The sequence below is a fragment of the Pseudomonas gebzensis genome (genome assembly GCF_034427815.1).
Lineage (GTDB): Bacteria > Pseudomonadota > Gammaproteobacteria > Pseudomonadales > Pseudomonadaceae > Aquipseudomonas.
Genome location: NZ_JAXQNS010000010.1, coordinates 1 through 57,671 on the forward strand (window position 1 = coordinate 1; position 57,671 = coordinate 57,671).

Here is a 57,671-nt window from a genome sequence, read left to right on the forward strand (position 1 = left end):
TCTGCGTTCCCGAAATTTCCCAAGTTTCAATCCAAGCCTCAATCCAAGCCTCAATCCCCGCTCAAGCCAACGCAAAATCGCCTTTCACCCGTGGTTGCGACTACCGGGGACAGATGGCATCGTTTCCCTTTGAACGCCTCCAGGTAGCCGCAATGTCGCAGTTCGATTCCATCACGCCCGGTTTCATGGTGATCCACGGTAACCGGTCAGATGACCTGCGAAGCCTGGTCGTGGAGTGGATGCGCAGTTACCCACTGCGGCCACTGGAAAATGAAGTGGTGCTGGTGCAGAGCAATGGCATCGCACAATGGCTGAAGATGGCGTTGGCGGCCGATCAGAATGATGGGGGCTGCGGCATCGCCGCTGCCATCGACGTGCAATTACCAGGAAGTTTCCTGTGGCGCCTGTACCGGGCCGTGCTGGGTCGCGAGGAAATTCCTGAAACGTCGGTATTGGATAAAGCCACGCTCGCGTGGCGCCTGATGCGCTTGCTGCCCACGGTGATCGAGCAACCGCTGTTCGCGCCACTGGCACGGTTTCTCAAAGACGATCGCGACATGCGCAAACGCTACCAGTTGTCCCTGCGCCTGGCCGATCTGTATGACCAATACCAGGTCTACCGCGCCGACTGGCTGGAAGACTGGGCGGCCGGCCGCTACCAGCTACGCAATGGTCGCGACCAATTGCGTCCCTTGCTCGAAGGCAATCAGTGGCAAGCAGCACTGTGGCAGGCGCTGCTTGCAGATGTCGGCGCCGACGGCATGGCGCAGAGTCGTGCCGGCGTGCACCAGCGCTACATGCAGATCGTCCAGTCCACACAAACGGCGCCCCCCGGGTTGCCGAGCCGCGTCATCGTGTTCGGCATCTCATCCCTGCCCGCCCAGGTTCTGCATGCCTTGGCAGGTCTGGCCCGATTCACCCAAGTGCTGCTCTGCGTGCACAACCCCTGCCGTCACCACTGGGCAGACATCGTCGCCGATAAAGACCTGCTCAGACGTGAATACCGCCGGCAAAGCCGCAAACCAGGCGTCCCGCTCCAGCTGGATGCCACCAGCCTGCACCAGCATGCCCAGCCCTTGCTCGCCGCGTGGGGCAAGCAAGGGCGCGACTACATTGCGCTGTTGGACGAATTCGACCAGCCAGACAGCTACCGAGGTGCGTTCAGCGATGGCAAGATCGATCTCTACAGCGATGAAGCCCCTGATTCACTGCTCAGCCAACTGCAGGACGACATTCTTGAACTGCGCCCACTCGCAGAAACCCGCGAGCGTTGGCCGGCAGTCGATCCGCAGCACGACGCATCCATTCGCTTCCACATCGCCCACAGTGCGCAGCGGGAAGTGGAAGTGCTGCATGACCAGTTGCTGGAACAGTTTTCCCGCAATCCCAAACTCAACCCGCGCGACATCATTGTCATGGTCCCCGACGTCAACGGCTATGCACCACACATCCGCGCGGTGTTCGGCCAGGTGCCGCGTGACGACAAACGCTTCATCCCTTTCACCCTCAACGACCAGGCCCAACGTGGCCGTGACCCGCTGCTCATCGCCCTCGAGCATCTGCTGAAACTGCCCGACAGCCGCTTCGCCGTCGGCGAGATCCTTGACCTGCTCGACGTGCCATCGCTACGGGCGCGTTTTGGTATCCCGGAGCAATCACTGGCCATCCTGCACCGTTGGATCGAAGGTGCCGGGGTGCGCTGGGGCTTGGATGCGCGGCAGCGTGAAGCGTTGGGCCTGCCGGGCAGCATGGAGCAGAACAGCTGGCGATTTGGCTTGCGGCGCATGCTCTTGGGCTATGCCGTGGGCAGTGGCGAACGCTTCGGTGGGGTCGAGCCCTACGACGAGGTCGGTGGCCTTGACGCGGCCTTGGTCGGCCCGCTGTTCGCTCTTATCGATCGCTTGGACCATTGGTATCAAGCGCTGCTCGAAGCCACCACACCAGAGGTCTGGAGCCAGCGCTTGCAAGGTCTGGTCAGCGACTTCTTCAAGCCCGAAGACGAGCACACCGAACACCTGCTCATTCAGCTCGACGAGCTGCGCGACCAGTGGCTGCAGACCTGCCAAGCCGTCGAGCTGCAAGAGGCCTTGCCGCTGACCGTGGTGCGTGAAGCCTGGCTGGCCGGGCTTGACCAGGGTGGCTTGAACCAACGTTTCCTGGCGGGCTCTGTGAACTTCTGCACGCTGATGCCGATGCGCGCCATTCCCTTCGAGATGGTCTGCCTGCTGGGCATGAACGATGGCGACTACCCCCGCGCACAGCCACCGCTGGACTTCGACCTGATGGCCGCCGATTACCGCCCAGGGGATCGCTCACGCCGCGAGGACGACCGCTACCTGATGCTCGAAGCGCTGCTGTCTGCGCGCAAGCAGCTGTACATCAGTTGGGTAGGGCGCAGCATCCGCGATAACACTGAGCGTCCACCCTCGGTGCTGGTTGGCCAGTTGCGCGATCACCTGGCTGCGGGCTGGCATCTGCACAGTGAAGCCGCAGGAAAAACCAACGGCCTACCGGCCGACGCCCTGATCCACGCACTGACGGTCGAACACCCTTTGCAGCCGTTCAGCATCCGCTACTTTCAGCAAGGCGAAGCCGCGCTGTTCAGCTATGCGCGGGAGTGGCAGGCGGTGCATGAAGCGTCCAGCGCAGTATCGACCCCGGCGCCTGACCTGCCACCGTTCGAGCCTGACGGCCCCTTGGCGATCGAAGGGCTGACCAATTTCCTGCGTAACCCCGTGAAGCACTTTTACACGCAGCGCTTGAAGGTGCACTTCGAGCAGGTGCAGGACGCGCTCGAAGAGGCCGAGCCTTTCATCTTGGACGGGTTGCAGCACTACACCCTCAGCACCGAGCTGCTAGAGACCGCGCTGCAAGACGGTGACGGCGAGCTTGAAGCGCGGCTGGGTACCCAAGCCAGCCGTTTGCAGGCCACCGGACGTCTGCCCATGGCCGGCTTCGGCCAATCGCTGCAAGCGGAGTTGATTGCCCCCTTGCCCGACCTGATCAGCCGCTACCAGGCGTTGCTGACGCGCTGGCCGACACCTGTGCACAGCGCGCTGCCGCTGTACGCTGCCGCCCACGGCATCGAGCTGGACGGCTGGCTGGCCGGCTTGCATGAAGGCGCAGACGGTACCCTGTTACGCGTGACGCTCATGGCCAACGCGATCAACGCCCGAGGTGGCCGCAAGTGGCCAAGGCTGATCGACAGCTGGATTCATCATCTGGTGGCCTGCGCGCAAGGTCTGCCGTTGCACACTGCGGTGGTGGCGAGCGACACCACGCTGCTTTTGCCCCCTCTGGGCGCCGACCACGCCCGCACGGCGCTTGCTGACTTGCTGCTGGCATGGCGCCAAGGTATGGCGCAGCCTTTGCCGGTGGCGCCGCGCACCGCGTTCGCGTTTCTCACCGGCAAAGACCGCGACGCCGGCCTCAAAGCTGCGCAGGTCGCCTATGAAGGCTCGGCGTTCGTGCCGGGCGGGGCCGGCGAGCGGGCCCGCGACATGGCGCTGGCCCGGCAATTCCCCGACTTCGCCGCACTGACGGCCGACGAATCATTCGAGGGCTGGGTGCAGGCGCTGTATGAACCGTTGTTCACTGCCCCTTGGGCGGACCTTCAGACCCAGGAGCCTGCCCGATGAGTCGCCCTCTGGCATTGACCTTCCCCCTGCGCGGCAGCCAACTGATCGAAGCCAGCGCCGGCACCGGCAAGACCTTCACCATCTCCGCCCTGTACCTGCGCCTGGTGCTCGGTCATGGCCAAGGCGAGCACGGTTTTGGCCGCGAGCTGCTGCCGCCGCAGATCCTGGTGGTGACCTTCACCGATGCCGCCACCAAAGAGCTGCGCGACCGCATTCGCGCGCGTCTGGCCCAGGCCGCGCAGTTTTTCCGCGAGGAAGTCCAAGCGCCGGATGCGTTGGTGAGCCAGCTGCGCGACGACTACCCCAGCGAGGCCTGGCCGCTCTGCGCCAGCAAGCTCGACGCCGCCGCCCAGTGGATGGACGAAGCCGCCGTTTCGACCATCCACGGCTGGTGCCAGCGCATGTTGCGCGAGCACGCCCTGGACAGCGGCAGCCTGTTCACCCAGAGCCTGGAGACCGACCACAGCGAACTGCTCAACGAAGTGGCGCGCGACTACTGGCGGCAGTTCTGCTACGCCATGGCCGGCGAGACCCTGGGCTGGGTCCGCGACAACTGGAAGTCCCCCACAACCTTGCTCGGCAGGGTCAAAGGCCTGCTCGGCAGCGCACCGCCGCTTGATCACAGCGCTGACCCCGCGCAGCACATCGAGGGCGGCCTGCGCCGGCGTCTGGCGGAACTGGCAGCGATCAAGCAACCCTGGGGCGTGTGGATCGAAGAGCTGCGCGCCCTGTTGCTGCAAGGCGTTGCCGACAAGGCCGTGGACGCGCGCAAGCTGCAGCCTCGTTATTTCGAGCCGTGGCTGGAAGCGCTGACGCAGTGGCACGCCACGCCGGACAGCCACCTGCTCGACATCGGCAAAGGCTTCGAGCGGCTCACGCCTGACGGCCTGGCCGAGGCCTGGAAAACCAGTCCGCCCAGCCACCCCGCGCTGGACGCCATGCTTACCCTGCGCCAACGCCTGCAGCAACTGCCCGACCCGGGTGCCGCGGCCCTCGACCACGCTGCCGCCTGGGTCCGCGCCCGTTTTGAAGACGAGAAGCGTCGGCGCGCCGAGATGGGCTTCGATGACATGCTGTTGCGCCTGGATGCCGCCCTGCGCGGTGAGTCAGGCGAGGCGCTGGGGCAGATCATCCGCGAGCAGTTCCCGGTCGCGCTGATCGACGAATTCCAGGACACCGACCCAGTGCAGTACCGCATCTTCGAGCGCATCTACCAGATCGAAGAAAACCGCCAGGACCTCGGCATCTTCCTCATCGGCGACCCTAAACAGGCCATCTATGCCTTCCGCGGCGCGGATATCCACACCTACCTGCGCGCGCGGCGTGCCAGTGCCGGACGGCTGCACAGCCTGGGCACCAACTTCCGCTCTACCCAAGCCATGGTGGCCGGCGTCAACCGCGTGTTCGAACACGCCGAGGCGCGGCCTGAGGGGCGGGGCGCGTTCCTGTTCCGCGACGGCCGCGACAACCCGGTGCCGTTCGTGTCGGTGGCGGCCAAGGGCCGTGAGGATGGGCTGGACGTCCAGGGCCAGGCGCAACCGGCGCTGACTTTCTGGGCCCTGGCCAGCGACAAACCGCTCGCCAAGGGTACCTACCGCGACCACCTCGCGCCGGCCTGCGCCAGTGAAATCGTGCGTCTGCTGGAACTGGCCAAGGCGGGCCAGTGCGGCTTCACCGGCAAGGACGGTCAACAGCGACCGCTGGCGCCGGCCGACATCGCCATCCTGGTGCGCGACGGCGGCGAAGCCCAGGCCATCCGCACGCAACTGCGCGCGCGCGGGGTGCGCAGTGTCTACCTGTCTGACAAAGAATCCGTGTTCCGCAGCCAAGAGGGGCTGGACGTGCTGGCCTGGCTGCGCGCCTGCGCCGAGCCCGACGCCGACCGCTTGCTGCGCGCCGCGCTGGCCAGCGTCACCCTGGCCCGGCCTTTGCCGGAGCTTGAAGCGCTCAACCGCGACGAGCTGACCTGGGAAAAGCGCGTCATGCAGTTTCGCGACTACCGCACGCTGTGGCGCACGCAAGGGGTACTGAGCATGCTGCGCCGGCTGCTGCACGACTTCCAGCTGCCGGTGCGCCTCACGGCCCGCGCCGATGGTGAGCGGGTGCTGACCAACCTGCTGCACCTGACCGAACTGCTGCAGCAGGCCTCGGCCGAGCTGGACGGTGAGCAGGCGCTGATCCGCTACCTGGGCGAGCGCCTGACCAGCGAGGCCGATGGCGGCGAGGATCAGGTGGTTCGGTTGGAAAGCGATGAGCAGTTGGTGAAGGTAGTGACCATTCACAAGTCCAAGGGCTTGGAATACCCGCTGGTGTTTCTGCCTTTCGTGTGCAGCGCGCGGCCGGTCGATGGCAGCCGTTTGCCGGTCGCTTGGCACGATGAGCAGGGCGAGGTGCGCAGCACCATGACCCCGGACGAGGCCGTCATTGCCGCCGCCGACGACGAGCGCTTGGGCGAAGACCTGCGGCTGCTGTACGTTGCGCTGACGCGTGCGCAATACGCATGCTGGCTGGGTGTTGCAGACCTCAAGCGCGGGCGGGAAAGCCGCTCGGTGCTGCACCGCTCGGCGCTGGGGTACCTGCTCGGTGGCGGCGCGCCGTTGCCCGAGTCGACCGGTCTGGCCGCGTGGCTGGCTGATGTACAGGGCGATCATCCAGCCGTGGCGGTGCAGGCCATGCCGGAGGCCAGCGAGCAGGTGTATACGCCAGTACGCCGCGAGCAGCGTCTGCAACCGGCGCGGGAGCCGTCCAGGCGCGCCGCCGAGTACTGGTGGATCGCCTCCTACAGTGCGCTGCGAATCGCCGACAGCATCGACGGCGACTGGGCGCCGGACAGCCTGCAGGCGCAGAACCTGCTGGACGATGAACCTCTCAGCAATGCCAATGAGCTCACAGGTGTGAGCGGTTCCATACACCAGTTCCCCCGTGGGCCGCACCCCGGCACCTTCCTCCACGGCTTGCTGGAATGGGCGGGGCGCGAGGGGTTCGGGCAGTTGGCCGAGCATCCACAAGCCTTGCGCAACACGGTCGCCCGCCGCTGCGCGACGCGCGGCTGGGACGGTTGGATTCCGACGCTGGAGCAGTGGCTCACTACCTTGCTCACAGTGGCATTGCCCTTGGCCGACGGCGCTGAAGTGCGCCTGTGCGACCTTGCCGATTACCGCTATGAACTGGAATTCTGGTTCGCCAGCCGCGACGTGGATGTGGTGCGCCTCGACACCCTGGTACGCCAGCACACGCACCACGGCGCCCCACGCGCGTCTGCCGAGGGCGGGCGCTTGAACGGGCTGTTCAAAGGCTTCATCGACCTCTGCTTCGAGCACGAAGGCCGCTATTACGTGGCTGACTACAAGTCCAACTGGCTGGGCGCGGATAACGCCAGTTACTCACACGCGGCCATGCAAGTGGCCATTCTCGAACACCGCTACGACCTGCAGTACGTGCTGTACCTGCTGGCCTTGCACCGCCAGCTCAAGGCCCGCCTGCCGGGCTATGACTACGACCAGCATGTCGGCGGCGCCGCATTCATCTTCCTGCGCGGGCTCAACGCGCGCAGTCGCGGTGTGTACTTCAGCCGTCCGCCGAAAGCCTTGATCGAGCAGCTCGACCAGCTGTTCCAAGGCACGCTGCAAACACTGGCCACCGCCGCTCAGGCTGATCTGTTCGCCGAGGTTCGTCCATGAACGATCTGTTCGCTGCCATACCTGCTGCAGGTGACGTGCTGCAAACACTGGCCACCGCCGCTCAGGCTGATCCGATTACCGAGGTTCGTCCATGAACGATCTGTTCACGCCCACACCGGCTGCGGCTGATGCGTTGCCCTCTCTGGCTGACCACGCCGGCTTGTTCGCGTTGCTCGACCGTTGGGTCGGCCAGGGTTGGCTGCGCGCGCTTGACCTGGCGCTGGTGCGCTTTCTCGATGAGCAAGCCTTGGGCAGCGAACCGCTGGTGTTGCTGGCGGCTGCCTTGACCAGCCATCAACTGGGCCACGGGCATGTCTGCCTTGACCTGGCGCAGACCCTCGCCGAACCGGATTTTGCGCTGTCGCTGCCGCCCGAGGGGGAAGACAGTGCCGCCGCGTCCGTGCTGCCTTCCAGCGTGATGGCCCACTTGGAGCTTGCGCAGTGGCTGCAGGTCCTGAGCGCATCGAGCTTGATCGCCGACGGCCTGCACGGTCCGAGCGATCGGCCGTTGGTGCTCAACGACGGGCGCCTGTACCTGCGTCGCTACTGGACCTATGAGCGCGCCGTCGAGGGCAGCCTGCGCAACCGCCTGGCGTTGCCGGTGGAGGTGCCGACGGATCTGTCGCAACGGCTTGCCGCGCTGTTCAGCGCCCCCGTCGCCGGCCAGATCGACTGGCAGAAACTGGCCTGCGCCCTGGCCACCCGTGCGGCGCTGAGCATCATCACCGGCGGCCCCGGCACCGGTAAAACCACCACCGTAGTGCGCTTGCTGGCGCTGTTGCAGGGCTCGCGCGTCGACGCCGATCGGCCGTTGCGCATCCGCCTGGCCGCCCCCACCGGCAAGGCCGCTGCACGCCTGACCGAATCGATCGGCGCGCAGGTGCAGAGCCTCGACATCACCACCGCGGTCAAGGCGCGCATTCCCACCGAAGTGACCACTGTGCACCGTCTGCTCGGCAGCCGCCCCGGCACCCGGCACTTTCGCCACCACCGCGGCAACCCGCTGCCGCTGGACGTGCTGGTGGTGGACGAGGCCTCGATGATCGACCTGGAGATGATGGCCAACCTGCTCGAAGCCCTGCCGCCGCGTGCGCGCCTGGTGCTACTGGGCGACAAGGATCAACTTGCTTCGGTGGAAGCCGGCGCCGTGCTCGGCGACCTGTGCCGCGACGCCGAAGCCGGCTTCTACAGCCCGGCGACCTGGGCCTGGCTGGAGTCCGTCGCCGGCCATTCGCTGGATGCCACCGGCCTGCGCGAAGGCGACCCGCAGCAGCATGCCCTGGCGCAACAGCTGGTGATGCTGCGCCATTCGCGCCGCTTCGCTGAAGGCAGCGGCATCGGCGAACTGGCCCGCGCCGTCAACGAACAACGCGCCGGTGACGCGCGCCGAGCGCTGGTCGACACCGGCTTCAACGACGTGGTCAGTTGCCGCGTGAAAAGCGAACACGACACCGCCCTCGACCGGCTGCTGATCACCGGCAGCGGCCAGGGCCGGCGCAGCGCAGGCGGTTACCGGCGCTACTTCGATGTGCTGCAACAGCAACGGCCGGCCCCCAGCACACCCATGGCCGATCCCGCCTGGGCCACCTGGGCCGCCGCCGTGCTCAGCGCCTTCGACCGCTTCCGCCTGCTCTGCGCCGTGCGCAAAGGCCCGTGGGGTGTCGAGGCGGTCAACCAGCGCGCCACCCGCGCCCTGGAAGGCGCCGGCCTGATCCAGGGCGAGCATCAGTGGTACGAAGGCCGCCCGGTATTGATCACCCGCAACGACTACGGCCTGGGCCTGATGAACGGTGACATCGGTGTCACCCTGTACCTGCCCGAAGCCGAAGACAGCGACCGCCTCGTGCTGCGCGTGGCCTTCCCGCGCAACGACGGTGGCGGCGGGGTGCGCCTGGTGCTGCCCAGCCGCCTCACCGAGGTGGAAACCGTCTACGCCATGACCGTGCACAAGTCCCAGGGCTCCGAGTTCGAGCACACCGCGCTGATCCTGCCGGATGTGCTGAACCCGGTGCTGACCAAGGAGCTGGTGTATACCGGCATCACTCGTGCGCGCGAGTGGTTCACGCTGGTGGAGCCGCGGGTGGGGGTGTTTGAAGAGGCGGTGAATCGCCGGGTGCGCCGGTTGAGCGGGTTGATGTTGGAGGCGGGAGAGTGAGGGAGGGCCCCTACACGACCGTGTTGATTCTAGAGACTTCACGGTCTTGTAGGAGCGACTTTAGTCGCGATGGACGGCGTAGCCGGCCTGATACAGTCAACACTGATGCAACTGACAGAACCTGTCCAACTGCCCCTTTGATCGGATTTGCCTCAAAGGCAGCTGGCTCCCACAGATCCCTGATAACTCAAAAAGCTACGTCCACTCCATGAGAGCGCTCATGGCTGCAACTCCGTGACGCTAGGCATCAACACGGGCATGTCCTGCCATTGGACCCATGCACTGTTCTGCCAATGCAGAAGGCTGACCGAGTGCCCTGCCCACTGAAGCGTCCTGAGCGCTGGCCGATCTCCGGACGAGGGGTGCGTCGTGCTGCGCAGCGCGGGAATGACCTCATGCGTGAGCCATTGGCGCAGATTTCGGTTCTCGGGGATCTGGTGATAGACCATCAGGGCATACATGCCTGACTCACTGACCATCAACGTGTCCCGCACGACGCCATGGTGGCTCAGCTTGAGAACACGGTACTGATCGGCATCGAGCTTGCGAATGGACCGCTCGCTTAGGGAATAGCCCATCAGCCGGCCCAGGTCGATTGCGCTGAACCAGGCTTGGGCGTCCAGTATCAACGCATGAAGGAAACGACTGTTGCGCGTGAATCGCGTGGTTTCGAAATGTTCGTTCATCTTGAGGTGTCCACTAGAAGTGCCAATTACCGCCCACTGACGCCAATCAGGGTGGGCGGAACCGTATGGGTTGGCGTACCGGCTAGTTGGACCCCGGCGCATCCGAAGATGCCCACATACGGCCCGCCCATAACGGACAGCCACATGCAGGGCACAAAAAAGCCGCGACAGCGGCTTTCATGCCTCCAAGCTAGCCAGGACGCCAATCCTGTATCGCTGATGAGCAGCGACGGGGCGACCTTACTGGCTGGGGTCTGCGAGTGCAAGCGTCTAATGAAGTCATGCTTCGAGGCCTGGTAACTCGACTTGATCTGGTTGCTGATCGCTTACACCAAGGCGAAACTCGGCAATCTTCCAGCCACTTTCTTGAATCGACTGAAGAGAAATTACCCATGGTTCATGAAATGGATCGCTTTCAACAGGACCTGTTGGCATCAGGGCGTCAGATGAAAGCAGGCAAAGCGGCACGCACGACTCAGGCCGTGGTTTCCGCTGCGGCTGAGGTGCGGGCGAAGGTAGGCTTCTCTCAACGTGCATTCCCCGCACTATTGGGTGTCAGTTCGCGCACCCTGCAGGACTGGGAACAGGGCCGACGTACACCTACTGGCGCGGCGCGACCTTACTGCAAGTTGCCAGGCAGCATCCGGAGGCCCTTCGAAATGTGCAGACCATTTGAAGCCCGAGGTCGCTGACCGCCCCGTGAGTGGTTGATGCGTAAACAAGCATCAGGTCCTCCGTTGGCCATCATCCCGTAGGTGCACCGAGCCGCTACTTCACATGGCTGCTTAACTTGAAACGCGAGATTTCCGCCCAAGCGCCCGATAACGAATTGTTCAAGAACCCTACAGGTCTGGTCGGCTATGACTTACCAAAATGACGTGAGTACATTAGCCAATATGGGGCGGACATCCTCCCATTGCTCGATGCTCTTTCAGAGCGTATCAGTACTAGCTATGCATACTACGAGTCCAACCAGCATCTGGGCGAAGTCGCTCATGAGTTGGTGATCAACTCCAAGGGACGTCGCGACCACCTGGCTACCAAGCTGCTGGAGTTGCTGCCTAGCATCACCCGTCCGTTCACACAGGCAGGCCGTGAGGCTTTCGAGCTGCTGCAAGCTGCCCTGTTGTCCGAGGTCGATGCCGATTCATTGTTCAAGGCGGGCTTGGACCCCACAGCACTCCGAGGTCATCGAGGTCGCTTGTCGGCGTTCCGCTCTGCATCACAAGGCCAGAGGTCAGCGGGTTGAGGTCGTCCGTATCTCTGCCTACGAGCTGAACTACACCCGCCTACTTCAAGCTATGCAGCGCAAGTACAAGGCCACTCAAGAGCCGCACCATCTGGAACGCGAAGCTGAGGTAATGGCTGGCCGGAAGCAAAAATTGATTGATCAAGCCGACCGCAAGGACGCACTGATCCGCAAGGTGCGAGCTGGCGATATCACCACCGAGGAACTGCGCGAACTGGAAGCCCTGTGACACTGTGGCAAGTACCTGGGAGAACAAGTGGCACAAGGTGCAGAGGCGCATAGGCAAGCAGAGACGATGGGCTGTGTGAGTGTACATGCGCGGCCTGTAACAACTGAGTCGATCCATCCACTACCCGAGAGGGGTCAGGTATTAGCCCGGCCCGCCTAGCACTGTATTGGATGCAGGCAGGTCGAACCTCAAAGAAATTTTTAGCACGTCAACTCCCCGTTTCGGGCGGTATCTGTCTTTTCGACTTGATCGTGCTACCCAGCCCAGAGTGTGAGGAGCGTCACTAATTTGAACCGTTCGCTTGGCATACCTCCATCAGTAGCATCAAGAAGGCATGAGCACGGTTGGTCTGGATAACCTTCAGATAGTACGCGAGGGTGAACTATAGCGGTATAGGCTTCCGTAACCGCTGAACAGTTGAACATTTAGTTAAGCACTGTCCAGCGAGCTGCTAAAAGTATCCTACAGATAATGTCAAGACTCTGGAGGAGGATCAGATGGCTTGTTTGCTAGCCTGCTTTCCCCTAGGAAAAGTTTATTAGAATCAATGTAGGGCTTAAGTTTTCGCAGTCGGCGATAGTAAGCTAGTAACGCTCGAAGCTGATGCAGGGAGTCAATGTTTAGCTCGCCAAATTGAGTTCTATAATCATCCCAATGCATCAATCTAAAGAAAAAGCTAACAAGCTCGTCGAGTCTTTGAAGAACTTGTGGAGGCAATGTATGGCTAACGCTATCTCGTTCGTCATCAAAGCCGTTTATGTTATTCTCTTTGAAGTACCTATATGTAGATGAGTAAAACTCTTCTAGGGCGATGAAGGCGTTGTTGTCTCGTAGCTGTTGAGCTGAGGTTTCGATTTGCCTTGCAAGGCTTGGTAATAAATCTAGTTTGATGTGTCCCGGAGAGTTATAGCGCATCTCTACAACTTGAGCTCTGTGGATCGAGGGTGTGACCTGATTTAATCCAGAGAAGAGATGAACAGCACTAAAACCCCCAGTCCAGTTGCCTGCGAGCCGCCCTAGCGTGCTTTGGATCGCTGTACGATGCAGATGCTCAAGGCCGTAATGGAAAGAATATAATTGCTGATAGATACGAGGTATTGCAGCTATGTCGTCAATGTACATGTCACCGTCCAACCCGAGGAAATAGTCCTCTGTCACTTCCTCTGCGAGCTTAGAGGCTGCATCGGTAGCGATCTCCGGCGTGAGAAAGGAGTCTTCGTCAGGTAGATATACTTCTGGAAGTTTTTCGACGGTAGTTATCTTGGCAGAATTTCGGCGCTTTGGAGAGCTTCCAGTGCTAAAGGTGGCAATCCACGAAGAGTTAATGAATATATCACGAAGAGTAACCTCAAGCTCTAGGTAGCCTCTTAAAGCTCCCCGGGATACTGGAATAACGCCCCACCTGTTAGTACTTTCTGTACAGTCGAGCCATACGTAAAGCAAATCCTGGCCTTGCTCATCCCTATAGAGGCTAAGCATTGGGCCTTCAAAATCTATAAGGTCCGCGTTCCAAGTATGTTTTGAAAAGAACTTTGGCTCAAGCTTATCTCCAATGATGGATGGTAACTTCATGGGATTGGACTCATGCCAGACACGCTAGAGTTCAGATTTGCCGTGGCGTAGGGGTGAAGGTCGAAATGGCCATGTCTATCAGCTGCGGAACAAACGCCGTGAGTGGGTGTGATCGAAATACACGCGACGTGATCCCCAAGTCTTTTGCGCGCCATCTTGAAGTTTTTCTCAAGATACTTAAAGGCCAAAACGCTTTGGTCCAATGTTAGGTACATCGAAAGCCCCCAGCAAGAGCACACCTTGGACGGAGCGTCCTCTTTCAAGAGTCGTGGAGGGTTCCTCACTGCTACTGGGTGGAAGCAACGTTCAGTTATCGGGTTGGCAACCCACCTCCAAGCATTTAACGTCAGTGACGATGCTCCTAGTGGCGGGCACTGGATGCCGCTGTCGTTCAGCTCCGATAGCTGTTCGCTATAAATGTATGACTGGGCGTCCATTTGTTCCCTCTCAATCCCTGTGGTAGGCGTCAATTTGCCATCATTTCATAATTCCTTGATTTGCGGAAGCACGTACTTTTGTGTTGAGATTTTTGGCGATGAGTGGCGTAGACGATAAAAATACGGTTCTCAGCCAGTCAGAACGGAATATCATCGAAGCTGCTAAAATCTGGCACTGGTTTTGGTTTATACCGCTCGACAGCGTCCAGCCTTGCATAAATATTAGCTTCTATTATGTTTCTTTTTTCTTTGCTACTGCTGCATAGGAGTGCTAGAAATTTTTTGATTACACTGACGGACATTTTGTGATTCTTGTTATAGTAGTAGGCACCATTTATGAAGCATTTAATTACTTCGGTATTAGAGGTGACTTGGTTTTCAAGCATCACGCTTTTATATACTTTCTCTAAGCGAACAGAAAACTCATCAACCTCAAAATATTTGGCATCAGATACTATTTTTGAGACTGCCCATTCGAGGCTGCGGGAGAAGTCCTGATAAGTCGAAATTTCATAATTTGTAAAAGCTACCGATTCTGTTGTGTTGTTTAGCGCCGCTTCCCTTGCGCGAGCGAAGGAATCAATGCGCTCGTGTGGCGAACGTTTCGTCATCTCTTCTAGCAGGGCAGAATGGTTGAACGAGACTATAGCGTTTTCGAATATTATTTTGTCGAACAGTTTTCCGACAAAGTATACCTCAGTTGCATGTGTATACAGTTGGCTTTCGAATTCTACCGGAAGTTCACACCACCAATTGAGTGAGATGCTTTTGTCAAAGTCTACGATTTCGAGAACTTTCTTTCCGAATCCGAAATCAATAATTTTGACAACGCCATTATTTGTAACCATTAAGTTTGATGGTCTAATATCTCGGTGAAGAATGTTTCGTGATTCAAGATGGGCGAAGGCATCAATTATCTGCAAAAATACCTCGTTTGTGCTTTCGGGGTGCCGTGTCAGATACTCCTCAATGTCGGTGCCTTCTACATACTCCATGAAAATATACCCAGCATATTTTTCTGGATATAGCATGTAGTTGAAAACGCGGACGACATTGATGTGATGCAATGAATACATTATTTTTATTTCGGCCACGAAGCCTTTATATAAAGCCTCTTTCCACTCGTCCAGGAGTGGGGAATATTTCTTACATACCAGATACTCATCAATCTCATCATCATGCAGCAAAACTGTTTTGCCACACGCTCCTTGGCCTAGCTCAGCTTGGAGGACAAAGCTTCTACTTAGTGGAAAATGGATTTTCTGATTGATCTGCATTAGTCGCGTCCCTCGCTATTCCGCCGAAGACTAACAGGATAGGAGTGATTTCGGAATGACATCATTATTCAAATTTGGCTTCCTCATGGGGGGGTGACCTGTCGCAGAGGGGCGCTGTGTGGCGGCAGGCCGTTACCGGCCTGTCGGCTATTCGACTTGATCCTACACGACCCGCACATCGTCGCCACATGGGCTTGAAACCAATCAAGGTGCTTTCGGGTGTAACAAGTCATGTATCAACCAGTGTCACAAATCTTTGGTCACTGCCCTGCTATCCCCCGATACGATACAACCACCTGATTCCTTAAAAATTTCAATCCAAAAACGTCATCCGCCCGGTGTCGCCTAACAGAAACGCCTGATTGCGCTCGGTCGCCTCACGTATGTAATCCCACACCAACACAATCCGCCGCAATTTGCGCAGGTCCTCCCGGCAATACATCCAGAACTCCCGCGTCACCTCCACCTCTTCCGGCAACACCTCCACCAGCCGCGCATCCTGTCCCGCCAGGAAGCACGGCAGGATCGCCAGGCCATGCCCTTGCACCGCCGCGGTGTACTGCGCGATCACGCTGGTGCTGCGCAGGGGCGCGTGGGCGTTGGGGATCAGGTTGTTCAGGTAGAGCAGTTCGGGGCTGAAGGCGAGGTCTTCGACGTAGCTGATGAAGCGGTGCTGGCTCAGGTCGCCGACCTGTTGCAGGGGCGGGTGGCGTTCGAGGTAGGCGGGGGTGGCGTACAGGCGCAGGCGGTAGTTGCAGAGTTTGCAGCACACGTAGGCGCCGTGTTCGGGGCGTTCCAGGGCGATGACGATGTCGGCTTCGCGCTTGGACAGGCTGATGAAGTGCGGCAGCGGCAGGATGTCGATGGAGATGGCCGGGTAGGTGTCGACGAAGTGGCTCAGTTGTGGGGTGATGAAAAAGGTGCCGAAGCCTTCGGTGCAGCCGATGCGCACATGGCCCGACAGCGCCATGCCGGAGCCGGAGACTTGCTCGCAGGCCATGTGCAGGGTGCTTTCGATGGACTCGGCATAGCCGAGCAGGCGCTGGCCTTCGAGGGTCAGCACGAAGCCGCTGGTGCGGGATTTTTCGAACAACAAGGTGCCAAGGGCGTGCTCCAGGGCGCTGACCCGGCGCGACACGGTGGTGTAGTCGACGCCCAGGCGCTTGGCCGCGCTGCTGGCCTTGCGGGTGCGCGCCACTTCCAGGAAGAACTTGAGGTCGTCCCAGTTCAGTGCGCTGAGGCGGGTGGGGTCTTTCTGCATGACGATCCGGTTTTTTTGTTGGGTTTTGCAGGATGTTTGCACATCTATACTCGAATTCATCCCCATGGCGCCATGCTGCCACTGTGCTGGCGCCTGCGATCTCGTCCTCACAACAATTCCAAGGAGAACGTCGATGAATGCCCCTCAACAGCCCGATCAGACTCAAGTTCAGCAGGTGAAGCTGCTGATCGACGGTCAATGGATCGAATCCCTTACGCAGGAATGGCGCGATGTGGTCAACCCGGCTACGCAACAGGTGCTGGCGCGTGTGCCGTTCGCCACTGACGCGGAAGTCAACGCAGCCATCGAGGCAGCGCAGCGGGCCTTCATCGGCTGGCGTGAAACCCCGATCGGCGCGCGCGCGCGGATCATGCTCAAGCTGCAGGCGTTGATCCGCGAGCACAGCCCGCGCATCGCGCAGACGTTGAGTGCAGAGCAAGGCAAGACCTTGGCCGATGCCGAAGGCGACATTTTCCGGGGCCTGGAAGTGGTCGAGCATGCGGCGGCCATCGGTACGTTGCAAATGGGCGAGTTCGCCGAGAACGTGGCCGGTGGCGTCGATACCTATACCTTGCGCCAGCCCATCGGGGTATGTGCGGGCATCACGCCGTTCAACTTCCCGGCGATGATTCCGCTGTGGATGTTTCCCATGGCCATCGCCTGCGGCAACACCTTCGTGCTCAAGCCTTCGGAGCAAGACCCGCTGTCGACCGTGATGCTGGTAGAGCTGGCGCTTGAAGCCGGTGTGCCGGCGGGGGTGCTGAACGTGGTGCATGGCGGCAAGCAGGTGGTCGATGCGCTGTGCACGCATCCGCACATCAAGGCGATTTCCTTCGTCGGCTCTACGGCAGTGGGCACCCATGTGCACACCCTCGCCAGCCAGCATGGCAAGCGCGTGCAGGCGATGATGGGGGCCAAGAACCATGCGGTGGTGCTGCCTGATGCCAATCGCACGCAAACGGTCAACGCACTGGTCGGCGCTGCCTTTGGCGCCGCCGGGCAGCGCTGCATGGCCACCTCGGTGGCGGTGCTGGTGGGCAAGGCGCGGGAGTGGTTGCCAGACATCAAGGCCGCAGCCAGCCAGCTCAGGGTCAATGCCGGGTGCGAGGCGGGCACAGACGTCGGGCCGCTGATTTCCAAGCGTGCCCAGGAGCGGGTGCTGAGGTTGATCGCGCGCGGTGTCGAACAGGACGCAACGCTGGACCTGGATGGTCGCGGCGTGCAGGTGCCGGGGTACGAGCAGGGTAACTTCGTGGGGCCGACGCTGTTTTCCGGGGTCACCACCGAGATGGACATCTACACCCAGGAAATCTTCGGACCGGTATTGGTGACGCTTGCGGTCGACACGCTGGATGAAGCCATCGCGCTGGTCAACCGCAACCCGTTCGGCAATGGCACGGGTTTGTTCACCCAGAGCGGGGCAGCAGCGCGCAAGTTCCAGAGCGAGATCGATGTGGGCCAGGTGGGGATCAATATCCCGATTCCGGTGCCGGTGCCGCTGTTCAGCTTCACCGGTTCGCGCGGCTCGAAGCTGGGCGACCTGGGGCCTTATGGCAAGCAGGTGATCCAGTTCTACACCCAGACCAAGACCGTGACGGCGCGCTGGTTCGACGATGACAGCGTCAACGACGGTGTGAACACGACCATCAGCCTGCGTTGAGGAGATCGCCATGCGTATTGCATTCATAGGCTTGGGCAACATGGGCGCACCGATGGCGCGCAACCTGCTCAAGGCCGGGTATCAGCTGAACCTGTTCGACCTCAACCAGGGCGTGCTCGCTGAACTGAGCGCCATGGGCGGGCAGATCAGTACCTCGCCCAAAGACGCTGCGGCCACGGCTGACGCCGTGATCACCATGCTGCCGGCTGCGGCGCACGTGCGCAGCGTGTACCTGAATGAGGACGGAGTGCTGGCCGGCATCCGCGCCGGTACGCCGACGCTGGACTGCAGCACCATCGACCCGCAGACCGCGCGCCAGGTGAGCGAAGCGGCCAAGGCCAAAGGCGTCGATTTGGGCGATGCGCCGGTGTCGGGCGGTACCGGTGGCGCGGCGGCAGGCACCCTGACCTTCATGGTCGGCGCCAGTGACGCGCTGTTCACGGCGTTCAAACCGGTGCTGGCGCATATGGGGCGAAATATCGTGCATTGCGGCGGCGTGGGCACGGGGCAGATCGCCAAGATCTGCAACAACCTGCTGCTGGGCATTTCCATGATCGGCGTGTCGGAAGCGATGGCGCTGGGCGATGCGCTGGGGATCGACACGCAGGTGCTGGCAGGCATCATCAACAGCTCGACCGGGCGCTGCTGGAGCTCGGATACCTATAACCCTTGGCCGGGGGTCATCGACACGGCGCCGGCGGCGCGCGGGTATACCGGTGGGTTTGGGGCGGAGCTGATGCTCAAGGACCTGGGCCTGGCGACAGAGGCCGCGCGACAGGCGCATCAGCCGGTGATCATGGGCGCGGTGGCGCAGCAGCTGTATCAGGCCATGAGTTTGCGCGGGGAGGGCGGGAAGGACTTCTCGGCGATCGTCGAGGGGTATCGGCGGCGCATGGAGTAGGCCTGCTGCGCAGACCATGGCGGCTAACCGGAGCGCCGGGCCGGCCGCTCCTATAGGGACCGCGGTAGGCAGGCTCCTTCGGTTTCCAGTGCGCAGTCGGATCTTGCGAAGAAATGCGACCCAGCCTAAAAACGACTTCGCCCGCATCACGCGGGCGAAGTCGTTGATGCGATCAACGCGAATCAGGCAAACACGAAGTACTTGCGCACGGTTTCGACCACTTCCCAGGTGCCTTTCATGCCCGGCTCGATCACGAACACGTCGCCGCCCTTGAGGTGCTTGGGCGCTTCGCCTTCGGGGGTGATGATGCAGTAGCCCTCGAGGAAGTGGCAGAACTCCCACTTGTCGTAGTTGACCTCGAACTTGCCTGGGGTGCAGATCCAGGTGCCCATGATCTTGCTGCCGTCGGCCGACAGGTAGGCGTTGAGGTTGACCGTGTGCGGGTCACCACCGATGCGCTTCCACTTGGTGGCATCGACCACAGGCGTTGGGCAGGTTTCGCGCAGGACGGTAATGAAATCGGACATGTGCAGGCTCCTGAAAGGTAGCGGGTTGACAGGCAACCATAGGCCTAATGGTCGAGCATCAGTTGCCTGCGCTCGACCTGTAAGTGCCTGAACGCGCTACTTCACGCCCACCAATTCCGTACAAAGCCTGCCCGTGCGGCGCCAGAGCAGCCCTTGAATCCATTCGCGCGATGGGCAGAAGCATGCCTTTGCTCCGTCACGCCCACCAATACCGCACGAAGTGGAAGAACACCGGCGCCGCGAAGCACACCGAATCCATCCGGTCGAGCATGCCGCCGTGGCCTTCGATCATGTGGCCCCAGTCCTTCACGCCGCGGTCGCGCTTGATCGCCGACATCACCAGCCCGCCGAAGAAGCCCATGGCATTGACCACCAGCGCCATCAAAGCCGCCTGCCAGAAGCTGAACGGCGTGATCCAGCACAGCAGCGCGCCCACCAGGGTCGCCAGGGCAACGCCGCCAAGCAGGCCTTCGAGGGTTTTCGAGGGCGAGAGGTTGGGCGCCACCTTGCGCTTGCCAAACAGCTTGCCGCACACGTACTGCAGCACATCGCTGATCTGCACCACCAGGATCAGCCAGGCGATCAGCAGCAGGTTGCGGCCTTCATAGCCCGGGATGTCGAGGGTCATCAGGGCCGGCACGGCCGACACGCAATACACCGCGATCATCAGCCCCCATTGCACTTTCGAGGTGCGCTCCAGAAAGCGCGTGGTGTCGCCGCCCAAACTCGCCAGAATCGGCAGCAACAGGAACACGTAGACCGGAATGAAGATGCTGAACAGGCCGTACCAGTCAGTGGCGATCAGTACGTATTGCACCGGCAGCGCCACGTAGAACGCGGCGGCCAGGGCAGGGTAGTCGCTGCGCCGGGTCGGGGTGAGGGTCATGAATTCGCGCAGGGCGTAGAACGACACGCAGTAGAACAGCACGATCACGCCGTACTTGCCGAACACGAAAGCGATGCCGATCACCAGCACCATCACCCACCAGGCGTTGATGCGCGCGTTGAGGTTGTCGATGACCGAATGCGCGCCGGGACCGGCGCGCCATTTGAGCAGCCGGCCGATGAGGCTGGCCAGCAGCAGCAGTGCGCCGATGCCGGCGAACAGAGAAAGGGTGTTGTCGTCCATGTCAGGCGTCCTTGGGGGCCAGGTTGAGCAAGGCCAGGCTGGCCCGTTCGAGGAACTCCGGCTTGCTTTCGCCGGGCAGTCGAGTGAGGGGTTCGCCAAAGCTCAGGGTACACAGCAGCGGCAGCGGCAGGGCACGGCCCTTGGGCATGACGCGGTTGAGGTTGGCGATCCACACCGGCACCAGCTCGATCTGCGGATTGGCCGCTGCCAGGTGGAACAACCCGCTTTTGAACGGCAACAGCGGCGCGTCGCTGAGGTTGCGCGTGCCTTCAGGGAAGAAGATCAGCGAGTCGCCTTGGGCCAGGGCGTCGAGCACGGGTTGCAGCGGGCTGTCGGTAGGTTCACCGCGTTGGCGGTCGATCAGTACGCCGTTGAACACCTTGCGAATGAGGAATTCACGCAGGCCCGGCTTGCACCAGTAATCCGCGCCTGCGACCGGCCGTGTGCGTTTGCGCAGGGCGTTGGGCAGGGAGGCCCAGAGCAGCACGAAGTCGCCATGGCTGCTGTGGTTGGCGAAGTACAGGCGCTGCACCGGCTGTGGCGTGCAGCCGAGCCAGAGGGCGCGGGCACCGGTGATCAGGCGTGCGGCAGAGGTGATGCTGAAGGCGGTGAGATCAGCGAGCATGGGTGGGTTATCCGGTGAAGGGCAGTGTCAGCAGGCTAGCCAACAGCAGCAAGGTCTGGAGGCCGAAACACAGGGCCTGTCGACGCAGCAAGATCAGCGCGCCCTGACTGCGGGAGGGCCAATCGCGTGGGGTGGCGGATTTGGGTTTGAGGTGCAGGTCGTGCAGGGCCTCGTCCAGGGCCTGGGTCTCGACCGCCAGCGTCGGGCCGCTCTGGGCAATACGCATGAACAGCTCGGCATCCAGCGCGACGCGCAGGGCCCAGTACTTATGAGCAAGGCCCAGCACGACCAGCAGGCCCGCGCCCGCACAGGCCAGCGGCGGCAGTGGGAGCCCGAGCAAGGGTGTGCACGCGTAGGCCAGAGCCACCAGCGTGATGCCATCTGACAAGCGTTCCAGTTGCGCGCCGCGGCGCAGCAGTGACGCTACCAGGAACAGCTTCATGAACGTCTCCCCGCTGTGCCGGGCCGCTGCCGAGGTCGAGCGCGTGAGGACCGTCCAGAGCGTTGCAGAGGACGGCCGACCGCTTCAGGTACTGAGCGCGAGGCAGCGCCCAGGCCCAACGCCAGGGCGTAGAGCATGGGCGCCCCTCCGATGCGCGCTGCCCCTGTTGCCGGCAGGCCGCTCAGCACGTTCAGGGCGTTGAGGTGGGCGATCACCGTTCCAGCGTTGCGCAGTGCGGCGCCGTGCGATGTCAGTGTTTCGAACGCTGAACGCTGGCTCATCTTTGCTGCTCCAGTGCGCCCAGCACTCGCCGGTGCCCGTCATGCAGCACCATTCCAGGCCGAGCGTGGCGGATCAGCGCTTCGGCCTGCGCCACTGTCGCGCTGCGCCCGGTCAACAACAGCCAGGCCGCCACCGCGCTGGCGCTGCGCGAGTAGCCCAATGCGCAGCACACCAGCAGCGGACCGTGGTGGCGCAAGGTTTCGATCTCTGCGGCCGCCTGCGCCAGTGCTGCGCGGTCGGGGGCAACCAGATCGAGACTCGGCAGGCTGCGGTAATGGGCGATACGAGCTGTGCACGGGCGTTCCGCGCTGAGGTCGACCACTGCGGCGAACGCGGCGGCGTCCTGCGTGCTGGGCACACGGCCGAGGAACACGCCAGCGCACACTTCGTCAGCCTGCGGCCGCTTGTGCGTCCAGCACCACGCATTGAGCGCCGCCGCCGCCAGATAGGGCGCCAGTAGCAGCGTCGCGGCCATCGACAGACGCCCATCGGCACCTTTCTGAAAGCCGGCAGCGCCTAGCCAGGCGTAGTTCAGGGCCACCAGCAGCAGCGACACGGCAGGCCACAGCAAGCACAACGCCAGCCCACCCACAGTCAGCGCCAGGGCAGCACACAGGCCTGCGCCCAGCCCATAGGCCGCCGCCAGCCGCCAGCGTCGCGAATCCCTGGCCAACGCCGCCTGCTGCCACGGCAATGCACCGTGCGCCGGCCACAGCCACAGGCACAACAACCCCACCAGGGCACCGCTGGGCACGTCGATGAAATGGTGCTGCCAGGTGGTCAGCACCGACACCCCGATCAGCGCCATCCAACCATGCACCAGCCAGCGCCAGGGCTGGGCATGCACGTGCCGGGCAAACATCGTCCAGATGATCACCAGCAGCGCGATGTGTAGTGATGGCGCTTGGTTGAACGGTTTGTCGAAGCCCATCAGCACATCGAACATCCAGCCAAAACCGCCGTCGAGCGCCGGGCGGTCGAAGGTGAAGCGCAGCGGCCAGAGCAAAAAACCCATCACACATACGCACTGCGCGGTGAGCAGTGCCAACGCGTGGCGGTCCATCTCGCGGCGGGTCAGCGGGAGCAGAAAGGCCAGCCCGTAAAGCAGGTCGATCGACCAGTAGGGAATGATCGTCCACGGCCACAGCGGCAGCTGGCTTTCCCAGTCGAACACCAGCGTGCCGACATCGCTGCGCGTGGCGGTGTAGGTGTTGCTCAGCCCATAGCTGATGAAGAACAGCGGCCCGAGCAACAGCAACCACAGCACGCCACGGCGGATCAGCCGTGGCTCACGCCGCGCTGTCACGCGCGCACCCGTTGCGCCAGGCTGACGCTGAAGATGCCCCACTCATCGATGCGCTGGCTGATCTTGCGAAAGCCTGCAGCTTCGACCAGTTGGTCCATCTCTGCCTGGCTACGCCGGCGCATGACCCACGCCTGGCCCTGGCGGTGGCTGGTCAGCGCGCGGGCGATCATCTCCAGTTGCGGATGCCACGGCTGGCCGGTGTAGACCAGGTAACCGCCTTCCTCGACGGCATCGGCCAGGCCCGCCAGGGAATCGCTCACCAGCGTGTTGCTGGCGAACAGTTCGTACAGCCCCGACACCACCGCCAGGGTGGGTCGTGGGTCCAGGCTGGCCAGGCTTGCACGGTCGAAGGCATCGCCTTGCACGAAGCGGGCAATCTCGCCCAGGCCTTTTTCCTCGATCAGCGCGCTGCCCTGCTGCACGTTCAGCTCGCTGTAGTCACGCAGCAGGATCGAGTCGGGCTTTTGCGCCAGGGTGTTCAAGGCTTCGAGAATGTAGCGGCCGTGGCCGGCGGCAATGTCGACGATGTGCACAGGGCGTTGCGCCTCGCGCAGGCGGGCGATGGCCTCGCGCAGCAGTTCTTCGGCATGCAGCTTGCGCTGGCGGATGCCGCGCCAGCCGATGGAATCGAGGTAGCTGCGGTCGACCTTGTGCCCCAGTGCGCCCTTGCCGGTGGCCTGGTTGCGGTACACGTAATCGAGCGTGCTGCCGGAGTCGAAGCCGGTGTCAAAGCCCAGCTTGACGCCGTCCGACAGGCCTTTACCCAGGCGCAAACCGGCGCGGGTGGCGCGCCAGTACAAGGCGCGCGGCGAGTAGGGCGGCAACGGCGCGGCCAGGCTTTCCGCCTCGGCCAGGGTCGGGCCGACGCGGTCGGCATCGAGCAGCGACACGGGCGCGGCCGGGGCGTCGAAACAGTGGCTGACGAAACGCGTGATGCGCGCCAGCGCATGGCTGCGGTCGCGCTCGCCCAGGGTGTCGTGGAAGAACCCCGGCAGCACATGCATTTCCTTGCGCACGCTGCCCAGGCGCTCGAAGAAGCGCGCCTGCGGGGCACGTTCCACCACCAGGTCGGCGCCGGAGACCAGCAGTTGGGTCGGCACCTGGATCGCCTGGGCATCGGCCACCACGCGGTCGGCGGCGTCGTACAGGCCCAGCAGCATGGTCACCGAAATCGGTCGGCTGATCAGCGGGTCGGCCTTGTACGAGGCCACCCGGTCCGAGTCGTGGGTGAGCAGCCGCGGCTTGACGTAGCTGTTGACGAAGAAGTTGCCGCGCAGGGCCTTCATCAGCTTCAGGCCCGGGCGGGCGAAGGGCACATAGAGCTTGACCTTGAATGCCGGCGAGGCCAGCACCAGGCAGCGCACCTTGGGGTTGTAATCATGGGCCCAGGTGGCCACCACCACCGCGCCGACGCTTTGCGCCAGCACTACCATGTCCTGCTCCTCGATGCCGTGCTGCAGGTGCAGGTGCTCGATGAAGGTCTGCACGTCGCGCACGCTGGTGGCGAAGCTCGGGCTGTCGCCGCGTGCGCCAGGCGAGAGGCCGTGGCCACGGGCGTCCCAGGCAAAGAAGTCATAACCGGCCATGTCCAGCTCGTCGGCCAGGTGAGCCATGCGCCCGCCGTGTTCGTGGCCCCGGTGGAACATCACCACCGCACGGCGCGGTTGGTGCTCGTTCAGCGTGGCCGGCCAGTGGCGGTAGTGCAGCTCGACACCATCGTGGGTGGAAAAATGCAGCGATTGCGCTTGGCGCATGGCGAAAGTCCTTGTCCGGCAGAAAGGGTCAGCGGGTTTCGGCGATGCCGTGACGCACCCGGTTATAGAGGGTGTACAGCGACAGCAGCAGCATCACAGCGAGCAGGCCATTGATCCAGCTGGCGGCCAACCAGCCGACGCCGACGCCAGCCCCCAGCACACCGAAGGCGAAGGCGCGGTCGCTCTTGCCCATCGGTCCGTCATAACGGCGCGAGGCGCCCACCAGAGGGCCCATGGCGCCGGCGTACTCGCTGATCACCGCGGCCAGCACCACCAGGATCACCAGGCTGGGCGAGACGCCGGCGAGCAGCGCGAAGGGCAGGCACAGCGCCGCATCGGCGATCACGTCGCACAGCTCGTTGAGGTAGGCGCCGAGGGTCGATTGCTGGCCGAATTCACGGGCGAGCATGCCGTCGGCCGCATTGAGTGCCATGCGCATCAGCATCCACAACGGCACCAGGAGGAACAGCGCGTTGGCATCAGGGCGCCAAGCCAGCAGCAGGCCGAGCAGTAAGGACACGGCCGCAGCGGCCACAGTGACTTGGTTGGCGGTGACGCCACGCGCGTGCAGACGCTGCACGCTGGGGCGCAGCAAGGCCTGGAAACGGGGTTTGAGCTGGTAGATCGACGGCATGCCTGGAGGTCCTTTTCATGGTGCAGCGATGGCCGATTGTGCGCGGCGCCCCGTGCCGCAGCAAGCGCGTGCTGGCCAGGATGTGACCGGGTCCAGAGACGGTAAGGTTGCCCGGCTTGACCGGCGCCTGTGGGAACGGTTGCCAGCCATGGCGTGAGACGGCACGATGCCTGCCATGCACACATTTATCGGTTTGTATCAGGACATCGGCCCGGCACTTTCGTTGCTGGTGCTGGTGACTTTCCTTTTGGCCGGCGCGGTCAAGGGCGTCATCGGTCTGGGGCTGCCGACCATTGCCATGGGTCTGCTCGGCCTGGGCCTGCCGCCGGCACAGGCGGCCGCGCTGCTGATCGTGCCGTCTACGGTCACCAACGTCTGGCAACTGAGCACGGGCGGCCACCTGCGGCCGCTGCTGCGGCGCTTGTCCGGTCTGTTGTCGATGATCTTCGTAGGTACCTGCCTGGGCAGCCTGTGGCTGGGCATCGACAGCGGGCCATGGGCGGTGCATGGGCTGGGCGCGGCGTTGGTGGTGTACGCGCTGTATGGGCTGATCGGTCCGCAGTTGCGGGTAACGCCCCGGCACGAGCGTTGGCTGGGGCCCTTGTGCGGGCTGACGACGGGTGTGGTGACGGCCGCCACTGGCGTGTTCGTCATGCCCGCAGTGCCTTATCTGCAGAGCCTGGGCTTGAACCGCGATGAGCTGGTGCAGGCGCTGGGGCTGTCATTCACCGTCTCGACCCTGGCCCTGGCCGTAGGTCTGGCGGGGCAGGATGCGCTGGGCGGTCAGGCCCTGGGCGCGTCACTGCTGATGCTGGCGCCCGCGCTGCTGGGCATGATCGCCGGCCAATGGTTGCGCCAACGCATCAGCCCGGTGTTGTTCAAGCGCTGCTTCTTCATCGGCCTGGCGGTGCTGGGCGCTCACTTGCTGTTCAACGGCTAGCCGAGGACGGGCTGAGCATCTCGATACGCTGACTGTCGAAATCCCTTTCCAGGTACTCCATGCGCTGCTCGACGAAGGTGCGCATGTGCGGCAGGGCCATGTGCGTGTTGAAGTCGTGCTCGCTGGCCCAGACCTCGAAGAAGATGAACAGGCTCGGGTCTTGCTGGTCGCGCAGCATGTGGTATTCGATGCAGCCAGGCTCCTGCCGGCTCGGCTCGACATAGGCGCGAAACAGGCGCTCGAAGGCGTCGGCGCGCTCGGGGTGGGTCTTGGCTTTGAGGATGAAGGCGTGATGCTCGGCCATGGTCGGCTCCTGAGGGTAAGGGTTCTGATTCTATGACAACAGTCGGGGCGGGATTCGTGATTTTTGCGCAACTATGATTTGCCGCGTTCACACTGTTTCCCAAGCGGGTTGATGGATAGTCTGCCGCCATTCCTATCCAGTGGGTCATGTTTGACCCTTTGAGGCCCCTTTATGAAAAACATCCTCCTGCTCAATGGCGGCAAGCAATTCGCTCACTCCGACGGGCGCCTGAACCAGACCCTGCACGACACTGCCCTGGCCTATTTCGACCGCGCCGGTTTCAACGTGCGCCAGACCTTCATCGACGGCGGCTATGAGGCCGAGCAACAGGTCCAGGACTGGCTCTGGGCCGACGTGGTGATCTACCAGATGCCCGGTTGGTGGATGGGCGCGCCCTACACCGTGAAACAGTACATCGATGAAGTGTTCACCGTCGGCCACGGCAGCCTGTATGCCAGCGATGGCCGCACGCGCTCCGATGCTTCGCAGAAGTACGGCAGCGGCGGGCTGATTCACGGCAAGCGCTACATGATTTCTGCGACCTGGAACGCGCCGCAGCAGGCCTTCGATGACCCCAGCGATTTCTTCGAAGGCAAAGGGGTGGACGCCGTCTACTTCCCGTTCCACAAGGCCCACCAGTTTCTTGGCATGAGCGGCCTGCCGACGTTCGTCGCAGTCGATGTGATGAAGCGGCCTGACGTGCCGGCCACGGTTGCGGCCTATGAAGCGCACCTGGCCGAGGTGTTCGGGCAGGCCTGATGCGCGGCCAGGGTTGCAGTCGGGCCCGCGAGCCGTTATCAATCACGGCTCACCCCGCAACAGGCTTGTCCGCTGTGAAAACCCGCTCCGAAGAACTCCAGGTATTTGTCACCGTGATCGACTGCGGTTCGATCTCTGCCGCCGCCGAGCAACTGGCGCAGACGCCTTCGGCGGTCAGCCGCACCTTGTCGCGGCTCGAATCTCGTTTGGGCACCACCTTGCTCAACCGCACCACGCGGCGCATGGACCTGACCGAAGAGGGGCGCTTCTTCCTCGAACGTTCGCGAGCGATCCTTGCGCAGATGGCGGCGATGGAAGAACACCTGGAGCTGCATCGGCAAACGCCGGCGGGGCGTTTGCGCATCAATGCCGCCGCACCGTTCATGTCCCACGCCATCGTGCCGTGGATCGGCGAGTTTCGCCGCGCTTACCCGGACATCGAGCTGGAACTGAACACCGATGACCTGATCATCGACCTGCTCGAACAGCGTACCGACATCGCCATCCGCATCGGCGAGCTGAGCGATTCCAGCCTGCATGCCCGCTCGCTCGGCTGCAGCCCGCGACTGGTGCTGGCAAGCCCCGACTACCTGGCGCGCCACGGCGTTCCCGACCAGGTCGAAGCGCTGAACGATCACTGCCTGCTCGGCTTCACCCAGCCGGAAAGCCTCAACCACTGGCCCCTGCGCCACGCCGAAGGCGACCGCTGGCCGATCCGCCCGCAGGTGCTGGCCTCCAGCGGTGAAACCCTGCGCCACCTGGCCCTGGCCGGGCAGGGCATCGTCTGCCTGTCGCACTTCATGACCCACCAGGACATTCGCGACGGTCGCCTGCAGGTGCTGCTCGCCGACGCCAACAGCGGCCACCGCCAGCCGATCCATGCGGTCTACTACCGCAACACGCAGTTGGCCCTGCGCATTCAGTGCTTTCTCGACTTCATTCAGCAGAAGCTGGCGATCTATGCCTGTTGAACGCGTTTGCACCGCGCCTTGCCTTGGGCCTTAATGTGGAGTCAATAAGAACAATCCCCAAGGAAAGCGCCCATGCGTATCGTCATTTTTCAGTCCCTGGCCGCCACGGCCTTGTTCCTCGGCAGCTCCGCCAGCTATGCCGTCACGCTCGACGGTGGCGCTGTTGCCGCCCCTGACCAGTACTCGGCCAAGGTCGCTGCCGATATCCTCAAGCGCGGCGGCAATGCCGTCGACGCCGCCGTTGCCACCGCCTTCACCCTGGCCGTGACCTACCCCGAGGCCGGCAACATCGGCGGTGGCGGCTTCATGACCCTGTACGTCGACGGCAAGCCGTATTTTCTCGACTACCGCGAAGTGGCGCCCAAGGCGGCCACGCGCAACATGTACCTGGACGAAAAAGGCGAGCTGATCGAGAACCTCAGCCTGGTCGGCGCCCGCGCTGCCGGCGTGCCGGGCACGGTGATGGGCCTCTGGGAAGCGCACCAGAAGTTCGGCAAGCTCAAATGGAGCGAATTGCTGACCCCGGCCATCGGCTATGCCAGGAACGGCTTTGCCATTGCCGAAAAGCAATACCAGTACCGCGACGACGCTCAGGGCCTGTTCAAGGCCGGCACCAACTTCAACGACTATTTCGGCAGCATGCAGGTCGGCCAGCCGTTCAAGCAGCCGGAACTGGCCATGACCCTGGAGCGCATCGCCGAAAAGGGCGTGAGCGAGTTCTACCAGGGCAAGACCGCCGAACTGCTGGTCAAGCAGATGCAGGCCGACAAGGGCCTGATCACCCGTGAAGACCTGACAGACTACAAGGCCGTGTGGCGTGACCCGATCGCCATCAACTGGCGCGGCAATGTGGTGTACACCGCACCGCCACCGAGCTCTGGCGGCGTTGCCCTGGCCCAGTTGCTGGGCATCAAGGAAGACCGCGCTGCCGACTTCAAAGGCGTTGCGCACAATTCGGCGCGTTACATCCACCTGCTGGCCGAGATCGAAAAGCGTGTGTTCGCCGACCGCGCCGATTACCTGGGCGACCCGGGCTTCACCAAGGTTCCGGTCGCTCAGCTGATCGCCAAGGACTACCTGGCCAAGCGCGCTGCGCAGGTCAACCCAACGGCCATTTCCGCGACCGATTCGATCAAGCCGGGGCTGGAATCGCACCAGACCACGCATTTTTCCATCGTCGACCGACAGGGCAACGCGGTCAGCAACACCTACACCCTCAACCTCGACTACGGCAGCGGCGTGGTGGTGAAGGGTGCAGGCTTCCTGCTCAACGACGAAATGGATGACTTCAGCGCCAAACCGGGCACGGCCAACGTCTTTGGTGTGGTGGGGGGTGATGCCAATGCCATCGAGCCGGGCAAGCGCATGTTGTCATCCATGAGCCCGAGCCTGGTGACCCGTGACGGACAAGTGACGCTGGTACTGGGTACGCCGGGTGGTTCGCGGATCTTCACCTCGATCTTCCAGGTGATCAACAACCTCTACGACTACGACATGCCGCTGGAGAAAGCCGTGGCCGCGCAGCGGGTGCATCACCAGTTGCTGCCCAAGGACACGATCTACTTCGACAGCTATGCGCCCCTCACCGGGCCAGTGGCCGATGAGCTGAAGAAGATGGGCTACACCCTTGAAGACCAAGGCTGGAACATGGGTGATGTGCAGGCCATCCGTGTCACCGGCACTGCCCTGGAGACGGCTTCCGACCCACGCGGGCGTGGCGTTGGCATGATCGTCAAGTGAGGTAAGGAGGCGGGGGGCACTCGGCCAGTGCCGGCCCCCGGTTTGGTCCAGTTGAAGGCCAATGGCTGCAATCGAACGTTGCCAGGCGCGACGCGTCGCCTTTTTTTGGGGCGGCGCTGCCGCCGATCGCGGCTGACCGGAGCGCCGAACCGGCCGCGCCTACTGGGCGCCACGGCCTTGGCCTTCTTGAGGCGGCCCTGTCCGAGCGGCCGGCCGGCGCTGCGGTTGGCCGCGATGGGCTGCGGAGCAGCCCAAAAGCCATGAGCTCGACGTAAACGAACAGCATTGCCCTGATGCGCAGCTCTGGTGTGCGCGTGTCGAGACGTCGATCAGACCTTGAACTGGCTGACCAGCATCTGCAACTGTCCGCCCAAACGGGCCAGCTCGACACTTGCGGTGGCGGTTTCATTGCTCGCCGAGGCGGTCTGTTCCGACACATCACGCACATTGAGAATGCTGCGGCTGATTTCCTCGGCCACGGCGCTCTGTTGTTCGGCGGCGGCGGCGATCTGCTGGTTCATCGCCTGAATGCTCGACACGGTGCCGGTGATGTTGCCCAGCGAGGAACCGGCTTTGCGGGCCAGCTCGACGCTGCTGTCGGTCAGTTCACGGCTGCCGAGCATGATCGTGGCCACCTGCTGGGTGCCGCGGTGCAGGCCGTCGATCAAGGCTTCGATTTCTTCGGTGGATTTCTGCGTACGCTGCGCCAGGCCCCGCACTTCGTCGGCCACCACGGCGAAACCACGCCCGGCTTCACCGGCCCGTGCCGCTTCGATGGCCGCGTTGAGCGCCAACAGGTTGGTCTGCTCGGCGACCGACTTGATCACGTCCATGACGCTGCCGATCTTCTGGCTTTCCTGCTGCAAGGTGTTCATGGCTTCGCTGGAGCGGTGCACTTCACCGGCCAGGCGCTCGATCTGCGAAATCGCCTCGCCGACCACTTTTTCGCCGGCGCGGGCTTCGCCGTCGGCGCTGGTGGCGGCGTGGGAGGCCTGTTCGGCATTGCGCGCCACTTCCTGCACGGTGGCGGCCATTTCATGCATGGCGGTGGCCACCTGATCAGTCTCGATCTTCTGGCTGTTGGCGCCGGCGTTGGTCTGTTCGGTCACAGCCGACAGCTCTTCTGCGGCGCTGGCGATCTGCGTCACGCTATCGCGGATGCCGGCGATCAGCTCGCGCAGCGTGGTAGCCATGTGGCCGATGCTCTGCTGCAGCACGCCCAGCTCGTCGCGGCGGGTGACCCGCACGTTATGGGTGAGGTCGCCGTGGGCGATGCGGTCGACCACGGTCAGGGTCTCTTGCAACGGCTTGGTGATCTGGCGGGTGATGATCACGGCAGCGACGATGCCGAACAGCAGGGCCAGCAGGGTGGCGGCGATCTGCAGGGTGCGCGCCTGGGCGCTTTCGATGTCGCGACGATCCAGTTGGATCTGGTACAGCGCGGCACTGGTCTTGACGATATCAGCGCCTTCAACGGTCATTTCCTGACGCGCCTTGGCGATGGTCGCCACCGCATCGCGGAACGCCTGCATCGACTGGCTGTAGGCCTGCACCTCGTTGATGAACGGCTGTGTGGCGCGCTCGCCCGGCACCCGCTGTTGCAGGTTGTCGGCAGCCACGCGGGTAGCGGCGAGCTGGGCCAGGGCGGCTTTTTCCTGCGTTGGGCTGGTGTCGGCGATGTAAGAGCGCACTTCCACCATCAGGCGCAGCAGTTGCTGGCGGGCCGCGCCGACTCCTTGGTAATTGGCCAGGCGGGTAGCGTCGGCGTCAGGCTGGGCCAGCAGGTCGCGGCCGAGGTTTTCCAAGGCCGTGTCGGCGTTGGCCGCCGCTTGCCGCATGCTGGCGCGGGCCGCCAGCGAGGCGTTGTAGCCGCCGCGCATCAGGTTCAGCGAAACCTTGTACTGCTCGATGGTCTTGCCCAGCTCGCCCAGCAAGCGCACGTTCTCTTCGCTCTTGAAGGTCTTGGCCAGGCGTTGCTGCTGGGCACTGAAAGTGTCGAGCTTGGCCTGTACATTGGCGGCCGAGGCGTCGTCGCCGTTGGCGATCATGTATTGCAGCCGCGCCACGCGCAGCTCGGCGAGGTCTTTGTTGAGCTGGCCGATGTCGCTCATCCAGTTGGATCGGTCGATCAGCCCCCCCACGCTGAACCAGCCGGTCAGTGCCAGCAGGCTGGTGAGGATCAGGACGATGCCGAAGCCCAGTCCCAGTTTTATATTGACGCTGATGTTGGCAAACCAGCTGTTCATGCACGCACTCCCTGAAGAAATCTATCGCTCGCTTGAGTCGTCATCGCGGGCGTTTTTATTCTTCAGAACCCGCTGATACCCGAGGGTTATCGGCTGGGATCGTGTGAGCTGAAACGCTTTTTCAGCAGAAATTGCCAGGGATGATCTGGCAATGTGCCAGCTCTCTCCTGGTGAGGCGTGGGGAAGGTGCAAGGAGCGGCGAACGCCGCTCCTGAGGGGTGGGGCAGGGGGTCAGAGGCTGCGAGCGTTGAAGGTATCGCAACGGGTCACATCGCCGTTCTCGAAACCGGCCTTGAACCAATGCACGCGCTGGGCCGAGGTGCCGTGGGTGAACGAGTCAGGCACTACGCGGCCCTGGCCTTGTTGCTGCAGGCGATCGTCGCCGATGGCGTTGGCTGCGTTCAGGGCTTCTTCCACATCACCTGGCTCCAGCCAGTTCAGGCGTTTCTGCGCTTGATAGGCCCAGACTCCGGCAAAGCAGTCGGCTTGCAGCTCCTGGCGCACCAGCAGGCCATTGGCGCCTTCCATGCGCTCGCCGCGTTGGCGGGCTGCCTGCACTTCCTTGGACACGCCAAGCAGGGTTTGCACGTGGTGGCCAATTTCGTGGGCGATGACATAGGCCTGGGCGAAGTCGCCAGCGGCCGAGAAACGGGTTTCCATTTCGCGGAAGAACGACATGTCGAGGTACACGCGCTGGTCGGCCGGGCAGTAGAACGGCCCGACAGCCGCAGAGGCAAAACCGCAGGCCGAATTGACCTGGCCGCTGAACAGCACCAGTTTCGGATCGCGGTATTGCTGGCCCGATTGCGCGAACAGGGCTTTCCAGGTGTCTTCGGTGTCGCCCAGGATCGAGGCCACAAAGTCGGCCTGCTGGTCGTTGGCCGGAGGTGCCTTGCCTTCGGTACCGGCCGGTGCCGCCTGACGCTGTTCGACCTGGCCACCTTGGCCGGTCAGCTGGCCAAGAATCTGCATCGGGTCCTGGCCGGTCAGCCAGCCAATGCCGACGATCAACAGGATGGCGCCAAGCCCCAGTCCTTTGCCGCCACCAAAGCGCATACCGCCGCCACCGCCCCCGGAACCACGGGCATCCACTACGTTGTCGCTACGCCGGCCTTTTCGCCAATCCATGAGGAGTCTCCTGCAATAAGCTGTATGAGCTTTGCAAAGGCAGATTAGTTCAGGGTGTGACGCTGCCCTGAACTTGTGCTTTATCCATAACCGTTTGGATAAGTCGGAGTGTGCTGTTTTCAATATTCGCCGGTCGCTCACTCACTGAAACTGCACGTCCGCCTGCTACACACAGGCGCTCATAATTTCAAGAGAGGACAACGGCATGCCTGCCCAGGACACTCGCCGCTTTGTGATCCGTGATCGCAACTGGCACCCCAAAGCCCTGACCCCCGATTACAAGACCTCCAATGCCCGCTCGCCGCGCCAGGCACTGGTCAGCATCCCGCAGTCCATCAGCGAAACCACCGGGCCGAATTTCTCCCACCTGGGCTTCGGTGAGCACGATCATGACCTGCTGCTCAACTTCGATCACGGTGGCCTGCCCATCGGCGAGCGCATCATCGTTGCCGGCCGCGTGGTCGACCAGTTCGGCCGCCCGGTGCCGCACACGCTGGTGGAGATGTGGCAGGCCAACGCCGGCGGCCGCTACCGGCACAAGAACGACCGTTACCTGGCGCCGCTGGACCCGAACTTCGGCGGTGTGGGTCGCTGCCTGACCAACCGCGATGGCGATTACAGCTTCCGCACCATCAAGCCGGGCCCGTACCCCTGGCGCAATGGTCCCAATGATTGGCGCCCGGCGCACATCCACGTCTCCATCAGTGGGCCGGCCATCGCTACCAAGCTCATCACCCAGCTGTATTTCGAGGGTGACCCGTTGATCCCGCTGTGCCCGATCGTCAAATCCATCGCCAACGCCCAGGCCGTGGAGCAGTTGATCGCCAAGCTCGACATGAGCAACGCCAACCCGATGGATTGCCTGGCGTATCGTTTTGACATCGTCCTGCGCGGCCAGCGCCATACCCACTTCGAGCACCGCTGAGGAGCTGCGCCATGCCTGTTCAACTGCTACCCGAAACCCCGTCGCAGACTGCCGGCCCTTACGTGCACATCGGCCTGGCCTTGCAAGCGGCCGGCAATCGGCCACGCCCCCAGGAGATCTGGAATTGCCTGGCCCGGCCCGAAGCCCCCGGCGAGCACATTCTGCTCATCGGCCACGTCTACGACGGCAACGGCCACCTGGTGCGCGATTCCTTCCTGGAAGTGTGGCAGGCCGATGCCAACGGCCATTACCAGGATGACTACCACCTGGAAAACCCCTTCAACAGCTTTGGCCGCACCGCCACCACGTTCGATGCCGGTGAATGGACGCTGCACACGGTCAAGCCCGGCGTGGTCAACAACGCCGCCGGTGTGCCAATGGCGCCGCACATCAACATCAGCCTGTTCGCCCGCGGCATCAACATCCACCTGCACACGCGGCTCTACTTTGACGACGAATCCGAGGCCAACGCCCAGTGCCCGGTGCTCAACCTGATCGAGCAACCCCAGCGCCGCGAAACGCTGATCGCCAGGCGCTGCGAAGTGGACGGCAAGACGGCTTACCGCTTCGACATGCGCATCCAGGGGGAAGGGGAGACGGTGTTCTTCGATTTCTGAGGGCTCGTTGCTGGGCTGAACGGGGTCGGCTTCGCCGACCATCGCGGCTGACCGCAGCGCCGGATCGGATGCCCCGCCAGGGCTTGACTGGGTTGCGGTCAGCGGCCGTGAACAGTGTGGAGCGAGCTCGCTCGCGAAAAATGCCCAGGCACCGCGTTCTCCCAGGCGTTCGCGTTATCGTTGACCTCCATCGCGAGCGAGCTCGCTCACAGTAGGCTTGAGCCGCAGCACGCTGTGGAGCGAGTTCATTCATGAAGGTCGGCACAGCCGGCCCCCTCCAGGCACCAGATCGCGTCAAGCCTGGCAAGATGATTCCAGCAGAAGAGGGTGATCGAGGTAGTAGGCTTCAACTGCGACTGCATTACGTTGAGAGACAGCTTCAGCCGTTACCCATGCGTTCTGAATGAACAACATCTTGATAGGCTAGTCAGTTTTTAAAGTGCGCAACTTCTTGCACACTTATTTCGTATATTTTCCCGATTAATTCGCTACAGCCCAAGTAATACGTGGTCTCCAGCTGAGTGCGCAACTTCTTGCACAGTACTGCGCAACTTCTTGCGCATATTTAGCGTGTTTTGTAGGAATTTATACCATCCGCTTAAAGGGGCGATCCCTCCAGGCCCCGTGTAATAAGGCTTCGTATAAAGTTGGCATGTTATTTGGTTGTAGCTGGCTGCGCCCCAGGTAGTTTCACCTACGGCTCAACCATTCAACTTCCGCTGTCAGCCTTGTTCGGCGCTGGCAAGCGTCGCCGCATTGTGCGAGGAGCATGGGATGTTCTCACCGGCCAATCAGCCTCATTTCAAACTGACGATCAACGACGTTATCAACGATTTCCAAGTGTTGTCGTTTACGGGTCGGGAGGCCCTTAGTACCCCGTTTGAATTCGAGTTGGAACTGGTTAGCGAACGCGCCTTGATCAACCTTGAAAGCGTGCTGCATAAACAGGCGTTTCTTCAACTCTCGCCGACCGGTACAGGTATACATGGCCTGGTCTACAGCATCGCCCAAGGCGATGCGGGTAAACGTCTGACCCGCTATACGCTATCGCTGCGCCCACAGCTGTCCAACCTCGCGCACCGGATCAACCAGCGTATTTTCCAGCACCTGACCGTTAAGCAAATCATCACTCAGGTGCTGGAAGAGCACGGCATCTTCGCCACCGATTACCACTTCCAGCTCAGCGCGCCGTACCCCGAGCGACTGTACTGCGTGCAGTACGACGAGTCCGACCTGCATTTCATCCAGCGTCTCTGCGAGGAAGAGGGTATCCACTACCACTTTCAGCACACCGCCAGCGGCCACAGGCTGATCTTCGGCGATGACCAGACGGTGTTTGCGGAGCTGGCGCCAATAGCCTACCAGCAGGACTCCGGGTTGGTGGCGTACGAACCGGTGGTCAAGCGTTTCGGCGTGCGCTTGGCCACCCGCACCGGCCGTACAACACGACGCGATTACAACTTTCTCAAACCCAAGATCGAGTTGAGCAGCGATGCCAAGAGCCACGCCCACCCAGACTTGGAAGACTACGACTATCCCGGGCGATTCGTAGATCGCGAGCGTGGCAAGCACCTGGCCAACCGCGCACTCGAGCGCCTGCGCAGCGACTATCGCTTGGCCGAAGGCAGCAGCGATCAGCCGACCCTTGTCACCGGCCACTTCCTTGCCCTGACCGACCACGCCGATTCAACCTGGAATGACCTCTGGTTACTGACTGGCATCGTCCACGAGGGCAAGCAACCGCAAGTGCTGGAGGAGTCGGTGGCCAGCGACCTCACCGACCAGGCAGACGATTTTCAACAAGGCTATCGCAACCGCTTCACTGCAACTCCGTGGGACGTACCCTACCGCCCGCCACTGGATCACCCCAAACCCAAGGTGCTCGGCAGTCAAAGTGCCGTAGTCACCGGCCCGGAAGGCGAAGAGATTTACTGCGATCAGTACGGCCGAGTGAAGGTGCAGTTCTTCTGGGATCGCGAAGGCCAGCACGATGCCATGACCAGTTGCTGGATGCGGGTTGCGTCGAGCTGGGCCGCTGAATCCTTGGGCGCCATCAATATCCCTCGGGTCGGTATGGAAGTGCTGATCACCTTCCTGGAGGGCGATCCTGATCAGCCGTTGATCACCGGCTGCCTCTACCACGGCGCTCATCTGCCGCCGTATCGTTTGCCGGATTTCAAGACCTTGGCAACCGTCAAGAGCAAGGAGTACAAAGGCAGTCGCGCCAATGAACTGCGTATCGACGACACCACCAGCGAGATCAGCATTGCACTGCGCAGTGACCATGGCGCCAGTGCGATCAACCTCGGTTATCTGACCCATCCGCGTCCGAGCGGGGGGCAGCCGCGCGGGGAGGGTTTCGAGTTAAGAACCGACCGTCACGGCGCCGTGCGCGCGGCCGCGGGCCTGCTCATCACCACCGAGCCGCGTCCGAACGAATCCAGGCACCATAAGGACCTGCCGGAAACGGCTGAGCGGCTCGCGACGGCGAGTGACCAGCAAGACGGGTTTGCGGTGCAGGCCAAGGATCTGCAGGCTCAGGAGCCGGGCGATCAGGACGAGGTGGCAGAGGCTCTGCATGCCCATTATCAGGGCGTGCTCGGCACCGGCCCGGCGAACCTCACGGCCAACGAATTCCCGGAATTCAGCGAACCCCATCTGGTGCTCGCCAGCCCGGCCGGCATCGCCCTGACCACGCCGGGCTCCAGCCACATCGCAACCGGTGAACACCTGGCGCTGAGCAGTACGGGCCACACCAGTTTCTCCATCGGCAAACGCCTGCTGGCCAGTGCCAGTCGCGGTATGCGCCTGTTCGTGCAAAGCATGGGCTGGCGCCTGGTCGCCGCCTCCGGCGACATTGATGTACGCGCGCTGAAAGACAGCATCAACCTGCTGGCCAACCTCGACATCACCGCCAACGCCGACCGCATCACCCTAACCGCCAAGACTGAACTGGTGATCCAGGGCGGCGGCAGCGCGACCATCTACAACGCTGGCGGCATCACCCATGCCACCCGCGGCCCGTACACCGCGCAGGCGGCGAATTTTGCCTACACCGGCGCCAAGCGCCAGGCCGGTGTGTTCCCGGAACCGTCGAAACCAAGTAAGGGCAACCTGGAATTGTTCAACCGGTACGCCGGCCATCACGGCATCAAGGCCGGCGATTACGAAGTGATCGATGCACTGGGAAACAGCCTCAAGGGCGTTCTCGATGCGAAGGGCTTCGCCAGTGTTGCGGGCGCTTCACCCGGCCCGGCGCGCGTGTTGTTCGGCAAGGACCCGGCGGACACCTGGAGCGAGGGCAGCTACATCGGTAAGTCTCAATGGCCGCTGAACCCGGCGGGGAGCGAGGACGTGCCGAGCCAGGTGCAGGCGATGGTCGCGCAGGTGTTGCAAGGCAAGAACTGGGAGGTGGCAGAGAAAAGCAATGGCTTGGCGCAGACCGTGAAGCGTTCGATGCAGAACGCGCAACGGACGATGCAAACAGCTCAGCCGATGAATCATGTGACGCCGAGCGGGATTGCTGGATTGCCGACATCGGCGAGGGCCGCCATGCCGAGCGCGTCGAGCATTCTCGGCGCCGCCAGCAAGAACGGACAATTACCAGTCCTTCCCGCCGTCATACCCTCAACGACCCCCGCGAAAACCCTGGGCCCTTGGGCGGGGGGGCTGCTGTCATGAGCACTGAAATCGCAAAGCGTGAACCTCAGGTCGCCATCGTCCCCCTCAATGCCATCGACATCAAAGACGTTGCCAGCAGCGCGGCAACCTTTGATGCCTGGCTGCAATCAACGACCGATGGCGTGGTCACGCTCGAGCGGATCAAGAGCGTCGCCGGCGCTTTGCCGGTGGTCGGCAACATCATGGCGTTGGTCGATGCGTTGGGTGACATCGTTACCTTGTCCAACGTCAAGACACGCGACCTGTTGGCGTGGGCCAGCCTGGGCATCAACCTGATTGGGGTGCTGCCGTTGCCACCGGCGATGGCCGCCGCGCGCATGACCCTGCGCCCGACGCTGTTTCTCGTCCGTCAGGAGATGAAAGCCACCAACAAGGCGTTGCTCAGTGCCTCCGTGATCGAAGTGCTGATCGGGCATTTGAATGAATCCATCATCGGTACGCTCGACGACTTCGTTGAACAGGCCAGAGGCAAATTGCCCGGCATTCTGGCGGACGCCGGAAAACTCGGCGAAGAGGTCATCAATGAGATCGCCAAAGCCCTCGACACGGTGGCCAATGGCACGCTTGACGCCGCAGGCGATGCCCGGGCTGCGGGTCAACAGATCAGCGCCGCCGGCGATCAGCTACTTAACGACCCGCTCGCCGCGATCAGCAACATCTTCGGGGCGGCCTCCAGTGCTTATAAAGCCGCCGGTAAAGGCTTGGCCAACAGTGCGGCCCAGCATCTCTTGCACGATGAAGTGAAGAAAAAGGTCGCGACCGAGACCGCAAAGCTGCGGGCCATGGGCACGCAAGTGCGCACCCAGTTGAGCAAGCTGGACGATGAATCGGTTCAGAACTCGATTGGCTGGTTGCTGCTGATCTTGTCCAGCGCGGTCACTCTCTGGCGTAAACGCAATGCGCGCGGACAGAGCGCGGGGGTCAAGCCCGATCAGACCAGCCAGGCAAAGCGCACTGCCTCGCAAGGAGGGTTGGGCGCCACGAGCAAGCAGGCTCCTGCCACACAGGCGGCGTCTGCGAGGAAAAACGGCGCCTGTACCGCCACGTGCCACAGCATCGATTTTGCGCTGGGCTCAGAAAGCGTCAGCCATACCGATTTCAGCCTGCCGGGGCCGTTTCCGGTCAAGTGGACACGAACCTACAACTCACGCCTGGATGCCTACGACCAGAGCGAGCTCGGCGCACGCTGGATCAGCGAATTCACCACACGGTTTGACTGCGCGGGCGATGGCCTGACGTTCCACGGCGCCGACGGTCGCAACCAACGCTACCCATTGCCCACGGTGGGTGCGCTTCACTACGACGCCATTGAAAACATCACCCTGGTCCGTGCAGCCGACGATCAGTTGCTGCTCTGCCACGGTTTTGAACGCCAGGAAACCTATGTCCGCCAGGGCCAGCGTTATGTGCTGACCCAGATCTCGCTGCGCAATGGCGCCGGGATGATGCTGCACTATGAGCATCTTCACGGCGAACAGTCCGTCCTCTCCGATCTGATCACCTATCAGGAAAACGATTTCGCCAAGACTCACCTGCACCTTGGCACGCTGATCGACGATCAAGGCCGTCTTACCGGCCTGTGGGACATTCGCGAGGGTGCGCCGCAGCGACAACTGTGTGCCTATCAATACGACACGAGCGGCGATCTGATTCAGGCGCAGGATGAGCATGCATCAGCCTGGTCGTATCAGTATCAGCATCACCTGATCACGCGCTATACCGACCGTACCGGGCGTGGCATGAATCTGCAGTGGCAAGGGACCGGCGCTCACGCCAAAGCCGTACGTGAGTGGGCTGACGACGGCAGCTTCGACACCCATCTGGAGTGGGATGAACACATTCGCCTGACCCATGTGACTGATGCGCACGGCCACGAGACCTGGCACTACTACGACATCCTTGGCTACACCTATCGGATTTGCTACGCCGATGGATTATCGGAATGGCTGTTCCGTGATGAAGCCAAGAACGTGGTACGCCATGTTCATCCTGATGGGACTACAGATCGCTACAGCTACGACGAGCGTGGCAATCGGTTGGAACACATTCAAGCCGATAACGCCGTTGTTCACTTCGCCTACGACGATCAAGACCAACTCATCAAAGTCATGGATGCGGAAGGCGGTTTTTGGCTGAGCACGTATGACGATGTCGGCAATGTAATCGAGGCCATCGATCCGCTCGGAAACAAGACCGAATACACCTACAACAAGGCCGGCCAACCCACCGCTATCAAAGATGCCAACGGCAACGAGAAAACGCTGGCCTACAACGCCGCCGGCCAGTTGGTGGAGTACGCCGACTGCTCAGGCAAGGCCAGCGTTTGGACGTATGACGAACGCGGGCAAATGATCTGCTTCATCGACGCTGGGGGTAACGCCACCGATTACGAATACAAGGCCGGACAGCAAGTATCAATCAGACACCCGGACGGGACCGTAGAGCGCATGAGGCGCGATGCCGAAGGCCGATTATTGGTGTACGTCGACGCACTTGATCGTTGCACCACTTGGAGCTATAACGCTGCCGGTTTCATCGCCGAACGCGTGGACGCAGCCGAACACACGCTGCGTTATTACTGGGATCGACTCGGACAATTACAGGCGCTTGAGAACGAGAACAAGCGCTCAGCACGGTTCCGCTATGACCCGATGGGGCGCCTGTTGACCGAAACCGGTTTCGACGCTCAGGTCACCCGCTATCAGTACGCCCCCGAAACCGGGCGACTGGCTGCAATCATCAACGGTGAACGCGTCATCCACCTCAGCCTCGACGAACTGGGCCGCGTCATCGAGCGGCGTGCCAGTCAGGGAGAGGAGTCACAAACCGAGACATTCGCCTATGACGGCAACGGTCATCTGGTTCTTGCCCACAACGCGGACAGCCGCGTGCAGTGGTTCCACGACCGGGCGGGCAACCTGGTACGCGAGCATCAGCATTATGTGCGACTGAAAACACCCATGGTTGCAGTCTGGCAGCACGAGTACGACGTGTTGAACCAGCGCATCGCAACCACCCGTCCAGATGGTCATCGAGTCAGTTGGTTGACCTATGGCAGCGGCCATCTCCTGGCACTGCGCCTCAACGAGCACGAACTGCTGGGCTACGAGCGCGATGATCTGCACCGAGAAGTGGCGAGGCATCAAGGCAATCGACTGGTACAGACGCAAGCATGGGATGCCGTTGGACGACTGCAAGAGCAACTGCTTGGCAGACGAGATGACAAGTCGGTATTGATCAAGCGCGAGTACACCTACGATGCTGCGAGCCAACTCACAGGGATCAATGACAGCCGTCGCGGCGGCCTGTCTTACCGCTACGATCCGGTGGGCAGGCTGCTTAGTGCGACCAGCCGTCTGGGCCTGGAAACCTTCGAATTCGACCCCGCCGGCAACTTGCTGGATGAGCCAACCGCCGAGACTCGCCGCCCGCTGGAATCAACACCACGCCGCAGTAAATTGCTCGACAACGTGTTGCGCGAGTATGCCGGCAACCACTACGAATACGACGATCGCGGCAATCAGATCAAACGCTGGCATAACGGAACCTGCAGCGAACTGCGCTGTGACCTGTTTGATCGCCTGATCCATTTCAAGGATGCCAGGCTGTCGGTGGAATATGCCTACGACGCCCTGGGGCGCCGCCTGTTCAAGCACTCGAACGTACACTATCGACCGCGCCCTGAAGCCGGATCACTCTGGAACAAGAACGAGCATTTGCGAAAGCAGCGCGAGCTAAGCTGCGGATTTACACTGTACGGATGGGATGGGGACAACCTCGCCTGGGAGAGCAGTCCGGCGCAAAGCGATGGTGAAACCGGTCGTACGGTGCATTACATTTATGAGCCGGGCACGTTCGTTCCTGTAGCCCAAGCGGTGCGCCATGCTCCCATCCGTTTGCTTGCCCAACCGGATTACCGCGGCGACTACAGCCTTGATGAGGATCCGCTGTGGAACCATAAGGTAACGCCTTCCACATTTGATGCGTTGGTGTGGTACCAGTGTGATCATTTGGGGACTCCGCAGGAACTGACGGACTTGCAGGGGGATGTGGTTTGGGCGGCACAGTACAAGGCTTGGGGTGGGGTGCTGGTCGCTCAGGCGGAAGTGACTAATCCGAATCGGTTCCAAGGACAGTACCACGATCATGAGACGGGGCTGCATTACAACCGATATCGGTACTATGATCAGTGCGTCGGTCGATTTGTTAGTAAAGATCCTATCAGTTATGAAGGTGGCATTAATCTCTATCAATATGCACCGAACCCTATGGGTTGGATTGATCCACTGGGATTGGCAGCGCATCGAGGACGCATTCAAGCTCAAGGTGCCAAGCTTGAGGAGTCGGTCGCATGGAACCAAGATGTCCCTCTGACCGTTGAGAGTGCCAAGGAAAAACTTGAGGAGTTGAAAGGAAAATTAAATAAAAAAGAGCTCGCGGCCCGTCAGGATGCGTTTATGAAGGCAGATAAGTATATTGATAATTGTGCTAAGTGCGGTGGGGTGAATGCAAGTGTTAGTCGAAATTTTATGGTAAAGGATACAAAAAGTGAACGTGTTGATATCGAAGTGATAACCGGAAGAGCTTTCGTGGAGTAGAGGAAATGTTCAAAGATTACTTGACTGATAGAGATTGTTATGAGTCTTTGGAGTGTTATTTATATGATTATTTTAGATTATCTCTTCAGGCTTGCGCAGTTAAGAATGAGATATTTAAAGCGCCATACTACAATACTTTTTTTGTAAATGGCGAGCCGTTCTTGGATGGCAATCCAATTTTCTCTGCAAAGAATGAAATAACCGGGCAGATTCTCAGGGTTGTGTTGGATGAAGACATTAATTATCTTTGTTCGTATCGCGATAAAGAAGGTGGGAGTGAGCTAGTTGTAGTGGGCGATTTAGCGCTTCTAGACGAAATAAAAGGAATAATGTCCAGGTGGGTCCATGCCCAGTATTAATTAAGAAATAGGTTTGCATATAGATAATGTGTTAAAATATAATTTTAGATTATTTTTTATACGCAGGTAATGCTATCCATTGCGCCTGAAAAAAGATCTTGTGATTTAAGCACGCAGTGCCGACTATATTTTGATATATATGAAATTAACGAGAGTGTGCTAGGGTTGAGATGCGTCCTATTTGTCAGTGGTTTGCCCGGTGAGCGATTTTTATCTAGAGGTTTCCGAACCGAGTGATCAGCTTGTGGCTCACTATAAATATATTGGTTTATGACAGCCATAAATATTGAAAGCTGTGAATGAAATATCTTTTTATATAATATTTTTATACGATAAATTAATTCGATCCTCTAGCAAGGATTAGGTTTTTGAATATGAAAGAAATCATCCGCCTCGGCGACTCCACCACACACGGCGGCAAAGTACTAGAAGCCTTCTCCCAAACCGATCTGAATGGCAAACCCATCGCCGGACTCGGTCACAAGGTCAGTTGCCCGTTATGCAAAGGCATTTTCCCGATTGCCGAGGGCAGCAGCACCTATGAAATCGAGGGCACACCGGTCGCGCTGGACGGCATGAAAACCGCCTGTGGTGCTGCGCTGATTGCCAGTGGGCCGAATGGAGCTGTCACAGGCTAGTTGAGGACGTTATTTGCCAATTCGATCGAATGGGCTTACGTCGGCCACGCCACTGTACCGGCGATATACGGTGTATCCGTCCACGTAGTCCAGCGCTAGCCCGTTGTGATCGCCTTGCATGCAGCTACACGTCATTTGCTGGTTCAGCAGTGACGTGTGGAAGCAGCGGGCCGGCAAGTCAGTTAGCCGCTGGGCGGCGTAGCCGGCCCAGTGACTGCAATCCGGTTATATCAGGGGGTGCACGTTGCTTGATTCAGGGCGGCTGCGCCGCCCATCGCGGCTGACCGGAGCGCCGGACCGGCCGCTCCCACACGGTGATCCGATCTCTGCGCGAGAGCCCGGAGGGCTTGCGGCGGGCGGACGTCTACAAGCCCGCTGGCCTTACCGACGCACCAGCAACACACCGCTCTCCATATGGTGCGTATACGGAAACTGATCGAACAACGCGCAGCGCTCGATGCGGTGGGTGTCGTGCAACTGCGCGATGTTGGCCGCGAGGGTTTCCGGGTTGCACGAGATGTACAGGATGCGTTCGAAACGCCGGGTCAGCTCGCAGGTGTCCGTGTCCATGCCGGCGCGTGGCGGGTCGACGAACACGGTGCCGAAGGCGTACTGCTTCAGGTCGATGCCCTGCAGGCGGCGGAACGGCCGCACCTCGTTCAGTGCCTGGGTCAGTTCCTCGGCCGACAGGCGCACCAGGCAGACGTTATCCACGCCGTTCTCTTCCAGGTTGCTCAGCGCGGCATTGACCGAAGTCTTGCTGATCTCGGTGGCCAGTACCTTGCGCGCCCGGGTGGCCAGCGGCAGGGTGAAGTTGCCGTTGCCGCAGTAGAGCTCAAGCAGGTCGTCATCGCGCTCGCCCATGGCCTCGAAGGCCCAGCCGAGCATCTTCTGGTTCACCGTGCCGTTGGGCTGGGTGAACGCGCCTTCTGGCTGGCGGTAGCTGAACACACGCCCGGCCACTTCCAGCTTCTCGACCGCATAATCGCGGCCAATCACCAGACGCTTACCCTTGGAGCGCCCGATCACGCTGACATCCAGCTCGGTGGCCAGCGCCTGCGCGGCGGCTTCCCACGCCTCGTCGAGCGGGCGGTGGTAGCACAGGGTAACCATCGCGTCCCCGGCCAGGGTGGTGAGGAACTCCACCTGGAACAGGCGATTGCTCAGTGCCTCGCTGGCTTGCCAGGCGGCTTTGAGGCGCGGCATCAGCACGTTGATGCGCTGGCTGGCGATGGGGAAGTCGTCGATCAGGATCGCCTTGTGCTTCTCACCGGGAGCGAACATCGCGTAATGCCGCTCGCCGTCCTCGCGCCACAGACGGAACTCGGCGCGCAGGCGGTAGTGCTCCAGGGGCGAATCGAACACCGCAGGCTGCGGTGCATCGAACGGCGCCAGCAACTCGCGCAGGCGCTCGGCCTTGGCGTTGAGCTGGGCGGTGTAGGAGGCGGGGTCGAAGGCAGCACTCATGCAGGGAACCATCCCAATTTGATGACGAACAGGATGGAGAGGATCACCAACGCTGGGTTCAGGTCGCGGTAGCGGCCGGAAATCAGCTTGACGGCGGTCCAGGTGATGAAGCCGAAGGCAATGCCGTTGGCGATCGAGTAGGTCAGCGGCATGGCCAGGGCGGTGACCACCACGGGTGCTGCTTCGGTGATGTCATCCCAGTTGATTTCAGCCAGGCCCGAGGCCATCAGCACTGCCACGAACAATAATGCCGGTGCGGTGGCGAAGGCCGGCACGCTGCCGGCCAACGGGGCGAAGAACAGTGCCAGGAGGAACAGCACAGCGACCACGATGGCGGTCAGGCCGGTGCGGCCACCGGCACTTACGCCTGCGGCCGATTCGATGTAGCTGGTGGTGGTCGAGGTGCCCAGCAGCGAGCCGGCCATGGCGGCGGTGCTGTCGGCGATCAGGGCGCGGCCCATCTTCGGCATGTGGCCGTCCTTGCCCATCAGCCCGGCGCGCTTGGCGACGCCGATGAGGGTGCCGGAGTTGTCGAACAGGTCAACGAAGAGGAAGGCAAAGATCACACTGATCAGCGCCACGTCCAACGCGCCGGCAATGTCCAGCTGCAGGAAAGTCGGCGCCAGCGACGGTGGCATCGATACCACGCCGGCGAACGGTGTCACACCGAGCACGATGGCCGCCACGGTCACCACCAGAATGCCGATCAACACCGCGCCGCGGACCTTCAGCGATTCCAGGCCGACGATCAGGAAAAAGCCCAGCGTGGCTAGAATCGGCGCCGGCTGGCTCAGGTCGCCCATGCCTACCAGCGTCGCCGGGTTATCGACGACGATGCCGGCGTTATGCAGCGCGATCAGCGCCAGGAACAGGCCAATACCGGCGGCGATGGCCGAGCGCAGCGGCAGCGGGATGCTGTTCACGATCCACTCGCGCACGCGCAAGATCGACAGGATGAAGAACAGCACCGCCGAGATGAATACCGCCCCCAGCGCCACCTGCCACGTGTGCCCCTGATGCAGCACGACGGTATAGGTGAAGAAGGCGTTCAGGCCCATGCCCGGCGCCAGCGCGATGGGGTAGTTGGCGATCAGGCCCATGGTCACCGAGCCGATGGCCGCGGCCAGGCAGGTGGCGACGAACAGTGCGCCCTTGTCCATGCCGGTCTCGCCGAGAATGCTCGGGTTGACGAAGAGGATGTAGGCCATGGCCAGGAAGGTGGTCACGCCCGCCAGTATCTCGGTGCGCACGTTGGTGTTGTGTGCTCTTAGTTGAAACAGCCTTTCCAGCATGCCCGCTCCCAAGTCGCCGTCGGCGCCGTGAATGTATCGACCCCATCAGCAAAGCACAGGCCGCGAGGGGCGCCGTGTTTTATCCGGGGTGGAAAAAAGCCGCGCATCATACCAGCATGCCCGGCAAGCGGTAGGTCCTGTCTGAAATGTCTGAGGGGCAAGGCGACCCACGGTGGAGGCAGGGCGCGACGCTCGGGTCTTCCCGGCGCTATGAAAAGCCCTGAGGTAGTGTCAGCCAAGGTGAAAACAGACTCGCCAAAAAGCGGTCGACTGCGCGTGAGGACGCCTGGCGGGCCGCGAGCTGTCGATCGTCAGCCGAGCAGGCCGGACCTGGCTGCGTACACGCTACACTGCGGCCCCGTTCAAGAGTCAGCCGCCGTGCACCTCATCGACTACCGCGACCTCAGCGCCGCGCAGCGAGCCCAAGTGCTCGACATCCACCTGTCGCCCGAGCAGCAGCGCTACGCGGGCGACGTGGAGAGTGCGTTGTACCTGCTGCACGCGTGCAGCGAGCGGCAGTGTTGCCTGGTGATGCTGGTCGAGCAGCGGCCACGCGGTCTTCTATTGCTTCAGCGTGGGGCATTCCTGCCCACCTGGGCCGAGCCGGATGCCGCCATGCTGATCGCCTTGCAGGTCGACCAGCGCGCCCAGGGGCAAGGCCTGGGGCGTGCCTGCATGCAGGCGCTGCCGGCAGTGGTGCGTGCCCTGTGGCCGGATATCGGTCGGCTGCAGTTGTCGGTGGCGCCCGAGAATGTTGCTGCAGTGGGGCTATATCAGGCCACCGGCTGGGTGCACAGCGGGCCTGGTTACCGAACAGCACAAGGCCAGGAGTTGAGCATGAGCTTGCTGCTTTAGCGCTCGGTTACGGTTCAGGCCCATTTTTGCAGTTGGACGGGGGACGACGTTGGCCGCGAGGGGCGGCGAAGCAGCTCTGGTGGCTGCAATGATCGGCGAAGCCGGCCTGGTAGCGGATCAGTCATCCTTGGCAGCACTGTGCAGCCGATCACGCCCCGCCAGTGTTGGAAACAGCTTGATCCACACACCCGTCACCACCAGCGTACCGACCCCGCCCAGCACCACCGCCGGCACCGTACCGAGCCAGTGCGCAGTGACCCCGGACTCGAATTCGCCCAGCTGGTTCGAGGCCCCGATGAACAAACCATTGACCGCACTGACCCGGCCGCGCATGTCATCCGGTGTCTCCAGCTGCACGAAAGCGCTGCGGATCACCATGCTGATCATGTCTGCCGCGCCCAGCACCACCAGCACCGCCAGCGAGAACCAGAACGAGGTCGACAGACCGAAGGCGATGGTCGCCACCCCGAACACGCCGACGGCGGTGAACATGGTGCGCCCGACCTTGCGCTCGAACGGGAAGCGCGCGAGCCACAGCGACATCAGCAACGCACCCACAGCTGGCGCCGAGCGCAGCAGCCCCAGGCCCATGGGGCCGGTGAGCAGGATGTCCTTGGCGAACACCGGCAGCAGCGCCGTGGCGCCGCCCAGCAGCACCGCGAACAGGTCCAGGGAGATGGCACCGAGGATGTCCGGGCGGCTGCGGATGAAGCGGATGCCCGCCAGCAGCGACTCCAGGCTGGCCCGCCCGCGCTGGGCGATCTGCGGGCGTACCGTGAGGCTCAAGGTCAGCAGGCAGGCGATGGCGTACAAGGCCACGGTCGGGCCATAGACCCAGGTGCTACCGAAGGCGTAAAGAAAGCCGCCAATGGCCGGGGCGACGATGGTCGCCGATTGGGTCGCTGAAGCCGATGCGGCCACGGCACGAGGAAACAGGCCTGCTGGCACCACGTTGGGCAACAGCGCCTGGGTCGCGGGCATCTCGAACGAGCGCGTGGCGCCCAGCAGGAACGCCAGGGCAAAGATCAGCTCGCGGCTGATGTTATCGGTGACGCTGCCCACCGCCAGGCCCAGGGCAATCAGCCCTTGCAAGGCCTGACACAACGCCGCCACCCGACGCCGATCGTAGCGGTCAGCCACGTGCCCGGTGTGCAGCATGAACAGCACCCGCGGCGCGAACTCGACCAGCCCCACCAGACCAAGGTCCAGCACGTTGCCAGTGAGCTGGTAGAGGTGCCAGCCAATGGCCACGGTGAGCATCTGGAAGCCACTGGCAGTGAACACCCGGGCGAACCAGAATGCGATGAAGGGGCGGTGGTGGCGGAGCAGGGTGGGTTCAGGCATCACTGTGTGGAACTCCGGAAGGCAAGTAGAACGGTCCGGCCCGCACTGGCCTCACCGGGGGCAATGTTGCAGACCTTATCGGATGGCCCAAGCGGACGGCCGCTCGCCACAGGCGGTTGCGCAAGACAGGTCAAGGCCGTTCCAGCAGGAGAATGCGGTCGGTGTGGGAGCAGCTTCGGCCGCAATGGGGCGCGTAGGGCCCCAATGGCCGCGCCACCGCTTTGCCTGGTTAACCCGTAGCAGCTCCTGCACCCATTCGGCTGCGCCGGCCAGCGGTGTCAGGCTACAAAGCGACTCATCCAGTGCATTCCCAGCCTATCACCTGTTTGTAACAAAGAGTTGCTGCTTGCTCGTCCGGGCACGTTTCGCTGGCCTCGGTAAACCCGGTGAGACCTCCTGTCGCGCGGCATTCAACCACACCTCTGGGCCACGCCTGCGGGGCTATCCTTGGGCTATTCGTTGATCTGGATCAAGCGACCCATCGCAACGGATAGCCGTACCCCCACGCGATCCAACAGAACAATTCCAACGCACAGCGCTCGATAGACGAGGGGGCAGTAGGCGGATGGGCCGCATGCCCTGACGCCGGACCACCTGACGAGGAAACCTCCATGTTCGGCCTTGAAGCCCTAGAGCTTGCCCGAATTCAGTTCGCCTTCACCGTGTCGTTCCACATCCTGTTCCCCGCCATCACCATCGGCCTGGCCAGTTACCTGGCCGTGCTCGAGGGCCTGTGGCTGAAAACCAACGAGCAGGTGTACCGCGACCTCTACCATTTCTGGTCGAAGATCTTCGCCGTCAACTTCGGCATGGGCGTGGTCTCTGGCCTGGTCATGGCCTATCAGTTCGGCACCAACTGGAGCCGCTTCTCCGAGTTCGCAGGCTCCGTCACCGGGCCCTTGCTCACCTATGAAGTGCTCACCGCGTTCTTCCTTGAGGCGGGTTTTCTCGGCGTCATGCTGTTCGGCTGGAACCGTGTGGGCCGTGGCCTGCACTTTTTCGCCACCGTGATGGTGGCCATCGGGACGTTGATTTCGACGTTCTGGATCCTGGCCTCCAACAGTTGGATGCAGACCCCGCAAGGCCACGAGATCATCGACGGGCGGGTGATTCCGGTGGACTGGGTGGCGATCATCTTCAACCCGTCCTTCCCCTACCGCCTGCTGCACATGTCGACTGCAGCGTTCGTTGCCACGGCGTTCTTCGTCGGCGCCTCGGCGGCCTGGCACCTGCTGCGCGGGCGCGACAACCCGGCGATTCGCAAGATGCTCTCGATGGCCATGTGGATGGCACTGATCGTGGCGCCGGTGCAGGCGGTGATCGGCGACTTCCATGGCCTCAACACCCTCAAGCACCAGCCGGCGAAAATCGCCGCCATCGAAGGCCACTGGGAAAACCTGCCAGGCGAACCGACCCCGTTGATTCTCTTCGGGTTGCCGGACATGCAGGCCGAGACCACCCGTTACAAGGTGGAAATTCCCGCGTTGGGCAGCCTGATCCTGACCCACAGCCTGGACCAGCAGGTGCCGGCTCTCAAAGAGTTCGCGCCTGAAGACCGGCCCAACTCGACCGTGGTGTTCTGGTCGTTCCGGGTCATGGTCGGCTTGGGGATGCTGATGATCCTGGTGGGGCTGTGGAGCCTGTGGCTGCGCCGCAGCGGCGGCTTGTACAGCTCGCGGCCCTTCCTTTACCTGACCCTGTGGATGGGCCCGTCGGGGCTGGTCGCGATCCTGGCCGGCTGGTTCACCACCGAGATCGGTCGCCAGCCGTGGGTGGTCTACGGGCTGATGCGCACCGCCCAAGGGGTGTCGAACCATAGCGAGACCCAGCTGGGCTTTACCCTGGTGATGTTCGTGGTGGTCTACTTCGCGCTGTTCGGTACGGGGCTTGGCTACATGATGCGCCTGGTGCGCAAGGGCCCGCACACCGGCGAGGGCAACCAGCCACGCCCAGGCGGGCCTGGGCAGAAACGTACGCCAGCGCGACCGCTGTCGGCTGCCGACGAGGGCAGCGACACCGATGCCGCCCGCCTGAACGAGGGGAACTGAACCATGGGTATCGACCTTCCGCTGATCTGGGCCGTGATCATCATCTTCGGGGTGATGATGTACGTGGTGATGGATGGCTTCGACCTGGGGATCGGCATGCTCTTCCCCTTCGTCAAGGGCAAGGCTGACCGCGACGTGATGATGAACACCGTGGCGCCGGTCTGGGACGGCAACGAAACCTGGCTGGTGCTCGGCGGGGCGGCGTTGTTCGGCGCCTTCCCGATGGCCTATGCCGTGGTGCTCGAAGCGTTGTACCTGCCGCTGATGCTGATGCTGGTGGGCTTGATCTTTCGCGGCGTGGCCTTCGAGTTCCGTTTCAAGGCCCGAGACGCCAAGCGTCACCTGTGGGACAAGGCGTTCATCTGGGGCTCACTGGTGGCGACCTTCTTCCAGGGCGTGGCGCTGGGCGCGTTCATCGAAGGCTTCAAGGTGGTCGACCGGCATTATGCCGGTGGCACGCTGGACTGGCTGACCCCGTTCAGCCTGTTCTCCGGGCTGGGCCTGATCGTGGCCTACGCGCTGCTGGGCTGCACCTGGCTGATCATGAAGACCGACGGTGCCCTGCACCGGCGCATGCACGACCTGGCGCGGCCCTTGGCGCTGGTGCTGCTGGCAGTCATCGGTGTGGTCAGCCTGTGGACGCCGCTGGCCTACGGGCAGATCGCCGAACGCTGGTTCAGCATGCCCAACCTGCTCTGGTTCATGCCGGTGCCGATCCTGGTGCTGGTGACCTTCTATGCCTTGCTCAAGGCGGTGGGGCGCGACAGCCACTACGCGCCGTTCCTGCTCACCCTGGTGCTGATCTTCCTGGGCTACAGCGGGCTGGGCATCAGCCTGTGGCCGAACATCATTCCGCCGTCGATCTCGATCTGGGAGGCCGCCGCACCGCCGCAGAGCCAGGGCTTCATGCTGGTGGGCACGCTGTTCATCCTGCCGCTCATCCTCGGCTACACGTTCTGGAGCTATTACGTGTTCCGCGGCAAGGTCGGCCACGACGACGGTTATCACTAGGGAGCACGCCACATGACCCGCAAACTGCAAGAAACGCCCACCCCGGCGCCGCTGTGGCGGCGCGTGGGCTGGCTGGTGCTGATCTGGGTGGCCAGCGTGGCCAGCCTGGGTGTGTTTGCCTGGCTGATGCGCCTGTTCATGAGCGCGGCCGGGCTCACGACGCACTGAAGGCTCGGGGTTATTTCCACAAGGCTGTTGATTCGACAAGCGATGGGGCTGCTCTGCAGCCCGCCATGGCTGGCCGGAGCGTGGGACCGACTGCCTCAACAGGTTTACACAGACCCTGATGTCAGGTCGCCCCGACCCCTGCCAACCTGGCTTGATGAACCGCAGCGCCGGGCTATTTCCGGGCTTTGAGAATCACGAACTTGGGCGTCGCCGCCACCTGCTCCACCCCTCGGAACAAGCGCGCCAGCTTGCTGTGGTAACCCAGGTGGCGGTTGCCCACGATGTACAGCGCGCCGCCCACCACCAGCGCCTCACGGGCCTGCTGGAACATGCGCCAGGCGAGCAGATCGCCGACCACCTGCTGCTGGTGGAACGGCGGGTTGCACAGCACCACCTCCAGCGACTGCTTGGCCTGCAAGGCCAGGCCGTCGCCGGCCTGGAAGTCGGCCGCCCGATTGCCCAACGCCACCTGCCAGTTTTCCTCGGCCGATTGCACGGCCATGTACGACTCATCGACCAGGGTGTAATGCGCCTCGGGGTTGCTCAGGGCGCTGGCGATGGCCAGCACGCCGTTGCCGCAGCCCAGGTCGGCCACCCGAGCACTGCCCAGGTTGCCGGGCAGGTGCGGGAGGAAGGCGCGGGTGCCGATGTCCAGGTCTTCGCGGCAGAACACGTTGGCGTGGTTGACCAGCGTCAGCGGCGGTTTTTCCAGCGCGTAGCGCGTGGGGTACGGCGAGGTGAAGGCTGGACGCTCGGCCGCCGTGGCGATCAGCAGGCGGGCCTTTTTGTGCGCAAGCGAAGCCTGCACCGGGCCGATGTACTTCTCCAACAGATCGCCGGCAGCGCGCGGCAGGTGCTTGATCATGGCCCCTGCGATGACCTGGGCACCGGGCGCGAGCTGGCCATGCAGGCGGATCAGTTGCTCCTCCAGCAGCGCCAGGGTCTTGGGCACGCGCAGCAGCACGCGGTCGAAGGGGCCTTGGCAGAACTGGCTGGCCGGGACGAACGTCACGCTGTCGGCGGCTTTTCCATTGCGCGCCAGGTTCTTCGTCAGCGCCAACTGCGCCAGGTACGAATCCGAGCTGCTGACCACCTGCACGTGGCCGCTCAGGCTGGCGGCCAGCGCGCCGAAGCTGTCGTTGAGCACCAGTACCCGGCACGGCCCAGTAGGCGTCTGCTCGGCGAGGTGTTGCAGCAGGTAGTGGTCGGCGGCGTCAAAGGCCTGCAACGGGTCATTGGCCTGGTCGGGTTGGCGAATCAGGTCGAGGTCGGCGTAGGGGGTGGTCAGCAAAGGCATCGGTCAGGCTCTGAGGCGAATCGTCGGGTCGCCGGCGCGACCCTTGTAAGTGAGCGAATTCTACAGAGCTTTGCCAAGGAAGGGCGCACCGGCTTCAGATGATGCCTTGCCGGGCCGCGATGGCGATGGCGCCGGCCTTGTTCGAGGCGTTGGTCTTGCTGATGACGCTGCGGATATGGAAATTCACCGTGCTCTGTGACAACGACAGGATGCAGGCGATGTCGGCTGCGGTCTTGCCGGCGGCAGACCAGCGCAGCACTTCCAGCTCCCGCTCGCTCAGCTGCGAGACGGGCGACTCGGCCTCGAGCTGGGCCTTGTGATGCTCACCGAGCACGGCGTGCAAGGTGTTGCACAGCCAGAGCACTTCGGCGCCTTTCTCATAGAACTCGGCCAGGCTGATCTTGCCCGATGGGCGGGAGACGCTGAGGTGGCTTTCATGGCCGCGAAGGCCATGCACCGCCTGGGTCCAGCCATGGCGCAGGCCATGCCGACAGGCGGCCTGACGAAACTCGGAAGCGGCGCTGAAATGCGCCTCGTCCCAGAGCACGGGGAGGGTGGTGTGGTGGCACATCGACTTGATCGGGTCGACCCCGCTCAGTTCCTCACGTTGGTATTGCTCGTTCCACTCGCGCGGATAGTTGTTGTAGAACACCACATTCGCGCCTCGGGCCACGCTGTGCACATGCAGGCGCAAACCCAGGTGGGTCATCCCCAAGACCTGGGCCAGTTCGATGGCCCGTTCGAAAACGGCAGGTGGGTCTCGCTTTTCCAGCAAATCCTGAAGCTGATCAGGCGTCCAATGCGGCATCACGCTTCCCCGAAGGTTTGCTGGTGAATTGAATGCACGCTTGCCAGTGTAGGAAAACTGCCGTGATGAGGTCGGTTCTTTTCGCTATAAACCACTTTCGATTTAGTCATTTCGACTCTTCCAGCCAATACGCCTGGCAACCGCGTGGTTTTTATCGCGCGAGCTTTGCGCCAAACTGGCGCACCTGTTTCGTGGAGCCGCTCATGACCGCCAGCACCGACAAGTTCACCAGCCAGACCCTGCTGGACGTCCAGCCGTTGACCCCGAACCTGTTCAGCTTGCGGGTGACCCGCGACCCAGGCTTTCGCTTTCGCTCCGGCCAGTTCGCCCGCCTGGGGGTGACCAAGGCCGACGGTAGCGTGGCGTGGCGCGCCTATTCGATGGTCAGTGCGCCGCACGATGAGTACCTGGATTTCTTTTCCATCGTGGTACCGGGTGGGGAATTCACCAGCGAACTGAGCCGCCTGGGCAAAGGCGATGAGTTGCTCATCGACCGCCAGGCGTTCGGTTTCCTGACCCTGGATCGCTTCGTCGGCGGGCGCGACCTGTGGCTGCTGGCGACAGGGACCGGCATCGCGCCGTTCATGTCGATCCTGCAGGACTTCGAAGCCTGGGAGCGTTTTGACTCGATCAAGCTGGTGTATTCGGTGCGCGAAGCCAAGGAACTGGCTTATGTCGAGGACATCGCCGGGTTGCAGCAGCGCGATTACCTGCAGGACTATGCGGGCAAGCTGCAGTTCATCCCGGTGGTCACCCGCGAAACGTACCCCGGCGCGCTGAACGCACGAATCACCACACTGATCGAGACCGGCGAGCTGGAGCGTACAGCAGGATTGGCGTTCTCTCCCGAGCACTCGCGCATCATGCTGTGCGGCAATCCGCAGATGATCGACGACACCCGTCAGGCCTTGAAGGCGCGGGATCTGCAACTGAGCTTGAGCCGTCGGCCGGGGCAGGTGGCTGTGGAGAACTACTGGTAACGGCGGTAAAGCGGTTGTGGAAACGGGGCCGCCTTGGGCGGCCCCGTTGCGTTGCGTCAGAGCAGCTTGTTCTGGTTCTGGGTTTTCAGCAGGTCGCGGATTTCCGTCAGCAGGGTTTCCTGTGGCGTCGGCGCCGGCGGCACGCTGGGTGCCACGGCCTCTTCGCGCTTGAGGCGGTTGATCGCCTTCACGCCCATGAAGATGGCAAAGGCCACGATGATGAAGTCGATCACGGTCTGGATGAACTTGCCGTAGGCCAGGACCACCGCCGGCACATCGCCTTGGGCGGCCTTGAGGGTGATGGCCAGGTCGCTGAAGTCCACGCCGCCGATCAGCAGGCCCAGTGGTGGCATGATCACATCGCCCACGAAGGACGAAACGATCTTGCCGAACGCCGCACCAATGATGATCCCGACCGCCATGTCGACGACGTTGCCCTTGACCGCAAAGGCCTTGAATTCCTTGATCACGCTCATGGTGTGTTTCCTTGTAACAAATTGAGAATGTGCTCGCAGTGTAAGCCAGCGTCGGTTTTCATGCGTTGCGCATGCTGCAAATGACTGTCATGGCCACCAATAGTTTTAGTCGATGTGCGCCTGCGGCAGAGGCGCCGGCCTCGGTTATCATGGTGACTTTTTCCAGGAGACCGACCCCATGGCCAAGGCCAAGCGCTTGTATGGCTGCACCGAGTGCGGCGCCACCTTCCCCAAGTGGGCAGGCCAGTGCGGCGAGTGCGGCGCCTGGAACACCCTGGTGGAGACCCAGATCGAAAGCGGCGGCGCTGCAGCGCCCAGCGGGCGTGCCGGCTGGACCGGACAGCAGGCGCAGCTCAAGACCCTGGCTGAAGTCAGCATCGAGGAAATCCCCCGCTTCACCACCAGCAGCAGCGAGCTGGATCGCGTGCTTGGCGGCGGCCTGGTGGACGGCTCGGTGGTGCTGATCGGTGGTGACCCGGGTATCGGCAAGTCGACCATCCTGTTGCAGACCCTGTGCCACATGGCCGTCAACCTGCCCGCGCTGTATGTCACCGGCGAGGAGTCCCAGCAGCAGGTGGCCATGCGCTCACGGCGGCTGGGCTTGCCGCAGGACAAGCTCAAGATCATGACCGAGACCTGCATCGAAACCATCATCGCCACCGCCCGTTCGGAAAAGCCGCGAGTGATGGTCATCGACTCGATCCAGACCATTTTCACCGAGCAGCTGCAATCGGCACCTGGCGGCGTGTCCCAAGTGCGTGAAAGCACGGCGTTGCTGGTGCGCTACGCCAAGCAGAGCGGCACGGCGATCTTCCTCGTGGGCCACGTCACCAAGGAGGGCTCACTGGCCGGGCCGCGGGTGTTGGAGCACATGGTCGACACCGTGCTGTATTTCGAGGGTGAATCCGATGGCCGCCTGCGCCTGCTGCGGGCGGTGAAGAACCGCTTTGGCGCGATCAACGAGCTGGGCGTGTTCGGCATGACCGACCGCGGTTTGAAAGAGGTGTCCAACCCCTCGGCGATCTTCCTCAACCGCGCCCAGGAAGCGGTACCCGGCAGCGTGGTCATGGCCACCTGGGAAGGCACTCGGCCGATGCTGGTGGAAGTGCAGGCCCTGGTGGACGACAGCCATTTGTCCAACCCGCGCCGGGTCACCCTGGGCCTGGACCCGAACCGCCTGGCCATGCTGCTGGCCGTGCTGCACCGTCATGGCGGGATCCCGACCCATGATCAGGACGTGTTCCTCAACGTGGTGGGTGGGGTCAAGGTGCTGGAAACCGCCTCTGACCTGGCCTTGCTCGCAGCCGTGATGTCGAGCCTGCGCAACCGTCCGTTGGCCCATGGGCTGCTGGTGTTTGGCGAGGTGGGGTTGTCGGGCGAGGTGCGCCCGGTGCCCAGTGGTCAGGAGCGCCTCAAGGAAGCGGCCAAGCATGGCTTCAAGCGCGCCATCGTGCCCCAGGCCAATGCGCCTAAGGATGCCCCGGCAGGTTTGCAGGTGATTGCAGTGACGCGCCTGGAGCAGGCGCTGGATGCGTTGTTCGAGGAGTGAGCGCGACCTTGAAAAAAAGAGCACCG

At 62.2% G+C, this 57,671-nt stretch carries 43 protein-coding genes and 1 pseudogene; 24 read left to right on the forward strand and 20 right to left on the reverse strand.

From position 1 onward, the window contains the following. Positions 1-152: 152 nt before the first annotated feature. The 3 genes from recC to recD all read left to right on the forward strand — a co-directional run bounded on the left by recC (position 153) and on the right by recD (position 9,473). Positions 153-3,638, forward strand: a complete 3,486-nt coding sequence (gene recC / locus SJI00_RS17995) for an exodeoxyribonuclease V subunit gamma (RefSeq protein WP_322463031.1) — start codon at positions 153-155, stop codon at positions 3,636-3,638. Further along, on the forward strand, positions 3,635-7,318 hold the full coding sequence (gene recB, locus SJI00_RS18000) for an exodeoxyribonuclease V subunit beta (protein WP_322463032.1): 3,684 nt from the start codon (positions 3,635-3,637) through the stop codon (positions 7,316-7,318). The genes recC and recB overlap by 4 nt, the downstream gene beginning before the upstream one ends. 91 nt (positions 7,319-7,409) lie before the next feature. Continuing rightward, entirely contained in the window at positions 7,410-9,473 is a 2,064-nt protein-coding gene (recD, locus tag SJI00_RS18005; protein ID WP_322463033.1) for an exodeoxyribonuclease V subunit alpha, read from the forward strand. A 218-nt stretch (positions 9,474-9,691) separates the two neighbouring features. Here recD and SJI00_RS18010 read toward each other — a convergent pair whose 3' ends face one another. After that, the gene (locus SJI00_RS18010) at positions 9,692-10,159 is read right to left on the reverse strand and encodes a BRO-N domain-containing protein (protein ID WP_322463034.1); all 468 of its coding nucleotides are present in this window, start codon (positions 10,157-10,159) and stop codon (positions 9,692-9,694) included. Between the two features lie 392 nt (positions 10,160-10,551). Here SJI00_RS18010 and SJI00_RS18015 point away from each other — a divergent pair. From SJI00_RS18015 to SJI00_RS18025, 3 genes and pseudogenes are all read left to right on the forward strand, one after another. Next, positions 10,552-10,835 (forward strand): annotated as a pseudogene (locus SJI00_RS18015) (helix-turn-helix domain-containing protein). Between the two features lie 240 nt (positions 10,836-11,075). Continuing rightward, positions 11,076-11,408, forward strand: a complete 333-nt coding sequence (locus tag SJI00_RS18020) for a hypothetical protein (protein WP_322463035.1) — start codon at positions 11,076-11,078, stop codon at positions 11,406-11,408. Positions 11,409-11,460: 52 nt separating this feature from the next. Beyond that, positions 11,461-11,637 carry a hypothetical protein gene (locus tag SJI00_RS18025; RefSeq protein WP_322463036.1) on the forward strand — a complete coding sequence of 59 codons (177 nt, stop codon included), beginning with the start codon at positions 11,461-11,463 and terminating at the stop codon, positions 11,635-11,637. A gap of 474 nt (positions 11,638-12,111) precedes the next feature. On the opposite strand, the gene SJI00_RS18030 is transcribed toward SJI00_RS18025, so the two are convergent. The 3 genes from SJI00_RS18030 to SJI00_RS18040 all read right to left on the reverse strand — a co-directional run bounded on the left by SJI00_RS18030 (position 12,112) and on the right by SJI00_RS18040 (position 16,184). Further along, entirely contained in the window at positions 12,112-13,209 is a 1,098-nt protein-coding gene (locus tag SJI00_RS18030; RefSeq protein ID WP_322463037.1) for a DUF6575 domain-containing protein, read from the reverse strand. Positions 13,210-13,783: 574 nt separating this feature from the next. After that, positions 13,784-14,923 carry a protein kinase family protein gene (locus tag SJI00_RS18035; protein ID WP_322463038.1) on the reverse strand — a complete coding sequence of 380 codons (1,140 nt, stop codon included), beginning with the start codon at positions 14,921-14,923 and terminating at the stop codon, positions 13,784-13,786. Positions 14,924-15,236: 313 nt separating this feature from the next. Beyond that, complete coding sequence (locus SJI00_RS18040; protein ID WP_322463039.1) at positions 15,237-16,184, reverse strand: LysR family transcriptional regulator; 948 nt, start codon at positions 16,182-16,184, stop codon at positions 15,237-15,239. Positions 16,185-16,317: 133 nt separating this feature from the next. Here SJI00_RS18040 and SJI00_RS18045 point away from each other — a divergent pair, with 133 nt between their 5' ends. Together SJI00_RS18045 and mmsB are read left to right on the forward strand one after the other, a co-directional pair. Continuing rightward, positions 16,318-17,844 carry a CoA-acylating methylmalonate-semialdehyde dehydrogenase gene (locus tag SJI00_RS18045; RefSeq protein WP_322463040.1) on the forward strand — a complete coding sequence of 509 codons (1,527 nt, stop codon included), beginning with the start codon at positions 16,318-16,320 and terminating at the stop codon, positions 17,842-17,844. Positions 17,845-17,854: 10 nt separating this feature from the next. Continuing rightward, positions 17,855-18,745, forward strand: coding sequence for a 3-hydroxyisobutyrate dehydrogenase (gene mmsB, locus SJI00_RS18050; RefSeq protein ID WP_322463041.1), 891 nt, complete (start codon positions 17,855-17,857; stop codon positions 18,743-18,745). A 182-nt stretch (positions 18,746-18,927) separates the two neighbouring features. On the opposite strand, the gene SJI00_RS18055 is transcribed toward mmsB, so the two are convergent. The 7 genes from SJI00_RS18055 to SJI00_RS18085 all read right to left on the reverse strand — a co-directional run bounded on the left by SJI00_RS18055 (position 18,928) and on the right by SJI00_RS18085 (position 25,444). Further along, a complete protein-coding gene (locus SJI00_RS18055; RefSeq protein ID WP_322463042.1) occupies positions 18,928-19,272 on the reverse strand; it encodes a cupin domain-containing protein in 345 nt (114 codons plus the stop codon). A 196-nt stretch (positions 19,273-19,468) separates the two neighbouring features. Continuing rightward, positions 19,469-20,401, reverse strand: coding sequence for a phosphatidate cytidylyltransferase (locus SJI00_RS18060; protein WP_322463043.1), 933 nt, complete (start codon positions 20,399-20,401; stop codon positions 19,469-19,471). A gap of 1 nt (position 20,402) precedes the next feature. Further along, entirely contained in the window at positions 20,403-21,026 is a 624-nt protein-coding gene (locus SJI00_RS18065; RefSeq protein ID WP_322463044.1) for a lysophospholipid acyltransferase family protein, read from the reverse strand. Positions 21,027-21,033: 7 nt separating this feature from the next. Then, entirely contained in the window at positions 21,034-21,468 is a 435-nt protein-coding gene (locus SJI00_RS18070) for a hypothetical protein (protein ID WP_322463045.1), read from the reverse strand. 277 nt (positions 21,469-21,745) lie between these two features. Then, on the reverse strand, positions 21,746-23,056 hold the full coding sequence (locus SJI00_RS18075; RefSeq protein WP_322463046.1) for a phosphatase PAP2/dual specificity phosphatase family protein: 1,311 nt from the start codon (positions 23,054-23,056) through the stop codon (positions 21,746-21,748). Beyond that, a complete protein-coding gene (locus tag SJI00_RS18080; protein WP_322463047.1) occupies positions 23,053-24,810 on the reverse strand; it encodes a bifunctional alpha/beta hydrolase/class I SAM-dependent methyltransferase in 1,758 nt (585 codons plus the stop codon). Before SJI00_RS18080 ends, SJI00_RS18075 begins: the two co-directional genes overlap by 4 nt. 28 nt (positions 24,811-24,838) lie before the next feature. Continuing rightward, entirely contained in the window at positions 24,839-25,444 is a 606-nt protein-coding gene (locus SJI00_RS18085) for a CDP-alcohol phosphatidyltransferase family protein (RefSeq protein ID WP_322463048.1), read from the reverse strand. A gap of 175 nt (positions 25,445-25,619) precedes the next feature. Between SJI00_RS18085 and SJI00_RS18090 the strand changes: the two genes are divergently transcribed. Further along, positions 25,620-26,384, forward strand: a complete 765-nt coding sequence (locus SJI00_RS18090; RefSeq protein WP_322463049.1) for a sulfite exporter TauE/SafE family protein — start codon at positions 25,620-25,622, stop codon at positions 26,382-26,384. Here the strand turns inward: SJI00_RS18090 and SJI00_RS18095 are convergent. After that, on the reverse strand, positions 26,374-26,688 hold the full coding sequence (locus SJI00_RS18095; RefSeq protein ID WP_322463050.1) for a putative quinol monooxygenase: 315 nt from the start codon (positions 26,686-26,688) through the stop codon (positions 26,374-26,376). The genes SJI00_RS18090 and SJI00_RS18095 overlap by 11 nt on opposite strands. Before the next feature lie 171 nt (positions 26,689-26,859). On the opposite strand from SJI00_RS18095, the gene mdaB reads away from it, so the two are divergent. The 3 genes from mdaB (at position 26,860) to ggt (ending at position 30,158) form a co-directional block, all read left to right on the forward strand. Next, positions 26,860-27,447, forward strand: a complete 588-nt coding sequence (mdaB, locus tag SJI00_RS18100; RefSeq protein WP_322463051.1) for an NADPH:quinone oxidoreductase MdaB — start codon at positions 26,860-26,862, stop codon at positions 27,445-27,447. A 74-nt stretch (positions 27,448-27,521) separates the two neighbouring features. Next, the gene (locus tag SJI00_RS18105; RefSeq protein WP_322463052.1) at positions 27,522-28,418 is read left to right on the forward strand and encodes a LysR family transcriptional regulator; all 897 of its coding nucleotides are present in this window, start codon (positions 27,522-27,524) and stop codon (positions 28,416-28,418) included. A gap of 72 nt (positions 28,419-28,490) precedes the next feature. After that, positions 28,491-30,158 carry a gamma-glutamyltransferase gene (gene ggt / locus SJI00_RS18110; RefSeq protein ID WP_322463053.1) on the forward strand — a complete coding sequence of 556 codons (1,668 nt, stop codon included), beginning with the start codon at positions 28,491-28,493 and terminating at the stop codon, positions 30,156-30,158. Between the two features lie 329 nt (positions 30,159-30,487). Here the strand turns inward: ggt and SJI00_RS18115 are convergent, their stop codons facing one another. Continuing rightward, a complete protein-coding gene (locus SJI00_RS18115; RefSeq protein WP_322463054.1) occupies positions 30,488-32,404 on the reverse strand; it encodes a HAMP domain-containing methyl-accepting chemotaxis protein in 1,917 nt (638 codons plus the stop codon). Between the two features lie 231 nt (positions 32,405-32,635). Continuing rightward, a complete protein-coding gene (ypfJ, locus tag SJI00_RS18120; protein WP_322463055.1) occupies positions 32,636-33,532 on the reverse strand; it encodes a KPN_02809 family neutral zinc metallopeptidase in 897 nt (298 codons plus the stop codon). 205 nt (positions 33,533-33,737) lie between these two features. Between ypfJ and pcaH the strand changes: the two genes are divergently transcribed. From pcaH to SJI00_RS18150, 6 genes are all read left to right on the forward strand, one after another. Continuing rightward, entirely contained in the window at positions 33,738-34,457 is a 720-nt protein-coding gene (gene pcaH, locus SJI00_RS18125) for a protocatechuate 3,4-dioxygenase subunit beta (protein WP_322463056.1), read from the forward strand. A gap of 11 nt (positions 34,458-34,468) precedes the next feature. Beyond that, positions 34,469-35,074, forward strand: coding sequence for a protocatechuate 3,4-dioxygenase subunit alpha (gene pcaG / locus SJI00_RS18130; protein WP_322463057.1), 606 nt, complete (start codon positions 34,469-34,471; stop codon positions 35,072-35,074). Between the two features lie 774 nt (positions 35,075-35,848). Then, complete coding sequence (locus SJI00_RS18135) at positions 35,849-38,755, forward strand: type VI secretion system Vgr family protein (protein WP_322463058.1); 2,907 nt, start codon at positions 35,849-35,851, stop codon at positions 38,753-38,755. Next, positions 38,752-43,353 (forward strand): RHS repeat-associated core domain-containing protein, encoded by a 4,602-nt coding sequence (locus tag SJI00_RS18140; RefSeq protein ID WP_322463059.1) that lies wholly within the window; start codon positions 38,752-38,754, stop codon positions 43,351-43,353. The genes SJI00_RS18135 and SJI00_RS18140 overlap by 4 nt, the downstream gene beginning before the upstream one ends. 5 nt (positions 43,354-43,358) lie before the next feature. After that, on the forward strand, positions 43,359-43,712 hold the full coding sequence (locus SJI00_RS18145) for a hypothetical protein (RefSeq protein WP_322463060.1): 354 nt from the start codon (positions 43,359-43,361) through the stop codon (positions 43,710-43,712). Between the two features lie 374 nt (positions 43,713-44,086). Continuing rightward, entirely contained in the window at positions 44,087-44,350 is a 264-nt protein-coding gene (locus SJI00_RS18150) for a PAAR domain-containing protein (protein WP_322463061.1), read from the forward strand. 381 nt (positions 44,351-44,731) lie between these two features. Here SJI00_RS18150 and trmA read toward each other — a convergent pair whose 3' ends face one another. Beyond that, positions 44,732-45,817 (reverse strand): tRNA (uridine(54)-C5)-methyltransferase TrmA, encoded by a 1,086-nt coding sequence (gene trmA / locus SJI00_RS18155; protein ID WP_322463062.1) that lies wholly within the window; start codon positions 45,815-45,817, stop codon positions 44,732-44,734. Then, positions 45,814-47,109, reverse strand: a complete 1,296-nt coding sequence (locus tag SJI00_RS18160; RefSeq protein ID WP_322463063.1) for an NCS2 family permease — start codon at positions 47,107-47,109, stop codon at positions 45,814-45,816. The genes trmA and SJI00_RS18160 overlap by 4 nt, the downstream gene beginning before the upstream one ends. 378 nt (positions 47,110-47,487) lie before the next feature. Here SJI00_RS18160 and SJI00_RS18165 point away from each other — a divergent pair, with 378 nt between their 5' ends. After that, complete coding sequence (locus tag SJI00_RS18165; protein WP_322463064.1) at positions 47,488-47,964, forward strand: GNAT family N-acetyltransferase; 477 nt, start codon at positions 47,488-47,490, stop codon at positions 47,962-47,964. Positions 47,965-48,081: 117 nt separating this feature from the next. On the opposite strand, the gene SJI00_RS18170 is transcribed toward SJI00_RS18165, so the two are convergent. Continuing rightward, positions 48,082-49,308, reverse strand: coding sequence for an MFS transporter (locus tag SJI00_RS18170; RefSeq protein ID WP_416221067.1), 1,227 nt, complete (start codon positions 49,306-49,308; stop codon positions 48,082-48,084). Between the two features lie 611 nt (positions 49,309-49,919). On the opposite strand from SJI00_RS18170, the gene SJI00_RS18175 reads away from it, so the two are divergent. The 3 genes from SJI00_RS18175 to SJI00_RS18185 are packed head-to-tail and all read left to right on the forward strand — an operon-like array spanning position 49,920 to position 52,535. Further along, the gene (locus SJI00_RS18175; RefSeq protein ID WP_322463066.1) at positions 49,920-51,356 is read left to right on the forward strand and encodes a cytochrome ubiquinol oxidase subunit I; all 1,437 of its coding nucleotides are present in this window, start codon (positions 49,920-49,922) and stop codon (positions 51,354-51,356) included. Between the two features lie 3 nt (positions 51,357-51,359). Then, positions 51,360-52,367 (forward strand): cytochrome d ubiquinol oxidase subunit II, encoded by a 1,008-nt coding sequence (gene cydB / locus SJI00_RS18180; RefSeq protein WP_322463067.1) that lies wholly within the window; start codon positions 51,360-51,362, stop codon positions 52,365-52,367. A 12-nt stretch (positions 52,368-52,379) separates the two neighbouring features. Beyond that, positions 52,380-52,535, forward strand: a complete 156-nt coding sequence (locus SJI00_RS18185; RefSeq protein WP_322463068.1) for a DUF2474 domain-containing protein — start codon at positions 52,380-52,382, stop codon at positions 52,533-52,535. A 172-nt stretch (positions 52,536-52,707) separates the two neighbouring features. Here the strand turns inward: SJI00_RS18185 and SJI00_RS18190 are convergent, their stop codons facing one another. Together SJI00_RS18190 and SJI00_RS18195 are read right to left on the reverse strand one after the other, a co-directional pair. After that, positions 52,708-53,832 carry a methyltransferase gene (locus SJI00_RS18190; RefSeq protein WP_322463069.1) on the reverse strand — a complete coding sequence of 375 codons (1,125 nt, stop codon included), beginning with the start codon at positions 53,830-53,832 and terminating at the stop codon, positions 52,708-52,710. Between the two features lie 94 nt (positions 53,833-53,926). Then, positions 53,927-54,640 (reverse strand): autoinducer binding domain-containing protein, encoded by a 714-nt coding sequence (locus SJI00_RS18195; RefSeq protein WP_322463070.1) that lies wholly within the window; start codon positions 54,638-54,640, stop codon positions 53,927-53,929. Between the two features lie 203 nt (positions 54,641-54,843). On the opposite strand from SJI00_RS18195, the gene SJI00_RS18200 reads away from it, so the two are divergent. Beyond that, positions 54,844-55,620, forward strand: a complete 777-nt coding sequence (locus tag SJI00_RS18200; protein ID WP_322463071.1) for a ferredoxin--NADP reductase — start codon at positions 54,844-54,846, stop codon at positions 55,618-55,620. Positions 55,621-55,676: 56 nt separating this feature from the next. On the opposite strand, the gene mscL is transcribed toward SJI00_RS18200, so the two are convergent. Beyond that, positions 55,677-56,096, reverse strand: a complete 420-nt coding sequence (mscL, locus tag SJI00_RS18205) for a large-conductance mechanosensitive channel protein MscL (protein WP_322463072.1) — start codon at positions 56,094-56,096, stop codon at positions 55,677-55,679. A 178-nt stretch (positions 56,097-56,274) separates the two neighbouring features. Between mscL and radA the strand changes: the two genes are divergently transcribed. Then, positions 56,275-57,645, forward strand: coding sequence for a DNA repair protein RadA (gene radA, locus SJI00_RS18210; RefSeq protein WP_322463073.1), 1,371 nt, complete (start codon positions 56,275-56,277; stop codon positions 57,643-57,645). Positions 57,646-57,671: the final 26 nt, after the last annotated feature.

Bases quoted from the DNA above. Each gene is read 5' to 3' on its own strand.
- radA (WP_322463073.1), top strand. From the start codon at position 56,275: ATGGCCAAGGCCAAGCGCTTGTATGGCTGCACCGAGTGCGGCGCCACC.
- SJI00_RS18045 (WP_322463040.1), top strand. From the start codon at position 16,318: ATGAATGCCCCTCAACAGCCCGATCAGACTCAAGTTCAGCAGGTGAAG.
- SJI00_RS18085 (WP_322463048.1), bottom strand. From the start codon at position 25,444: ATGCCGTCGATCTACCAGCTCAAACCCCGTTTCCAGGCCTTGCTGCGC.
- SJI00_RS18145 (WP_322463060.1), top strand. From the start codon at position 43,359: ATGTTCAAAGATTACTTGACTGATAGAGATTGTTATGAGTCTTTGGAG.
- SJI00_RS18140 (WP_322463059.1), top strand. From the start codon at position 38,752: ATGAGCACTGAAATCGCAAAGCGTGAACCTCAGGTCGCCATCGTCCCC.
- cydB (WP_322463067.1), top strand. From the start codon at position 51,360: ATGGGTATCGACCTTCCGCTGATCTGGGCCGTGATCATCATCTTCGGG.
- pcaH (WP_322463056.1), top strand. From the start codon at position 33,738: ATGCCTGCCCAGGACACTCGCCGCTTTGTGATCCGTGATCGCAACTGG.
- ypfJ (WP_322463055.1), bottom strand. From the start codon at position 33,532: ATGGATTGGCGAAAAGGCCGGCGTAGCGACAACGTAGTGGATGCCCGT.
- recC (WP_322463031.1), top strand. From the start codon at position 153: ATGTCGCAGTTCGATTCCATCACGCCCGGTTTCATGGTGATCCACGGT.
- recB (WP_322463032.1), top strand. From the start codon at position 3,635: ATGAGTCGCCCTCTGGCATTGACCTTCCCCCTGCGCGGCAGCCAACTG.
- SJI00_RS18200 (WP_322463071.1), top strand. From the start codon at position 54,844: ATGACCGCCAGCACCGACAAGTTCACCAGCCAGACCCTGCTGGACGTC.
- SJI00_RS18065 (WP_322463044.1), bottom strand. From the start codon at position 21,026: ATGCTCGCTGATCTCACCGCCTTCAGCATCACCTCTGCCGCACGCCTG.
- SJI00_RS18095 (WP_322463050.1), bottom strand. From the start codon at position 26,688: ATGGCCGAGCATCACGCCTTCATCCTCAAAGCCAAGACCCACCCCGAG.
- mdaB (WP_322463051.1), top strand. From the start codon at position 26,860: ATGAAAAACATCCTCCTGCTCAATGGCGGCAAGCAATTCGCTCACTCC.
- pcaG (WP_322463057.1), top strand. From the start codon at position 34,469: ATGCCTGTTCAACTGCTACCCGAAACCCCGTCGCAGACTGCCGGCCCT.
- SJI00_RS18185 (WP_322463068.1), top strand. From the start codon at position 52,380: ATGACCCGCAAACTGCAAGAAACGCCCACCCCGGCGCCGCTGTGGCGG.
- mmsB (WP_322463041.1), top strand. From the start codon at position 17,855: ATGCGTATTGCATTCATAGGCTTGGGCAACATGGGCGCACCGATGGCG.
- SJI00_RS18060 (WP_322463043.1), bottom strand. From the start codon at position 20,401: ATGGACGACAACACCCTTTCTCTGTTCGCCGGCATCGGCGCACTGCTG.
- SJI00_RS18055 (WP_322463042.1), bottom strand. From the start codon at position 19,272: ATGTCCGATTTCATTACCGTCCTGCGCGAAACCTGCCCAACGCCTGTG.
- SJI00_RS18190 (WP_322463069.1), bottom strand. From the start codon at position 53,832: ATGCCTTTGCTGACCACCCCCTACGCCGACCTCGACCTGATTCGCCAA.
- SJI00_RS18070 (WP_322463045.1), bottom strand. From the start codon at position 21,468: ATGAAGCTGTTCCTGGTAGCGTCACTGCTGCGCCGCGGCGCGCAACTG.
- SJI00_RS18090 (WP_322463049.1), top strand. From the start codon at position 25,620: ATGCACACATTTATCGGTTTGTATCAGGACATCGGCCCGGCACTTTCG.
- SJI00_RS18195 (WP_322463070.1), bottom strand. From the start codon at position 54,640: ATGCCGCATTGGACGCCTGATCAGCTTCAGGATTTGCTGGAAAAGCGA.
- SJI00_RS18160 (WP_322463063.1), bottom strand. From the start codon at position 47,109: ATGCTGGAAAGGCTGTTTCAACTAAGAGCACACAACACCAACGTGCGC.
- SJI00_RS18115 (WP_322463054.1), bottom strand. From the start codon at position 32,404: ATGAACAGCTGGTTTGCCAACATCAGCGTCAATATAAAACTGGGACTG.
- SJI00_RS18175 (WP_322463066.1), top strand. From the start codon at position 49,920: ATGTTCGGCCTTGAAGCCCTAGAGCTTGCCCGAATTCAGTTCGCCTTC.
- SJI00_RS18040 (WP_322463039.1), bottom strand. From the start codon at position 16,184: ATGCAGAAAGACCCCACCCGCCTCAGCGCACTGAACTGGGACGACCTC.
- recD (WP_322463033.1), top strand. From the start codon at position 7,410: ATGAACGATCTGTTCACGCCCACACCGGCTGCGGCTGATGCGTTGCCC.
- SJI00_RS18030 (WP_322463037.1), bottom strand. From the start codon at position 13,209: ATGAAGTTACCATCCATCATTGGAGATAAGCTTGAGCCAAAGTTCTTT.
- SJI00_RS18150 (WP_322463061.1), top strand. From the start codon at position 44,087: ATGAAAGAAATCATCCGCCTCGGCGACTCCACCACACACGGCGGCAAA.
- SJI00_RS18080 (WP_322463047.1), bottom strand. From the start codon at position 24,810: ATGCGCCAAGCGCAATCGCTGCATTTTTCCACCCACGATGGTGTCGAG.
- mscL (WP_322463072.1), bottom strand. From the start codon at position 56,096: ATGAGCGTGATCAAGGAATTCAAGGCCTTTGCGGTCAAGGGCAACGTC.
- SJI00_RS18135 (WP_322463058.1), top strand. From the start codon at position 35,849: ATGTTCTCACCGGCCAATCAGCCTCATTTCAAACTGACGATCAACGAC.
- SJI00_RS18010 (WP_322463034.1), bottom strand. From the start codon at position 10,159: ATGAACGAACATTTCGAAACCACGCGATTCACGCGCAACAGTCGTTTC.
- SJI00_RS18170 (WP_416221067.1), bottom strand. From the start codon at position 49,308: ATGCCTGAACCCACCCTGCTCCGCCACCACCGCCCCTTCATCGCATTC.
- trmA (WP_322463062.1), bottom strand. From the start codon at position 45,817: ATGAGTGCTGCCTTCGACCCCGCCTCCTACACCGCCCAGCTCAACGCC.
- SJI00_RS18025 (WP_322463036.1), top strand. From the start codon at position 11,461: ATGCAGCGCAAGTACAAGGCCACTCAAGAGCCGCACCATCTGGAACGC.
- ggt (WP_322463053.1), top strand. From the start codon at position 28,491: ATGCGTATCGTCATTTTTCAGTCCCTGGCCGCCACGGCCTTGTTCCTC.
- SJI00_RS18035 (WP_322463038.1), bottom strand. From the start codon at position 14,923: ATGCAGATCAATCAGAAAATCCATTTTCCACTAAGTAGAAGCTTTGTC.